General features: G+C 72.1%; 51 protein-coding genes and 2 pseudogenes (1 of these 53 running past the window's edge). 11 read left to right on the forward strand and 42 right to left on the reverse strand.

Annotated elements, in window-relative coordinates; all coding sequences use genetic code 11:
- The 5 genes and pseudogenes from AB0B76_RS17235 to AB0B76_RS17255 form a co-directional block, all read right to left on the reverse strand.
- Positions 1–869 (reverse strand): annotated as a pseudogene (locus AB0B76_RS17235) (hypothetical protein); the annotation flags it as partial.
- Positions 866–2,302 (reverse strand): replication-associated recombination protein A, encoded by a 1,437-nt coding sequence (locus tag AB0B76_RS17240; RefSeq protein ID WP_360376069.1) that lies wholly within the window; start codon positions 2,300–2,302, stop codon positions 866–868. The gene AB0B76_RS17240 and the pseudogene AB0B76_RS17235, both read right to left, overlap by 4 nt.
- Positions 2,303–2,336: 34 nt before the next feature.
- The gene (aspS, locus tag AB0B76_RS17245) at positions 2,337–4,160 is read right to left on the reverse strand and encodes an aspartate--tRNA ligase (RefSeq protein WP_360375663.1); all 1,824 of its coding nucleotides are present in this window, start codon (positions 4,158–4,160) and stop codon (positions 2,337–2,339) included.
- A 40-nt stretch (positions 4,161–4,200) separates the two neighbouring features.
- Positions 4,201–5,526, reverse strand: a complete 1,326-nt coding sequence (gene hisS / locus AB0B76_RS17250; RefSeq protein WP_360375665.1) for a histidine--tRNA ligase — start codon at positions 5,524–5,526, stop codon at positions 4,201–4,203.
- 3 nt (positions 5,527–5,529) lie between these two features.
- Positions 5,530–6,213, reverse strand: coding sequence for an MBL fold metallo-hydrolase (locus tag AB0B76_RS17255; protein WP_360375667.1), 684 nt, complete (start codon positions 6,211–6,213; stop codon positions 5,530–5,532).
- Between the two features lie 169 nt (positions 6,214–6,382).
- Here AB0B76_RS17255 and AB0B76_RS17260 point away from each other — a divergent pair, with 169 nt between their 5' ends.
- Together AB0B76_RS17260 and AB0B76_RS17265 are read left to right on the forward strand one after the other, a co-directional pair.
- Entirely contained in the window at positions 6,383–7,297 is a 915-nt protein-coding gene (locus AB0B76_RS17260; protein ID WP_360375669.1) for a peptidylprolyl isomerase, read from the forward strand.
- A 44-nt stretch (positions 7,298–7,341) separates the two neighbouring features.
- Positions 7,342–8,220: a peptidylprolyl isomerase gene (locus AB0B76_RS17265; protein ID WP_360375671.1), complete on the forward strand. Its 879-nt coding sequence runs from the start codon at positions 7,342–7,344 to the stop codon at positions 8,218–8,220.
- Between the two features lie 317 nt (positions 8,221–8,537).
- Here AB0B76_RS17265 and AB0B76_RS17270 read toward each other — a convergent pair whose 3' ends face one another.
- The 8 genes from AB0B76_RS17270 to ruvC all read right to left on the reverse strand — a co-directional run bounded on the left by AB0B76_RS17270 (position 8,538) and on the right by ruvC (position 17,615).
- Positions 8,538–11,120 carry a bifunctional (p)ppGpp synthetase/guanosine-3',5'-bis(diphosphate) 3'-pyrophosphohydrolase gene (locus AB0B76_RS17270; RefSeq protein WP_360375673.1) on the reverse strand — a complete coding sequence of 861 codons (2,583 nt, stop codon included), beginning with the start codon at positions 11,118–11,120 and terminating at the stop codon, positions 8,538–8,540.
- A 33-nt stretch (positions 11,121–11,153) separates the two neighbouring features.
- Positions 11,154–11,681 (reverse strand): adenine phosphoribosyltransferase, encoded by a 528-nt coding sequence (locus AB0B76_RS17275; protein ID WP_360375675.1) that lies wholly within the window; start codon positions 11,679–11,681, stop codon positions 11,154–11,156.
- Positions 11,682–11,745: 64 nt separating this feature from the next.
- A complete protein-coding gene (secF, locus tag AB0B76_RS17280; RefSeq protein ID WP_360375677.1) occupies positions 11,746–12,912 on the reverse strand; it encodes a protein translocase subunit SecF in 1,167 nt (388 codons plus the stop codon).
- A 2-nt stretch (positions 12,913–12,914) separates the two neighbouring features.
- Positions 12,915–14,744, reverse strand: coding sequence for a protein translocase subunit SecD (secD, locus tag AB0B76_RS17285; protein WP_360375679.1), 1,830 nt, complete (start codon positions 14,742–14,744; stop codon positions 12,915–12,917).
- Between the two features lie 83 nt (positions 14,745–14,827).
- Positions 14,828–15,190: a preprotein translocase subunit YajC gene (yajC, locus tag AB0B76_RS17290; protein ID WP_360375681.1), complete on the reverse strand. Its 363-nt coding sequence runs from the start codon at positions 15,188–15,190 to the stop codon at positions 14,828–14,830.
- A gap of 88 nt (positions 15,191–15,278) precedes the next feature.
- Positions 15,279–16,337, reverse strand: coding sequence for a Holliday junction branch migration DNA helicase RuvB (gene ruvB / locus AB0B76_RS17295; protein ID WP_360375683.1), 1,059 nt, complete (start codon positions 16,335–16,337; stop codon positions 15,279–15,281).
- Positions 16,338–16,500: 163 nt separating this feature from the next.
- Entirely contained in the window at positions 16,501–17,106 is a 606-nt protein-coding gene (gene ruvA / locus AB0B76_RS17300) for a Holliday junction branch migration protein RuvA (RefSeq protein WP_360375685.1), read from the reverse strand.
- Positions 17,103–17,615: a crossover junction endodeoxyribonuclease RuvC gene (ruvC, locus tag AB0B76_RS17305; RefSeq protein WP_360375687.1), complete on the reverse strand. Its 513-nt coding sequence runs from the start codon at positions 17,613–17,615 to the stop codon at positions 17,103–17,105. The genes ruvA and ruvC overlap by 4 nt, the downstream gene beginning before the upstream one ends.
- A 153-nt stretch (positions 17,616–17,768) precedes the next feature.
- Between ruvC and AB0B76_RS17310 the strand changes: the two genes are divergently transcribed.
- Positions 17,769–18,527 carry a 3-hydroxybutyrate dehydrogenase gene (locus AB0B76_RS17310; RefSeq protein WP_360375689.1) on the forward strand — a complete coding sequence of 253 codons (759 nt, stop codon included), beginning with the start codon at positions 17,769–17,771 and terminating at the stop codon, positions 18,525–18,527.
- A 10-nt stretch (positions 18,528–18,537) separates the two neighbouring features.
- The gene (locus AB0B76_RS17315; RefSeq protein ID WP_360376071.1) at positions 18,538–20,430 is read left to right on the forward strand and encodes a helix-turn-helix domain-containing protein; all 1,893 of its coding nucleotides are present in this window, start codon (positions 18,538–18,540) and stop codon (positions 20,428–20,430) included.
- Between the two features lie 56 nt (positions 20,431–20,486).
- Here AB0B76_RS17315 and AB0B76_RS17320 read toward each other — a convergent pair whose 3' ends face one another.
- The 20 genes and pseudogenes from AB0B76_RS17320 to AB0B76_RS17415 form a co-directional block, all read right to left on the reverse strand.
- The gene (locus AB0B76_RS17320) at positions 20,487–21,098 is read right to left on the reverse strand and encodes a TetR/AcrR family transcriptional regulator (protein ID WP_360375691.1); all 612 of its coding nucleotides are present in this window, start codon (positions 21,096–21,098) and stop codon (positions 20,487–20,489) included.
- A 59-nt stretch (positions 21,099–21,157) separates the two neighbouring features.
- Positions 21,158–22,765, reverse strand: a complete 1,608-nt coding sequence (locus tag AB0B76_RS17325) for an MFS transporter (RefSeq protein ID WP_360375693.1) — start codon at positions 22,763–22,765, stop codon at positions 21,158–21,160.
- 109 nt (positions 22,766–22,874) lie between these two features.
- Positions 22,875–23,807 carry a branched-chain amino acid ABC transporter permease gene (locus tag AB0B76_RS17330; protein WP_360375695.1) on the reverse strand — a complete coding sequence of 311 codons (933 nt, stop codon included), beginning with the start codon at positions 23,805–23,807 and terminating at the stop codon, positions 22,875–22,877.
- Positions 23,804–24,676 carry a branched-chain amino acid ABC transporter permease gene (locus tag AB0B76_RS17335; protein ID WP_360375697.1) on the reverse strand — a complete coding sequence of 291 codons (873 nt, stop codon included), beginning with the start codon at positions 24,674–24,676 and terminating at the stop codon, positions 23,804–23,806. Before AB0B76_RS17335 ends, AB0B76_RS17330 begins: the two co-directional genes overlap by 4 nt.
- A 6-nt stretch (positions 24,677–24,682) precedes the next feature.
- Entirely contained in the window at positions 24,683–25,924 is a 1,242-nt protein-coding gene (locus tag AB0B76_RS17340) for an ABC transporter substrate-binding protein (protein ID WP_360375699.1), read from the reverse strand.
- Between the two features lie 16 nt (positions 25,925–25,940).
- The gene (locus AB0B76_RS17345; protein ID WP_360375701.1) at positions 25,941–26,633 is read right to left on the reverse strand and encodes an ABC transporter ATP-binding protein; all 693 of its coding nucleotides are present in this window, start codon (positions 26,631–26,633) and stop codon (positions 25,941–25,943) included.
- Complete coding sequence (locus tag AB0B76_RS17350; protein ID WP_360375703.1) at positions 26,620–27,378, reverse strand: ABC transporter ATP-binding protein; 759 nt, start codon at positions 27,376–27,378, stop codon at positions 26,620–26,622. Before AB0B76_RS17350 ends, AB0B76_RS17345 begins: the two co-directional genes overlap by 14 nt.
- Before the next feature lie 99 nt (positions 27,379–27,477).
- The gene (locus AB0B76_RS17355; RefSeq protein ID WP_360375705.1) at positions 27,478–28,575 is read right to left on the reverse strand and encodes a branched-chain amino acid ABC transporter permease; all 1,098 of its coding nucleotides are present in this window, start codon (positions 28,573–28,575) and stop codon (positions 27,478–27,480) included.
- Complete coding sequence (locus tag AB0B76_RS17360; protein ID WP_360375707.1) at positions 28,572–29,459, reverse strand: branched-chain amino acid ABC transporter permease; 888 nt, start codon at positions 29,457–29,459, stop codon at positions 28,572–28,574. The genes AB0B76_RS17355 and AB0B76_RS17360 overlap by 4 nt, the downstream gene beginning before the upstream one ends.
- Positions 29,456–30,178: an ABC transporter ATP-binding protein gene (locus tag AB0B76_RS17365; protein ID WP_360375709.1), complete on the reverse strand. Its 723-nt coding sequence runs from the start codon at positions 30,176–30,178 to the stop codon at positions 29,456–29,458. Before AB0B76_RS17365 ends, AB0B76_RS17360 begins: the two co-directional genes overlap by 4 nt.
- 29 nt (positions 30,179–30,207) lie before the next feature.
- Positions 30,208–30,951 carry an ABC transporter ATP-binding protein gene (locus AB0B76_RS17370; RefSeq protein WP_360376073.1) on the reverse strand — a complete coding sequence of 248 codons (744 nt, stop codon included), beginning with the start codon at positions 30,949–30,951 and terminating at the stop codon, positions 30,208–30,210.
- Positions 30,952–31,015: 64 nt separating this feature from the next.
- Positions 31,016–32,197 carry a substrate-binding domain-containing protein gene (locus AB0B76_RS17375; protein ID WP_360376075.1) on the reverse strand — a complete coding sequence of 394 codons (1,182 nt, stop codon included), beginning with the start codon at positions 32,195–32,197 and terminating at the stop codon, positions 31,016–31,018.
- 155 nt (positions 32,198–32,352) lie between these two features.
- Positions 32,353–33,279 carry an alpha/beta hydrolase gene (locus tag AB0B76_RS17380; protein ID WP_360375711.1) on the reverse strand — a complete coding sequence of 309 codons (927 nt, stop codon included), beginning with the start codon at positions 33,277–33,279 and terminating at the stop codon, positions 32,353–32,355.
- Positions 33,280–33,348: 69 nt separating this feature from the next.
- On the reverse strand, positions 33,349–34,569 hold the full coding sequence (locus AB0B76_RS17385; protein ID WP_360375713.1) for a glycoside hydrolase family 5 protein: 1,221 nt from the start codon (positions 34,567–34,569) through the stop codon (positions 33,349–33,351).
- Positions 34,570–34,730: 161 nt separating this feature from the next.
- Positions 34,731–35,399 (reverse strand): response regulator transcription factor, encoded by a 669-nt coding sequence (locus AB0B76_RS17390; protein ID WP_360375715.1) that lies wholly within the window; start codon positions 35,397–35,399, stop codon positions 34,731–34,733.
- The gene (locus tag AB0B76_RS17395; RefSeq protein ID WP_360375717.1) at positions 35,396–36,415 is read right to left on the reverse strand and encodes an ATP-binding protein; all 1,020 of its coding nucleotides are present in this window, start codon (positions 36,413–36,415) and stop codon (positions 35,396–35,398) included. Before AB0B76_RS17395 ends, AB0B76_RS17390 begins: the two co-directional genes overlap by 4 nt.
- Before the next feature lie 5 nt (positions 36,416–36,420).
- Complete coding sequence (locus AB0B76_RS17400; RefSeq protein WP_360375719.1) at positions 36,421–37,878, reverse strand: hypothetical protein; 1,458 nt, start codon at positions 37,876–37,878, stop codon at positions 36,421–36,423.
- Positions 37,879–37,891: 13 nt separating this feature from the next.
- Entirely contained in the window at positions 37,892–39,499 is a 1,608-nt protein-coding gene (locus AB0B76_RS17405) for a glycosyltransferase family 39 protein (RefSeq protein ID WP_360375721.1), read from the reverse strand.
- The gene (locus AB0B76_RS17410; protein WP_360375723.1) at positions 39,489–40,790 is read right to left on the reverse strand and encodes a glycosyltransferase; all 1,302 of its coding nucleotides are present in this window, start codon (positions 40,788–40,790) and stop codon (positions 39,489–39,491) included. Before AB0B76_RS17410 ends, AB0B76_RS17405 begins: the two co-directional genes overlap by 11 nt.
- A gap of 13 nt (positions 40,791–40,803) precedes the next feature.
- A pseudogene (locus tag AB0B76_RS17415) lies at positions 40,804–41,196 on the reverse strand (GtrA family protein); the annotation flags it as partial.
- Positions 41,197–41,306: 110 nt separating this feature from the next.
- On the opposite strand from AB0B76_RS17415, the gene AB0B76_RS17420 reads away from it, so the two are divergent.
- The 4 genes from AB0B76_RS17420 to AB0B76_RS17435 are packed head-to-tail and all read left to right on the forward strand — an operon-like array spanning position 41,307 to position 45,599.
- Entirely contained in the window at positions 41,307–41,954 is a 648-nt protein-coding gene (locus AB0B76_RS17420) for a response regulator transcription factor (RefSeq protein WP_360375725.1), read from the forward strand.
- Positions 41,951–42,784: a sensor histidine kinase gene (locus AB0B76_RS17425; RefSeq protein WP_360375727.1), complete on the forward strand. Its 834-nt coding sequence runs from the start codon at positions 41,951–41,953 to the stop codon at positions 42,782–42,784. The genes AB0B76_RS17420 and AB0B76_RS17425 overlap by 4 nt, the downstream gene beginning before the upstream one ends.
- Before the next feature lie 35 nt (positions 42,785–42,819).
- On the forward strand, positions 42,820–44,394 hold the full coding sequence (locus AB0B76_RS17430) for an FAD-dependent oxidoreductase (protein WP_360375729.1): 1,575 nt from the start codon (positions 42,820–42,822) through the stop codon (positions 44,392–44,394).
- On the forward strand, positions 44,391–45,599 hold the full coding sequence (locus AB0B76_RS17435) for a cytochrome P450 (protein WP_360375731.1): 1,209 nt from the start codon (positions 44,391–44,393) through the stop codon (positions 45,597–45,599). Before AB0B76_RS17430 ends, AB0B76_RS17435 begins: the two co-directional genes overlap by 4 nt.
- A 13-nt stretch (positions 45,600–45,612) precedes the next feature.
- Here the strand turns inward: AB0B76_RS17435 and AB0B76_RS17440 are convergent, their stop codons facing one another.
- Both AB0B76_RS17440 and AB0B76_RS17445 read right to left on the reverse strand, forming a co-directional pair.
- Positions 45,613–46,263 carry a response regulator transcription factor gene (locus AB0B76_RS17440; RefSeq protein ID WP_360376078.1) on the reverse strand — a complete coding sequence of 217 codons (651 nt, stop codon included), beginning with the start codon at positions 46,261–46,263 and terminating at the stop codon, positions 45,613–45,615.
- Between the two features lie 101 nt (positions 46,264–46,364).
- Positions 46,365–47,351 (reverse strand): sensor histidine kinase, encoded by a 987-nt coding sequence (locus AB0B76_RS17445; protein WP_360375733.1) that lies wholly within the window; start codon positions 47,349–47,351, stop codon positions 46,365–46,367.
- Between AB0B76_RS17445 and AB0B76_RS17450 the strand changes: the two genes are divergently transcribed.
- Entirely contained in the window at positions 47,316–48,440 is a 1,125-nt protein-coding gene (locus AB0B76_RS17450; RefSeq protein WP_360375735.1) for a hypothetical protein, read from the forward strand. The genes AB0B76_RS17445 and AB0B76_RS17450 overlap by 36 nt on opposite strands.
- 152 nt (positions 48,441–48,592) lie before the next feature.
- On the opposite strand, the gene AB0B76_RS17455 is transcribed toward AB0B76_RS17450, so the two are convergent.
- From AB0B76_RS17455 to pgsA, 7 genes are all read right to left on the reverse strand, one after another.
- Complete coding sequence (locus AB0B76_RS17455) at positions 48,593–49,348, reverse strand: YebC/PmpR family DNA-binding transcriptional regulator (protein WP_360375737.1); 756 nt, start codon at positions 49,346–49,348, stop codon at positions 48,593–48,595.
- A gap of 2 nt (positions 49,349–49,350) precedes the next feature.
- Positions 49,351–49,962, reverse strand: a complete 612-nt coding sequence (gene pdxT / locus AB0B76_RS17460; protein ID WP_360376081.1) for a pyridoxal 5'-phosphate synthase glutaminase subunit PdxT — start codon at positions 49,960–49,962, stop codon at positions 49,351–49,353.
- A 94-nt stretch (positions 49,963–50,056) separates the two neighbouring features.
- Positions 50,057–50,956 (reverse strand): pyridoxal 5'-phosphate synthase lyase subunit PdxS, encoded by a 900-nt coding sequence (pdxS, locus tag AB0B76_RS17465; protein ID WP_360375739.1) that lies wholly within the window; start codon positions 50,954–50,956, stop codon positions 50,057–50,059.
- Between the two features lie 158 nt (positions 50,957–51,114).
- The gene (locus AB0B76_RS17470) at positions 51,115–51,594 is read right to left on the reverse strand and encodes a hypothetical protein (protein WP_360375741.1); all 480 of its coding nucleotides are present in this window, start codon (positions 51,592–51,594) and stop codon (positions 51,115–51,117) included.
- A 10-nt stretch (positions 51,595–51,604) separates the two neighbouring features.
- Positions 51,605–52,738, reverse strand: a complete 1,134-nt coding sequence (locus AB0B76_RS17475; RefSeq protein WP_360375743.1) for a glycosyltransferase family 4 protein — start codon at positions 52,736–52,738, stop codon at positions 51,605–51,607.
- A gap of 10 nt (positions 52,739–52,748) precedes the next feature.
- Positions 52,749–53,669, reverse strand: a complete 921-nt coding sequence (locus AB0B76_RS17480; RefSeq protein WP_360375745.1) for a phosphatidylinositol mannoside acyltransferase — start codon at positions 53,667–53,669, stop codon at positions 52,749–52,751.
- The gene (gene pgsA / locus AB0B76_RS17485) at positions 53,666–54,295 is read right to left on the reverse strand and encodes a phosphatidylinositol phosphate synthase (RefSeq protein WP_360375747.1); all 630 of its coding nucleotides are present in this window, start codon (positions 54,293–54,295) and stop codon (positions 53,666–53,668) included. Before pgsA ends, AB0B76_RS17480 begins: the two co-directional genes overlap by 4 nt.
- A 193-nt stretch (positions 54,296–54,488) precedes the next feature.
- Between pgsA and AB0B76_RS17490 the strand changes: the two genes are divergently transcribed.
- Positions 54,489–56,651 carry an elongation factor G-like protein EF-G2 gene (locus tag AB0B76_RS17490; RefSeq protein ID WP_360375749.1) on the forward strand — a complete coding sequence of 721 codons (2,163 nt, stop codon included), beginning with the start codon at positions 54,489–54,491 and terminating at the stop codon, positions 56,649–56,651.
- Between the two features lie 55 nt (positions 56,652–56,706).
- Positions 56,707–57,671: the 5' portion of a DUF695 domain-containing protein gene (locus tag AB0B76_RS17495; protein WP_360375751.1), read on the forward strand. 64 nt of this gene lie beyond the right edge of the window; 965 of the gene's 1,029 nt are visible here — the first part of the coding sequence; it begins with the start codon at positions 56,707–56,709; the stop codon falls past the right edge of the window.

Below are 57,671 nucleotides of genomic sequence, written 5' to 3' on the forward strand. Positions count from 1 at the left end.
GGCGGATTGGCGGGCCGCGCGCCCGACGTCGACTCACGGCGCGGATCCGGCGGATTGGCGGGCCGCGCGCCCGACGTCGACTCACGGCGCGGATCCGGCGGATTGGCGGGCCGCGCGCCCGACGTCGACTCACGGCGCGGATCCGAGGCCGGCTCCCGCCACGGCTCCGGCGGATTCGCCGGCCGCGCGCCCGAAGTGGACTCACGGCGCGGGTCGGGCGGGGCCGCCGGACGGTTGCCGGACGTCGACTCGCGAGCCGGCCCGCGCGGCACGCGCCAGGCCTGCGTCGCGTCCGGGCTCGCCTGCGGATTGGCCGGGGCCGGCGGCGGGTTCTCGCCGGACTCGCGCAGAACATCCCGCGGCGGGCGCCAGGTCGGCATCGCCTCCACGGCGGGGCCCGGCGGCGTTTCCCGCGGGGCCCGCCACGCCTGGGTCGGCTCCGGGGCGGCGGGGGCCCGCCGCCCCGGCTCGGCCATGGGCGGCGGGCCGTCCGCGCGGGACCGGCCCCCCGGGCGACCCGGAGGCTCCGCGACCGGCGGCGGCGCATCCGAGCGCGACCGCGACGAACGCGCCCCCGAACGACCGGCCGGCCCTGCGATCGGCGCGGCGGGGGGCTGGGCATCCGGACGCGACCGCGAAGGCCGCTCGGCGACCGGCGGGTTGGCGTCGCCGCGGGGCTGGGGCGGCACCCCGCGCCGCGGGTTCACCCCATCGAGCACGTCGGCCGGGCCGGCGGCGCCGAACTCGTCGGCGCGGTCGTTGCCGGCGCTGCGCAGCTCGGCGAGCCAGCCCAGTTCGTCGTCGCTCGAGCCTGGATCGGCCTTGCCGCGGCCACGCCGCTTCTTGGCCTCGTCTCGACCCGAACTCACCGGTGTCGCTCCTCCATGCTGCTGCTGTTCGACTCCGGAGCGTCACCCGCCCCTGAGCCCCCGGAAGCTCCGGCCCCCCGCACGATACGCCGCAGTTTCGGCAATCGTTCCGCCACCGCGCGCTCGGCGCCATGGCCCGTCGGGCGGTAGTACTCCCGGTCGCGGATCCCCTCCGGGGCGTACTCCTGCTGGACCACGCCGCGCGGGTCGTCGTGAGGGTATTTGTACCCCTGCCCGTGCCCGACCCGACTCGCACCCTTGTAGTGCGAATCGCGTAAATGCGCGGGAACTGTACCGCCGTGCCCGGAGCGCACGTCGGCCATGGCCGCCCCGATGGCGGCGACGACCGCGTTGGACTTCGGCGCCAGCGCGAGATGGATCACCGCCTGGGCCAGGACGATCTGGACCTCGGGCAATCCGACGTACTCCACGGCGTGCGCGGCCGCGGTCGCGATCGGCAACGCGGTCGGGTCGGCCATGCCGATGTCCTCGCTGGCCGAGATCACCATACGCCGGGCGATGAACCGGGCGTCCTCCCCCGCGGTGATCATGCGGGCCAGGTAGTGCAGGGCCGCGTCGACGTCGGAGCCGCGGATGCTCTTGATGAAGGCGCTCACCACGTCGTAGTGCTCGTCGCCGTCGCGGTCGTAGCGCAGCGCGGCCACGTCGACGGCCTTCTCGGCGGTCGGGAGGTCAACGGTGGCCAGGCCCTGCGCGAGCGCCGCCCCCGCGGCCGCCTCGAGGGCCGTGAGCGCCTTACGGACGTCACCGCGCGCCAGCCGTACCAGATGAGCCTCCGCGTCGTCGTCGAGCGTGACGGCGCCGTCCAGCCCGCGGGCGTCGGTGACCGCGCGCCGCAGGAGGGTGCGCACGTCGTCGTCGGTGAGCGGCTGGAGGGTCAGCAGCACGCAGCGGGACAGCAGCGGGGAGATGACGGAGAAGTACGGGTTCTCGGTGGTGGCCGCGAGCAGCGTCACCGTGCGGTCCTCGACCGCGGCCAGCAGCGAGTCCTGCTGGGTCTTGCTGAAGCGGTGCACCTCGTCGATGAACAGCACGGTGGGCGGGCCGCCGCGGCGGCGCTCCTTGCGGGCGGTGTCGATGACCGCGCGCACGTCCTTGACGCCGGCCGAGAGCGCGGAGAGCGCGATGAAGCGCCGGTCGGTGGCGCCGGCGACGAGATGGGCGATGGTGGTCTTGCCGGAGCCGGGCGGCCCCCAGAGGATCACCGACATCGGCGAGGCGCCGCCGACGAGCTGGCGCAGCGGCGCGCCGGGGGCCAGCAGGTGCTGCTGGCCGACGAGCTCGTCGAGGCCGGCCGGGCGCATCCGGACCGCGAGCGGCGCGTCGGCCGCCACGTCGGTGAAACCGCCGGTGACGGCCTGGTCCCCACCGGGGGAGACCGGACCGTCACCGGATGACGCAACCTCAAACAAGCCGTCCACGGCCCCAGACCCTACAGTCCGGGGCTCAATTCGAGCGCTCGACCGGGACCTTCACGTCGGCGGGGGCCGGGGCCTTGGGCTTGGCGTCGACGCCGGCCTCGGCCCGCTGCTCGGTCGTGATCGGGGTCGGCGCGCCGGTCAGCGGGTCGAAGCCGCCGCCGGTCTTCGGAAACGCGATGACCTCGCGGATCGAGTCGGCGCCGGCGAGCAGCATGCAGATGCGGTCCCAGCCGAAGGCGATGCCGGCGTGCGGCGGCGGGCCGTACTTGAACGCCTCGAGCAGGAAGCCGAACTTGTCCGCGGCGTCGTCGGCGGAGATGCCGAGGATGTCGAACACGCGCCGCTGCACGTCGCCGCGGTGGATACGGACCGAGCCGCCGCCGATCTCGTTGCCGTTGCAGACGATGTCGTACGCGTACGCCAGGGCCTCCCCCGGCGCTTCCTCGAACCGGTCGATCCACTCGCGGTTCGGCGAGGTGAACGGGTGGTGCACCGCGGTCCAGCCCTTGGCGCCGCCGCCGGTGCCGCCGGCCTCGGGGTCGGTGGGCTCGAACATCGGCGCTTCGACGATCCAGCAGAATGCCCAGGCGCTCTCGTCCACCAGCTTGGCCCGCTTGGCGATCTCGATGCGGGCGGCGCCGAGCAGCTCCTGCGCCTCGCGCCGCGCGGTGGAGGCGGCGAAGAACACCGCGTCGCCGGGCTTGGCCCCGACGAAGTCGGCCAGACCCGCCAGGTGCGACTCGGACAGGTTCTTGGCCACCGGGCCGCGGGCCTCGCCCGTCGAGGCGTCGAGGACCACGTAGGCCAGGCCCTTGGCGCCGCGCGCCTTGGCCCAGTCCTGCCAGCCGTCGAGCTCCTTGCGGGTCTGCGCGGCGCCGCCGGGCATGACGACCGCGCCGACGTAGCCGCCCGCGTCGATCGCGCCGGCGAAGACGCGGAACTCGGTGCCGCGCAGGTACTCCGTCAGCTCCGTCAGCTCCACCGAGTACCGCAGGTCGGGCTTGTCGGAGCCGTACCGCGCCATGGCGTCGTGCCAGGTCAGGTGCGGGATGTCGCCGGCGATCTCGTGCCCGGCCAGGTCGGACCACAGCGACCGGACGATCGACTCGCCGAGCTCGATGATGTCTTCCTGGGTCACGAAGGACATCTCGATGTCGAGCTGGGTGAACTCCGGCTGACGGTCGGCCCGGAAGCCCTCGTCGCGGTAGCAGCGGGCGATCTGGTAGTACCGCTCGAGCCCGCCGACCATGAGCAGCTGCTTGAACAGCTGCGGCGACTGGGGCAGTGCATACCAGGTGCCGGGCTGGAGCCGGACCGGCACCAGGAAGTCGCGGGCCCCCTCCGGCGTGGAACGGGTCAGCGTCGGCGTCTCGACCTCGACGAAGTCGCGGTCGGCGAGCAGGTTGCGCGCGATCTGGTTGGCCCGGCTGCGCAGCTTCATGGCGTTGTGCGGGCCGGAGCGGCGCAGGTCGAGGTAGCGGTACCGGTAGCGGACGTCGTCGCTGGCCGCCTCCCCGTCGTCGATCGGCAGCGGCAGCGGCGCGGCCTCGGAGAGCACCTCGAGCGCGGTGGCGACGACCTCGACCGCGCCGGTGGGCAGGTCGGGGTTCTCGTTGCCCTCGGGCCGGGCGCGCACCTCGCCGGTGACGAGCACGCAGTACTCGTTGCGCAGCGCGTGCGCGGCCTGCATCTCCTCGCGGAAGACCACCTGGACGACGCCCGAGGCGTCGCGCAGGTCGACGAAGATGACCCCGCCGTGGTCGCGGCGGCGGGCCACCCAGCCGGCCAGCGTCACGGTCGTTCCGGCGTCGGCGCCACGCAGGGTGCCGGACTCATGGGATCGGATCACAGGGTCTCCTTCGGCGAACTACGCAAGACGGCCCATTCTTTCACTGCAGCCGTGGCGCCATGTCCTCGGCCGGGGGGTTCCACTCCCCGCTCACGGCCGGGACCTGGTCGCCGGAGCGGATGTCCTTGACCTGGTCGCCGCCCTCGGCCGACGCGCTGGCCGGGAACCACACGAACGGGATCCCCCGCCGCTCGGCGTGGCGGATCTGCTTGCCCAGCTTCGCGGGGACGGGCGCGACCTCGGTGGCGATGCCCCGGGCGCGCAGTTCGGCGGCGATGCGGTTGCTTGTCGCCCGCTCCTCCTCGCTCCACAGCGCGACGAGCACCGCGGTCGGGGTCGGCCGGCTGACGGCCAGCTCGCCGGCGTCGAAGAGCAGGCCGAGCAGCCGCGAAACGCCGATCGAGATGCCGACGCCGGGGAAGACGTCCTTGCCCGCACTGGCGAGGTTGTCGTACCGGCCACCGGAGCAGATCGAGCCGTACTGCTCATAGCCGACCAGCTCGGTCTCGTACACCGTGCCGGTGTAGTAGTCGAGCCCGCGGGCGATCTTCAGGGTGGCCTCGACCAGCCCCGGGCTGTGCTCCCGGGCGGTCTCCACGACCGCGGCGAGCTCGGCGATGCCCTCGTCGAGCAGCGGGTGCTCGACGCCGAGCGCGCGCACGGCGTCGGCGAAGGAGGCGTCGCCGGCGCGGATCCCGGCCAGCGCGAGGCAGGCCTGGGCCTGGACCGCGGTGCCGCCGGCCTTCTCGATCAGCTCGGCGACGGCGTTCGGCCCGATCTTGTCGAGTTTGTCGACTATCCTGAGGATTTCCTCGGGTTCGTCGAGGCCGAGGCCACGGTAGAAGCCCTCGCAGAGCTTGCGGTTGTTCACCATGATCTTGACCGGGGGGATCGGCAGCGAGCGCAGCGCGTCGCCGATGACCAGCGGGATCTCGGCCTCATAGTGGGGCGGGAGGGTGTCCCGGTCGACGATGTCGATGTCGGCCTGCAGGAACTCGCGGTAGCGGCCAGCCTGCGGCTTCTCGCCCCGCCACACCTTCTGGATCTGGTACCGCCGGAAGGGGAACTGCAGCTTTCCGGCATTTTCAAGCACATAACGGGCGAACGGAACGGTCAGATCGAAGTGCAACCCCAGCGCCAGCTCCTCGTCGCCCTCCGCGGCTTGCAGGCGCCGCAGGGTGTACACCTCCTTCGAGGTTTCGCCCTTGCGCAGCAGCTGGTCGAGCGGCTCGACCGCCCGGGTCTCCAGCGACGCGAAGCCGTAGAGCTCGAAGGTCCGGCGCAGCCGGTCGAGCACCTGCTGCTCGGCGACACGCTGGGCGGGGAGCCACTCCGGGAAGCCGGACAGCGGCATGGGTCGGGTCATGGTCTACCAGCCTTTACGGGGCGCCTCGAGCGCCTCACGGAGATACGGGTTGCGGGCCCGCTCGCGCCCGATCGTGGTCTCGGGGCCGTGCCCGGGCAGCACGACGGTCTCGTCGGGCAGCGTCAGCACCTTGTCGCGGAGGCTGGCCATCATCTGGTCCAGGCTGCCGCCGGGCAGATCGGTGCGGCCGATCGAGTCGCGGAACAGCACGTCGCCGGAGAAACACAGCGCGGCGTCGCCGTCGGCACCCCGGAACATCACCGAGCCGCGGGTGTGGCCGGGCGCGTGGTCGACCGTCAGCTCCAGCCCGGCGATCTTGAGCACCAGGCCGTCCTCCAGCGGGGCCACGTCCTCGGGCTCGGTCCACGCCAGCCGGCCGCCGAACAGCGCGGTCAGGTCGGTGCTGAGGCCCTTGGCCGGGTCGGCGAGCATCTCGGCGTCGTCGGGGTGGATGTACGCGGTGATCCCGCGCGCACCGCAGACCGGCGTCACGGAGAACGTATGGTCGAGGTGACCATGGGTGAGCAGGACCGCGGCGGGCTGGAGGCGATGCTGGGCCAGCACCTCGTCCAGCCGGTCCGTCACCCCGATGCCCGGGTCGATGACCACGCACTGCTCGCCCGGCCCGGGGGCCACCACGAAGCAGTTGGTCCCGAACGCCTCGGCGGGGAACCCGGCGACCAGCACGGCGGCGCTCCTCCCTGTCGATGTCCTGCCAACAACCAGGTAGACCCTATCCGGAGGTCAGGCACAGCGAACCGTGACCGGGCGGCGACGCGCATTCCGGGTTCTACCCGTACACTCTGGCGGGCGTGTGACGTGGCACCCAAATGTATTTTCCTGGAGGGGAGCGCAGGTGGCTTCCAGTAAGAGCCGGCAGCGTGCTTTGGCGCGGGCGAAGACCGAGCGGCAGATCGCCCGGAGGGCGGCCGCGGCGCGGCGCCGCCGCCAGTGGCAGGCGGGCATCGGCACGGCCGTGGTCCTCGCGTTGCTGGTCGTGGTCGTGATCTGGAAGACCGGGGGCTTCTCCCCCGCTCCGGCCGCGGCCGAGGAATGCGCCTACACCTCGGTCGACCAGGCCACCGGCATCACGGACGTCGGCAAGCCGCCCACGCGCGACGTGGTGAAGAACGGCGTCGAGACGATGTCGATCTCCCTCGGCCAGGGCACGGTGACGGTCAAGCTCGACCCGAGCAAGGCACCGTGCACGGTGAACAGCTTCCGGTACCTGGCGGGCAAGAAGTTCTTCGACAACACCACCTGCCACCGGCTCGGGGACACCTTCCTGCAGTGCGGTGACCCGTCCGGCACCGGCAGCGGCGGCCCGGCGTACCGCTTCCCGGACGAGAACCTGCCGACCCCGGCCGCCCCGTCGGCCGACCCGAGCGCGTCCGCGGACCCCTCGGCCGCCCCGAGCAGCACCGCGCTGTACCCGGCGGGCACCATCGCGATGGCCAACTCCGGCGCGAACACCAACAGCAGCCAGTTCTTCCTGGTGTTCAAGGACCAGCAGTTCCCGCCGAACTACACCATCTTCGGCACCATCACGGGCGGCCTCGACGTACTGCAGAAGATCGGCGCGGCCGGCAACGACGGCTCCAGCCAGGCCGGCGGGGGCAAGCCCAACCAGGAGGTGAAGATCAGCTCGCTGACCGTCACCGACCAGGCGCCGGGCGAGCCCGAGCCCGTCCCCTCGACGAGCGGATCGGCCCCCGCCACCTCGGCCACCCCCTCGGCCACCCCCTCGGCCGCCGCCTCCAGCAACTCCTGAGTCGTGAAGTCCACCCCATCCCTGTTGAGCAAGGAGTACCAACCGTGACCACCAACCGGGACCGTCAGCGCGCTGCAGCGCGTGCACGGCTGGAGCGGGAGATGGCCGTACGCGCCGAGCAGTCCCGGCTCCGGCGCCGTAGGAACACGACGATCGCCGCCGGGGCGGGCGCCCTGATCGTGGTGCTCGCCGCGGCGTGGGTGGTCATCGCGCTCACCAGCGACGGCGACAAGAAGGACCAGGCCTCGGCGAGCCCGTCGGGCTCGGCCACGCCGACCAACTGCGTGTGGCAGCCGCTGGTCGACCCGAGCGCGAGCGCCTCGCCCGACCCGGAGCTGGCGAAGAACACCAAGGACGTGGGCAAGCCCCCGACCTCGGGCGAGCCGCGCACGGGCACCCAGACGATGACCCTGAACACGAGCGTGGGCACGATCAAGATCGAGGTCGACACCGCGCACGCGCCCTGCACCGCGGAAAGTTTCACGTACCTGGCCAGCAAGAAGTTCTTCGACGACACCATCTGCCACCGCCTGGTGCTGCAGAGCATCTACGTGCTGCAGTGCGGCGACCCGTTCGGCACCGGCTACGGCGGCCCCTCCTACCGCTACGCCGAGGAGAACCTGCCGACGGGCAAGCGCCCGGCGTACGGCGAGGGCGTCGTCGCGATGGCGAACAACGGCCAGCCCGCGTCGACCGGCAGCCAGTTCTTCATCGTGTACAAGGACATCACCGAGCTGGACGCGAACTACACGGTCATCGGCAAGGTGACCGAGGGCCTGGACCTCGTGAAGAAGGTCGCGGAGGCCGGCGTCGTGCCGGACCCGTCGGCCCCGGCCGCGGACCCGTCGGCGGGCCCGAGCGAGGGCAAGCCCAAGACCGAGGTGCGCATCAAGTCGCTGACCATGAGCGAGGCCAAGCAGTAACCGGTTCGAAGGACGTCACGAGGGCCGCCCACCGGCAACGGTGAGCGGCCCTCGGCCCGTTATCGGCACAGACCTCCGCCGAATCGGCCGACTCTCGCCGTGTGCCCTGCTTCCCCGCTCCCGCCGCCGGGAAGAGAGCCTGCCGGCGGGTCGGCGTGGCCAGGCGGTCGTTGATCAGCGCTCGTGGCCTTCGGGCGGCTCAGGCCCATCGAGGACCGGGATCACCAGCTGGACCGGATCAGGAAGGCATCGAGGCGTAGCCGCCACCGTCGCGCGCGGTCCGCTGGGCCGAGCCGGTCGAGACTGTGCGTGATCGGTCAGGCGCCCGACGTCACCCGATAGGCGTCGTACACGCCGTCGATGCGGCGCACCGCGGCCAGCAGATGGTTCAGGTGCTTCGGGTCGGCCATCTCGAAGCTGAAGCGGCTGATGGCCACGCGGTCGCGGGTCGTTGTCACGGTGGCCGAGAGGATGTTCACCTTCTCGTCCGACAGGACGCGCGTCACGTCGGCCAGGAGCTTGTGGCGGTCGAGGGCCTCCACCTGGATGGCGACCAGGAACGTCGAGGCGCTCGTGGGCTTCCAGCTGACCTCGAGCACGCGCTCCGGCTGCTCCTTCAGGTCGCCCGCGTTGGCGCAGTCGTCGCGGTGGACCGAGACGCCGCCGGAGCGGGTGACGAAGCCGAAGACGGCGTCGCCCGGCACCGGGGTGCAGCAGCGGGCCAGCTTGATCCAGACGTCGTCGACGCCCAGGACCTCGACGCCGGGGTCGGTCGCGGCCGTGCGCGCACGGGCCGGTCGGGTCGGGATGGCGGTCTCGGCGATGTCCTCGACCGCGCCCTCCTCGCCGCCGTAGCCCTGGACGAGGCGCTGCACGATGGACTGGGCCGAGGACTGCCCGTCGCCGACGGCGGCGTAGAGGGCGGCCACGTCGGACAGGTGCAGCTCGCGGGCGATCGTCATCAGCGACTCGGACGTGAGCAGGCGCTGCAGGGGCAGGCCCTGCTTGCGCATGGCCTTGACGATCGCCTCCTTGCCGGCCTCGATCGCCTCCTCGCGGCGCTCCTTGTTGAAGTACTGCCGGATCTTGGTGCGGGCCCGCGGGCTCTTGACGAAGCCCAGCCAGTCCTGCGTCGGCCCGGCGGTCTCCGACTTCGAGGTGAAGATCTCGATGACGTCGCCGTTGGACAGCGTGCTCTCCAGCGGCACGAGCTTGCCGTTGACCCGGGCGCCGATGCACTTGTGCCCGACCTCGGTGTGCACGGCGTAGGCGAAGTCCACGGGCGTCGAGCCGGTGGGCAGTGCGATCACGTCGCCCTTCGGCGTGAAGACGTACACCTCCTGGCTCGAAAGATCGAAGCGGAGCGCGTCGAGGAACTCGCTCGGGTCGCTCGCCTCGCGCTGCCAGTCCAGCAGCTGCCGCAGCCACGTCATCTCGTCGATGTGCGCGGGCGGGCCGGCGATCGTGGCGTTCTTCGTCTCCTTGTAGCGCCAGTGCGCCGCGATGCCGTACTCCGCGGTGCGGTGCATCGCGTAGGTGCGGATCTGCAGCTCGACGGGCTTGCCGGTGGGTCCGATGACCGTCGTGTGCAGCGACTGGTACATGTTGAACTTCGGCATGGCGATGTAGTCCTTGAACCGGCCCGGGACGGGCTGCCAGTTCGCGTGGATCACGCCGAGGGCCGCGTAGCAGTCGCGCACGGTGTCGACCAGGATGCGCACGCCGACCAGGTCGTAGATGTCGCCGAAGTCGCGGCCGCGGACGATCATCTTCTGGTAGACGGAGTACAGGTGCTTCGGCCGCCCGGTCACCTCGGACTTGATCTTGGCGGCCTTGAGGTCGTTGGCGACCTTCTGGGTCACGGAGCGCAGCAGCGAGTCGCGCTGCGGGGTGTGCTCGGCGATGAGCCGGCTGATCTCGTCGAAGCGCTTGGGGAACAGCGTGCGGAACGCCAGGTCCTCCAGCTCCCACTTGATCGTGTTCATGCCCAGGCGGTGCGCGAGCGGGGCCAGGATCTCCAGCGTCTCCTTGGCCTTCTGCTCCTGCTTGGGCCGGGGCAGGAAGGTCAGGGTGCGCATGTTGTGCAGCCGGTCGGCCAGCTTGATGACCAGCACCCGCGGGTCCTTGGCCATCGCGACGACCATCTTGCGGATCGTCTCGGCCTTCGCCGCGTCGCCGAGCTTGACCTTGTCGAGCTTGGTGACGCCGTCGACGAGCAGCGTGACCTCGCCGCCGAAGTCGACCTGCATGCGCTCGATGGTGTACTCGGTGTCCTCGATCGTGTCGTGCAGCAGGGCGGCGACCAGCGTGGTGGTGTCCATGCCCAGGTCGGCGAGGATGGTGGCGACGGCGAGCGGGTGCGTGATGTAGGGGTCGCCGGACTTGCGGTACTGCCCCTTGTGGAAGTGCTCCGCCATGTCGTAGGCGCGCTGGAGTAGCCGGACGTCGGCCTTCGGGTGGCTGGCCTTGTGCTGGGCGATCAGCGGCTCGAGGACCTCGCTGACCGACGGGCTCTGCCAGGGCGCGTTGAAGCGGGCCAGGCGGGCGCGCACGCGGCGGCCGGTCGGCGCGGCCCCGACGAACCCGGCGACGGCGCCCGTGACCCCGCCGGCGGCGTCGGTCAGGTCTTCGGTGTCCTCGCCCAGGATCTCCTCGGGCGTGCGGCGGGGCGCCTGCTGATCGGAGGCGCGCCGCTGGGGCGCGCCGGGCGGCGTCGGGAACTGCAGCACCACGCCGCCCGCCTCCGCCGTCTCCGGCGAGGCCGACTCCCGGGCGTCCTGCGGTTCATCCTGCACGTGGTCGACCGTACCCTCAATGGGGGGTGCGATGTCGCCGCTCACCGGCCGCTCCTCATCGCCGACAACGATCCGAACGGCAAGCTTACCCGCCCCCGCCGACATTTCTCGTCAACGAAAAGGGCCGGTTACCCGCCCTCAGACGGTCAAGAGGGCATGAACCGGACGCCCGACCAGATTCTGCCGCCCCGCCAGCCCCGACAGCTCCAGCAGGACGCTGAAGCCGCTGATCGTGCCGCCCGCCCGCTCGACGAGCGCGAGCGTGGCCGCCGCGGTGCCGCCGGTGGCGAGCACGTCGTCGACGACGAGCACCCGCTGCCCCGCCACGAACGCGTCGGCGTGCACCTCCAGGGTCGCCTCGCCGTACTCCAGGGCGTAGGTCGCCGAGACGGTGGCGCGGGGCAGCTTGCCGGCCTTGCGAACGGGTACGAGACCCTTGCCCGTCGCGTAGGCGATCGCGGCGGCGATCACGAACCCGCGGGCCTCGATGCCGGCCACGACGTCGAAGCTCTCCGCGCCGTGCTCGGCGATGACCGCGTCGATGGCGGCCGCGAACGCCGGGCCGTCGGCGAACAGCGGCATGAGGTCCTTGAACAGGATCCCCGGCTTCGGGAAGTCCGGCACGTCGAGGACCTTGCTCGCGACCAGCTCGGCGATCTCCACCAAGGCTCCTTTGCACAAGAAAGACGGGCGCCGCGATCGCGACGCCCGTCATACTCTCAAGCCGGTGTTACCGCCGGCCGCTGCCCCCGCCCGGACGGCCGCCCGCACGCGGGCGCTTGCCCTGTCCGGGCCGCGCGGTCGGGCGGGCGCCGGGCCGCGGGGCCGCGCCCGCGAGCTCGGAGCGCTCGGCCGCCTTCGCCGGGCCGCCGATCGGCACCCCGTCGCTGTCGCGGGCCGGGTTCGCGGCGCGGGTCGCCGCCTCCTTGGCCTGCGAGGCGCGCTTGGCCTTGACCCGGTTGGCGTGCTGCATCAGGCGCGGCTCGCGGCTCTTGAGCTCGGCCAGCACCGGGGTGGCAAAGAAGATCGACGAGTACACCGCGACGCCCATGCCGATGAAGAGCACGAGGCCGAGGTCCTTCAGCGTGCCGGCGCCCAGCAGGCCGGCGCCGATGAAGAGCAGGCCGCCGACCGGCAGCAGCGCCACCAGGCCCGTGTTGATCGAGCGCATCAGGGTCTGGTTGACCGCGAGGTTGGCCGCCTCCTCGTACGTCGAGGTGCTGGAGCCGGTGATGCCGCGGGTGTTCTCCTGCACCTTGTCGAACACCACGACGACGTCGTAGAGCGCGAAACCGAGGATCGTCAGGAAGCCGATGACCGTGGACGGGGTGACCTCGAAGCCGACCAGCGAGTACACGCCGCCGGTGAGGATCAGGTCCAGCAGCAGCGAGGCGATCGCGGCGACGGCCATCCGCCACTCGAACCGCGCGACGAGGTAGACCAGCACCGCGGCGAGGAAGATCGCGAGGCTCAGCGCCGCCTTGTTGGTGACCTGGCCGCCCCACGACGTGCTCACCGCGCTGTCGGAGATCTGCGACGCGTCGATGCCGAACTGCTTGGCGACCGTCTCCTTGATCGCGGTCTGCTTCTCGGCGTCGGTGATGAGCTCGGTCTTGATGATGTACTGGCTGTCGCCGACGGTCTGGCCCGTCTTGACCTCGACGCCGGCATCCCCGAACGCCTTCTCGACGTCGGCGAGGGTGCCGACCTTCGCCGGCACGTTGTACTGGTTTCCGCCCTCGAACTCGATGCCGAGCGTGAAGCCGCGGATGAACATGCTCGCGATCGCGATGAGCATCGCGATGCCGGCGACGGTGAACCACAGCTTGCGGCGGCCGACGATGTTGACGCCGGCCTCACCGCGGTAGAGCCGGGCTGCGATGCCACTGGCGCTCATCGTCAGGCCTCCTTCGGGCGGTTACGACGGGTGGTGGGCGCCGCGTCGCTGGTGGTCGGGTGCTGGTTGAGCACACGCCCGAGGCCGCTGACCCGGGGCGACAAGAAGGCCTTCTGGCGGGCGAAGAGCGTCATGATCGGATGGCGGAAGAGGAACACGACCACGAGGTCGAGGATCGTCGCCACGCCCAGGGCGAAGGCGAAGCCCTTCACCGAGCCGATCGAGACGAAGTACAGGATCGCCGCGGCCAGCAGCGTGATCGTGTTGGCCGAGATGATCGTGCGGCGGGCCCGGACCCAGGCACGCGGCACCGCGCTGCGTGGGCTTCGGCCGTCGCGGATCTCGTCCTTGAGCCGTTCGAAGTAGATGACGAACGAGTCGGCCGCCACACCGAGCGAGACGATGAACCCGGCGAATCCGGCGAGGCTCAGGGTGAAGCCGATCCAGCGGCCCAGGATGATCAGCGACATGAAGACCAGCACGCCGGAGAGCACCAGGCTGAGCATGATGACGCCGCCGAGCAGCCGGTAGTAGAAGAACGAGTAGAGCACGACCAGCAGCAGGCCGATGCCGGCGGCGAGCAGGCCGGCCTCCAGGTGCGAGCTGCCCAGGGTGGCGGAGATGCTCTGCGCGTCCTGCGAGGTGAACGACAGCGGCAGGGCGCCGTACTGCAGCTGGCTGGCGAGCAGCTGGGCCTCGGTCTTCGTGAAGCTGCCGCTGATCTCGGCGTCGCCCGGGATGACGTTCTGGATCGTCGGCGCCGACACGACCTCGTTGTCGAGCACCACGGCGACCTGCTTGCTGTCCTGGCCGTTGTTGTAGGCCACGCGGGTCAGGTCGGTCCAGCGGTTCTGCCCGTCGCTGTGGAAGGACAGGTTGACCGTCCACTGGCCGTTCTGCGAGTTGATGCCCGAGTTGGCGCTGGAGACGTCGGTGCCGAGAACCTTGGCCACGTCGAGCTGGTACTTGGCGCCCGGCCCGCACGCGACGGCCTGCTCGTCGGCCTTGCTGATCGAGCCGACCGGCCGGTGGTTGAGCTTGTCGCAGTTGACGTAGGGGATGTTGTACTGCATCGACGCCGGCAGCACCGCGACCTCGGCGGGGCTCAGGTCCTTGAACTTCGCGTAGGCCTCGGCCTTGGCCGGGTCCTTGGAGAAGTCCAGCGGGGCCTGCTCGGCCAGGGCCGCGGCCCAGACGTCCGCGCCCAGCTTCTTCTGCACCGCGGCGCGCTGCGTGGCGATGTCCGGCGCGAGGGACTCCGACGCGGAGGGGGCCGCGGCGGCGGGCGCCGAGCCCGAGGCCGAGGCCGTCGGCGCGGCGCTCGTGGCGGCCGGCGTCGCGGTCGCCGAGGCGTTGGCCGTCGGCGTCGCCGAAGCGCCCGTGGAGGCCGGCGCGGACGCCGAGGCCGACGCCGACGAGGAGGTCGCGCCGGTGTCGGCGGTCGAGCCCAGCACCATGCGGAACCGCAGCTCCGCGGTCTGCCCGATCTGCTTGAGCCGGTCGTCACTCTTGCCCGGCAGGGAGACGACGATGTTGTTGCTGCCCTCGACCACGACCTCGGCCTCGGCGACGCCCAGGCCGTTGACCCGCTGGTCGATGATGCGGCGGGCGGTCTCCATCTGATCCTGGGTGGGCGGCTTGTTGCCCTCCAGGTTCTGGGCCTGCAGCGTGACCGTGGTCCCGCCGATCAGATCAAGGCCGAGTTTCGGCTCGAGCCGGTCCCGCCAGCCACCCTTGCCACCGAACCATACGATGGCGGCCAGGATGACGAAGATGGCGGCAAGCACGGCGAGCTGGCGGCTCGGGCGCATCGGTGCCTGAGGTTGTGCCACGGCTGTCGGGTCTCCCTACACGACGCCGGCGGAGGTCGCGCGGCGTGAATGTTTCACTTGGCGGGGCGGCGCGGGTCGAGCTTTCAGTCGTCCGTGCTCGGCGCGGACTCCTCCTCGGCAGCGGGCTCTTCTTCGACCGCCGCCTTCCTGTTCACCTTGCCGATCGCGGCCCGGGCGTACTTGGCGGTGACTCCCGGCGCGATCTCGAGCATGACGGTGTCGCTGTCCACCTCGGTCACGATGCCGTAGAGGCCGCCGACCGTCACCACCTCGTCGCCGATGCCCATCGTGGACTGCATGCTCTCGACGTCGCGCCGGCGCTTCTGCTGCGGGCGGATCATGAGGAAGTACACGAAGGCGGCGAAGGCGACAACGACAAGAAGCGGGAGTGCCGAGCTGCCGCCCGAGCTCCCCGCGGCGTAATACACGATTGGTGGCCTTCCCATTCGAGGTAACTGACGTCCGCGCAGCGGATCGCGGCGAGTCTAGTCGGTGTGGCGGAAAGCACGATGACCGGCGTCCGTCACGTTCTAATCACAAACTGAATAGATCGGGCGTTTGTGACAAGCCGCCCTTGGAATTTCCGCCACCGACGGTACCAGCGGGAGCTGGAATTCCGAGATGCTGCCATGCGCTCGCCGTGGCGATGCGACCACGGGGCGTGCGGGCCATGAGTCCCGTACGCAGCAGGAAGGGCTCGCAGACCTCTTCCACGGTATCGGGTTGCTCACCGACGGCCACGGCCAGGGTGGACAGGCCCACCGGCCCGCCGCCGTGGCGCAGCAGGGCCGTGAGCACCGCCCGGTCGAGCCGGTCGAGGCCCAGCTCATCGACGTCGTACACCCGTAGCGCCGCCCGGGCCGCGGTGAGGTCCACGATGCCGTCCGCCCGTACCTCGGCATAGTCGCGGACCCGCCGGAGAAGGCGGTTGGCGATGCGGGGGGTACCGCGGGAGCGCCGCCCGATCTCGACCGCCCCGTCCTCGGTGATCGGTACGTCGAGAATGCGGGCCGAGCGCGTGATGATCTGCTCGAGCTCGTCCGGGTCGTAGAAGTCCAGCTGGCCGACGAAGCCGAAGCGGTCCCGCATCGGGCCGGTGAGCAGTCCGCTGCGGGTCGTCGCGCCGACCAGCGTGAACGGCTCGACGTCGAGCGGGATCGCGGTCGCGCCCGGGCCCTTGCCGACCACGACGTCGACGCGGAAGTCCTCCATCGCGCTGTACAGCAGCTCCTCCGCCGGTCGCGCGATGCGGTGGATCTCGTCGATGAACAGCACGTCGCCGTGGGACAGGCTGGTCAGCACGGCGGCCAGGTCGCCGGCCCGCTCGATGGCCGGCCCGCTGGTCATCCGCAGCCCGGCGCCGAGCTCGGCGGCGACGATCATGGCCAGGGTGGTCTTGCCCAGCCCCGGCGGGCCGGAGAGCAGGATGTGGTCGGGCGGGCTGCCGCGGCGCAGGGCGCTCTGCAGCAGCAGGTCGAGCTGCTCGCGCACCCGGTGCTGGCCGATCAGCTCCACGAGGCGCTTGGGCCGGACGCTCTGGTCGGCCGCGATGTCCTCGTCGGAGGCGAACGAGCTGACGAGCGGATCGGTCATGACGCCTCCGCTTCGCTCCGGCGCCATGACGCAGACCGAGCCTCTGGATGAGCGGCCCCTCCGCTTCGCTGCGGACCGCACGCCGTCGCCTCCGCAAGCTCCGGCGCCGACGCGAGAATGCTGAGCCCCCGGTGAGCGGCCCCTCCGCTTCGCTGCGGACCGCTCATCGAATGGTGCCCAGCATCCGGATCGCCTGCTTCAGCAGCACCGGCACGGGCGGGGCGGCCTGCCCGTCGAGCTGCTCGGCGACCGCGGCCACGGCCTGGTCGGCCTGCTTCTCGTTCCAGCCGAGCCCGACGAGGGCCTGGCGGACCTGCTCGGGCCACACCGCGCCGCCGGCGAGGAGCGTGGCGTTCCCGGCGCCCGGCAGCGCGCCGATCTTGTCCCGCAGCTCCAGCACCAGCCGCTCGGCGCCCTTCTTGCCGATGCCCGGCACCTGCGTGAGGGTCGAGGTGTCGGCGGACGCGACCGCCCGGCGCACGACCTCCGGGGTGTGCACGGCCAGCACGGCCTGGGCCAGCCGCGGCCCGACCCCGGTGGCGGTCTGCAGCAGCTCGAACAGCTGCTTGGCCTCGTCGTCGGCGAAGCCGTACAGGGTCAGCGAGTCCTCGCGCACGACCAGCGAGGTGGCCAGCCGGGCCTCCTGGCCGACCCGCAGCTCGGCCAGGGTGTGCGGGGAGCACTGCACGGCCAGCCCGACCCCGCCGACCTCGATCACCGCGCCGTCGGGCGACACCGCCGCCACCTTGCCGCGAACGCTCGCGATCACCGCGTCCTCCTCAACGCCGCGCTGATGCGCTCGCGCGCACCACCTCGCCACACATGACAGATGGCCAAGGCTAAGGCGTCGGCGGCGTCGGCCGGGCGAGGCGCGACCTCGAGCCGCAGCAGCCGGGTCACCATCGCGGTCACCTGCGCCTTGTCGGCCTGGCCGTTGCCGCTGACGGCGGCCTTGACCTCGCTCGGGGTGTACAGCTGCACGGGCAGCCCGGCGCGCGCCGCGGCGAGGATCGCCACCGCGCCGGCCTGGGCCGTGCCCATGACCGTGCGCACGTTGTGCTGGGAGAACACCCGCTCCACGGCGATGCTCTCGGGCTTGTGCTCGGCGACGAGCTCGGTGAGGCGCCGGTCGAGGTTGAGCAGGCGCAGCGAGAGGTCCTGGTCCGGATCGCTGCGGACGACCTCGTAGTGCACGAGCCGGCACGGGCGGCCGGGCGAGCCCTCGACCACCCCGACGCCGCACCGGGTCAGGCCCGGGTCGACCCCCAGCACGCGCACGGTCACACCCCTCCACACCACCCTCATACGTGTGTTCGACACCCTATCGGACGATCGCCGCACGCCGATCGCGCGACACACACACCGAGTGCGGTGAAGGTATGTGGGCCTCCCCCATGGGACGGCGGCGCTCAGCCTCGTACGTTTCCCGCCATGACGACGGAGCATGTGGTCGCCCTGGACCTGCGGGGGCGCACCGCGATGGTCACGGGGGCCGGCAGCGGCATCGGCCGCGCGGTCGCCATGCGCCTGGCCGCGGCGGGAGCGAAGGTCGTGGCGGTGGACCGTGCCTTCCAGACCCAGGACGATGTCGTACCCGTACTGGCCGACCTCTCCGACGCCGGCGCCATCGACCGGCTGCTGCGCGACCACGCCGACATCGACGTGCTGGTCAACAACGCCGGGCTGCAGCACGTGGCCGCGCTCGAGGAGTTCCCGCCGGAGCGCTTCGCGTACATCCAGGCGGTCATGGTCGAGGCGCCCTTCCGCCTGGTACGGGGCGTCCTGCCGCACATGTATGCCGGCAACTGGGGCCGGATCGTCAACATCTCCTCCGTGCACGGGCTGCGCGCGTCGCCGTTCAAGGCCGCATACGTCACCGCCAAGCACGCCCTGGAAGGCCTGTCGAAGACCGTCGCGCTGGAGGGCGCGCCCCACGGCGTGACCGCGAACTGCATCAACCCGGCGTACGTGCGCACCCCGCTCGTCGAGGGCCAGATCACCGACCAGGCCCGCACCCACGGCATCCCCGAGTCCGAGGTCGTCGAGAAGATCATGCTGACCAGCGCGGCGATCAAGCGGCTCATCGAGCCGGCCGAGGTCGCGGAGCTGGTCGCCTACCTGTGCACGGACGTCGCCGGGTTCATCACCGGCACTTCGCTGTCGATCGACGGCGGCTGGACCGCACACTAGGCACGTGACGATGCTGGAGTACCTCGAGCTGCTGGCCCGCGAGGCCGCCGCCGTCGAATTCGAGGGCCCGCTCGTCGCCGCCCGGGGCGCCGGGCTGCCCCCGGAGCACCTCGCCGAGCTGGAGCAGGCCAAGGTCGTGGCGCTGCGGGTGCGGGCCCTGCTCGAGCGCCGCCGGCGCCGCGAGGAGGAGCTGTCCGGGCTCTTCGACACCGCCAGCGACCTCGCCGGCCTGCGTGACGTCGACGCGGTGCTCGCCGCGATCGTGCACCGGGCGCGGACGCTGCTCGGGGCCGACGTGGCCTACATGACCCTCAACGACGAGGCGCGCGGGGACACGTACATGCGCGTCACCGACGGCTCGATCTCGGCCCGCTTCCAGGCGCTGCGGCTGCCGATGGGGGCCGGGCTCGGCGGGCTGGTGGCCCAGACCGGCAGCCCGTACGTCACCGCCGACTACCCCCGCGACGCCCGCTTCCGCCACACCGGCGACATCGACGCCGGCGTGAGCGAGGAGGGCCTGGTCGCGATCCTGGGCGTGCCGCTGCGGCTCGGGGCGCGGATCATCGGCGTGCTGTACGCCGCGAACCGCTCCGCCCGCCCGTTCGCGCGCGAGGAGGTGTCGCTGCTCGTCTCGCTCGCGGCCAACGCGGCCGTCGCGATCGACACCGCCCGCCTGCTGGGCGAGACGCAGGAGGCGCTCGCCGAGCTCTCCGCCGCGAACGGGGTCATCCGCGCGCACAGCGACTCCGTCGAGCGCGCGGCCGCCGCCCACGACCGCATGACCGCCCTGGTCCTGCGCGGCGCCGGGGTCGAGGACGTGGCCGCGGTGGTGGTCGAGGTCCTGGGCGGCTCCCTGCTCGTGCTGGACGCCGAGGGCCGCAACCTGGCCCTGGTCGGCGTGCTGACCCGGCCCGAGCCGGCCGCGATCGCCGAGGCCCTGGCCGCCTCCCGCACCGAGGGCCGCAGCGTCCGCCGCGGCGAGCTGTGGGTCGCCGCGGTGGTGGCGGGCGCGGAGAACCTCGGCGCCCTCGTGCTGCGCCCGGACAGCCCCCTGGTCGACGCGGACCAGCGCATCCTGGAGCGGGCCGCCGTCGTCACCGCGTTGCTGCAGCTCTTCCGGCGTACCGTCGCGGAGGCCGAGGGCCGCGTGCGCGGCGAGCTGCTGGACGACGTCATCACCCGCCCCGTGCGCGACGCCGACGCGCTGCGCACCCGGGCCAAGCGTCTCGGCGTCGACCTCGACGCCCCGAACGTCGTGGTCGCCATCGGCGCGGACGCCCTCACGGGCGGCTCGATCCGCCAGCGCGCGGTGTCCTGGGCCCAGACGTACGCCCACAGCCGCGCCGGCCTGGCCGCCGCGCGCGACGGCCACGTGGTCCTGCTCCTGCCCGGCGACGCCCCGGGCGACGCGGCGCGAGCGGTCGCCCGCGACCTGGGCAAGCTGCTGGCCCGCCCGATCACGGCGGGCTCCGGCGGCCCGTCGACGCGCCCGGAGGCGATCGCCGCGGCGTACCGCGACGCCGACCGCTGCGTGACGGCGCTGACCGCCCTGGGCCGCACGGGCACCGGCGCGAGCACCGCCGAGCTCGGCTTCGTCGGGCTGCTGCTGGGCTCGGCCCCGGACGGCCGCGACCGGGACGTGCAGTCCTTCCTGGCCGCGACGATCGGCCCGGTGGTGGACTACGACGTCCGCCGGGGCACCGCGCTGGTCAAGACGCTGGAGGCGTACTTCGGCGTGGGCGGCAGCCTGGCCCGCGCGGCGGAGCTCCTGCACGTCCACGTGAACACGGTGACGCAGCGCCTGGAGCGGATCGCGCAGCTGCTCGGTCAGGACTGGCAGAAGCCGGAGCGGGCCCTGGAGGTCCAGCTGGCGCTGCGCCTGCACCGCCTGCAGACCTCATGAGCGACGGCCCGGCCCCGCTGGTTGCGCGGGCCGGGCCGTCGTACATCGATCGGGCGTCAGGCGTGGGCGCCGCGCAGGACGAAGTCCACCAGGTTCTCGGCGAAGCCCTCGTCCGGCACGTTCGGGTTCCAGCGGAGCATGTTCTGCGCGAGCGTCGGGCCCGACAGGACCAGCAGGGCCAGCTCCACGTCGAGGTCCTCGCGCAGCTCGCCGGAGGCGATGCCGCGCCGCAGGACTCGGCGCATCAGCTCCCGGCGCGGCTCCACCACACCCTGGTACACCCGGCTCATCTCCGAGCTCTTGAACAGCTCCGGCATCAGGCAGGCCGTGACCTTGCCGTAGTGGGCCATCCGCTTGTTGCGCATCGACGCGATCAGCGTGATCAGATCGCCCCGGACCGACTCGCCGCTCAGCTCGGGCAGCGGGCCCTTCATCGCCAGCACCGCGTCGATGAGCAGCGCGTCCTTGTTGGGCCAGCGGCGATAGATCGTCGCCTTGCCGACGCCGGCCTTCGCGGCGACCGCCTCGATCGAGATGGCGTCCGCGCTCTGGCCGGAGCTGAGCAGCTCGAACACCGCCTCGACGATCGCCTCGTCGACCCGGGCGCTCCGGGGCCGGCCCGGACCTTTGCGGTCCTGGTCAGCCACCGGTTCCACGCTGAGCGTCATGTTTTCCATTGTTACCGAGTTTTCACACCGAAGCTACTCACCGGTTTCCTCCAGTCCCGTCAGTCGCCGACGGCTACCAGTTCCACACCCTGCTCCTCCGCCAGACCCTCGGCGTTGGTGGGGGCGGGAGCGCTGGCCGGGCGCTTGCCGGGCAGCCACACCACGGCGACGACGGCACCGAGGATCGCGAAGATCGCCGAGCCGACGGCCGCGCCGTGCATGGCCGTGAGGAACGCGTCGTTCGCGTGCTGGATCAGCGCCGGCGCCGCCTGGCCCGCGTGCTCGGCGACCCCGTACGCGCCCGAGATCGACTCGTTGGCGGCGTCGCGCGCCGCGGCCGGCAGTCCGCTCGTGGCCGACTCCATGTGGCTGCGGTAGACCGAGGAGATGACGGCGCCGAGGGCGGCCACGCCGAGGGCGCCGCCGACCTGCCGGATGGTGTTGCTGACGGCCGATCCGACGCCGGCCTTCTCACGGGGAAGCACGGACATGATCGATTCCGTCGCGGGTGGCATCACGTTGGCCATGCCGACACCCATCAGGAAGAACAGCCCGCCGACGATCCAGATCGGCGTGTCGGCCTGGATGAACATCCACGCCGCCAGTCCGATGGCGACAAGCAGCAGGCCGGTGGTGCTGACGGCCTTGGGGCCGAAGCGCTTGACCATGGCGGCGCTGCGCGGGGCGAAGACCATCTGGGCGACCGCGAAGGGCACGAACAGGGCGCCGGAGGCCAGCGGGCCGTAGCCGCGGACCAGCTGCAGGTAGAACGCGCTGACGAACATGATGCCCATGGCCGCGAAGAAGACCAGGCCGATCATGCCGGTCGAGGCGCTGAACTGCCGGTTGCCGAAGAGGCGCACGTCCAGCGAGGGGAACTCGATGCGCCGCTCGTAGAGGGCGAACGCGGCCAGGACGACCACCGCCGCGACCAGGGCACCCCAGGACTCGGGCTTGCCGAAGCCGTGGTCGCCGCCCTCGATCACGCCGTAGGTGAGCAGGGTGAGGCCGATGATCGACAGCAGCACGCCGACGAAGTCGATGCGTCCCGGCTTCGGGTCGCGCGACTCGGGGATGAGGGTGTTGACCAGGACCAGGCCCGCGATCACGATCGGGACGTTGATCAGGAAGACCGAGCCCCACCAGAAGTGCTCGAGCAGCAGGCCGCCGACGATCGGGCCGATGGCCACGCCGAGGCCGACCGCGCCGGCCCACACGCCGATGGCGCGGCCGCGCTCACGCGGGTCGAAGACGTTGGCGATGATCGACAGGGTCGAGGGCATGACCGCCGCGGCGCCGAGGCCCATGAGGGCGCGGGCCCAGATGAGCTGGTCCGCGGAGTCGGAGTAGGCCGAGACGAGCGACGCGATGCCGAACAGCGCGAGGCCGACGGTCAGCGTGATGCGGCGGCCGAGGCGGTCGGCCAGGATGCCGGCGGTGAAGAGCAGGCCGGCGAAGACGAGGGTGTACGAGTTGATCGCCCACTCGAGCTGGCTCTGGGACGCGCCCAGGCCCTTCTCCGGGTCGGCGATGGTGCGCATGGCGACGTTGAGGACGGTGTTGTCCAGCACGACCACGAGCAGGCTGATGACGAGCACGCCGAGGATCGCCCAGCGGCGAGGATGTCCTGTGTTGGCTGGGGCCGGCGTTTGGATGGCTGCGTCCACGGTGTTGCTCCCCCTGGTCGGAACGCGATAACGATACGGAACTGTTCCGTATCAACGTAGCCCTCCCAACGCCGATACGGAACCGTCTCGTATTGAATAGTGCGTCCGATCACACCCGGCGCCACCTGCGGAATAAACGGGGCAGGTACCCGGCGACAGTGCCCCACAGCCCCCGGCGGAACAGCAGCACCACCAGCACGAAGATCCCTCCGGTGACGAGGCCGACCAGGTCGAAGCCGGCCTGCGAGAGCTGGTCCTCCAGGTTGACGACGAGCCCGGCGCCGAGCACGCCGCCCCACAGCGTGCCGATCCCGCCCAGCACGACAAGCACCACGCCCTTGCCCGACGTCGTCCAGTGCACGACGTCGAGGGAGACGAAGCCGTGCGCGACAGCGAACAGGCCGCCGCCGAGCCCGGCCAGGAAGGCCGACAGCACGAAGGCCAGCAGCTTGTACCGGGAGGCCGCGAACCCCAGCGCCCGCGCCCGGCCGGCGTTGTCCCGCACCGCGACGAGCACCCGGCCGAACGGCGAGTGCACGATCCGCCAGGCCAGGAGCAGGCCGAGCGCCACGATGGGCAGCGCCGCGTAGTAGAAGTAGTACGGGTCGGAGAGGTCCAGCCCGAACAGCTCCCGCGGCACGCTCTGCAGCCCGTTCTCGCCGCCGGTGACCGAGGACCAGGCGTTGGCCACGTAGTAGATCATCTGGGCGAACGCGAGGGTCACCATCGCGAAGTAGATCCCGGTCCGGCGCACGGCGAGCCAGCCGATCGGCACCGCGAGCGCGGCCGCCGTGAGCGCCCCGCCGAGCACCGCGACCGGGAACGGCGCCCCGAGCCGGGCCGCGATCAGCCCGGCCGTGTACGCCGACGTTCCCCAGAACGCGGCGTGCCCGAAGGACAGCAGGCCGCCGTACCCGAGCAGCAGATCGATCGCGACCGCGAACAGCGCCCAGCAGAGCATGTCCACCGCCACCGCCGGGTAGATCCCGTTGGGCAGCCAGAGCGCGATCGCCGCCCCGGCGGCCAGCAGCACCCATTTCACGCCGAACTCTCCTCTCGCCCGAACAGCCCGGCCGGGCGCACGAGCAGCACGAGCGCCATCACCAGGAAGATGAGCGTCTGGGCCAGCAGCGGCGGCGCGTACGCCTCGCTCCAGGCCTGCAGCAGGCCGATGCCGAAGCCGGCGGCCACCGAGCCGAAGACCGAGCCGAGCCCGCCGATGACGACGACGGCGAAGACGCCGATGATCAGGTCGCCGCCCATGAGCGGGTTGACCGCCCGCACCGGCGCGGCCAGGACGCCCGCCAGCGCCGCGAGGGCCACGCCGAAGCCGAACACCGGCGCGATCCACCGCCCGACGTCGATGCCGAGCGCCCGGGTCAGCTCGGGCCGCTCGATGCCGGCCCGCACCACCATCCCGACCCGGGTGCGGGCCAGCACCCACCAGACGACGGCGCAGAGCGCGACCGCGACGGCGAGGACGAACACGCGGTACGCCGGAAAGTCGAACACCCCGAAGTCGACCGTCCCGCCGAGCCCGGCCGGCGCCCCGTAGGGCTTCGACTGGGTGCCGTAGCGCGACTTCACCGCGTCCTGCAGGATCAGCGTCAGGCCGAACGTGAGCAGGAAGTTGTAGAGCGGGTCGAGCGCGATCAGCCGCCGCACGACCGTACGCTCCAGCACCACGCCGAGCAGGCCGAGCACGACCGGCACGACCGCCAGGGCGACCCAGAAGGAGAGCCCGAACGCGTCCAGCAGGAAGAAGGCGCCGACCGCGCCGAGCATGTAGAACGCCCCGTGCGCGAAGTTGACCACGCGGAGCATGCCGAAGATGACGGCCAGGCCGAGGGCGAGCAGCGCGTAGAAGCCGCCCCCGACCAGACCGTTCACCGTGTGGGTGAGCAGACCCATCGCGCGTCAGAGCTTGCAGTCCGGCGACGGGGCCCGGAAGGCCTCCTGGGCCGGGATGGTCTTGACGATCTGCTCGTAGTCCCACGCCTCCTTGACCTCGGACCCGGGCTTGACCTTGGCCAGGTAGGCGTCGTGCAGGACCCGGTGGTCGGCGGCCCGGAACTCGCCGTTGCGCAGGAAGAAGTCGTCCACCTTCTTGCCCTCCAGTTGCTTGACGACCGCGTCGGCGTCGTCGGTGCCGGCCGCCTGGACCGCCTCGAGGTACTGCATCGCCGCCGAGTAGTTCGCCGCGTGGGCGAACGTGGGGCGCTGGCCGCCGGCGCGGGCGGCGAACTTGTCGGCCCAGGCGCGGTTGCGCTCGTCGAAGTTCCAGTACCACGCGTCGGTGAAGGTGGTGCCGGCCAGCGCGTCGGGGGTCAGCGAGTGGATGTCGGTCAGGAACATGAGGCCCACGGCCAGCCCGATGCCCTTGTCCTTGAGCTTGAACTCGTTGTACTGCTTGACGAGGTTCACCAGGTCGGCGCCCGCCTGCATGGTGCCCAGCACGTCCGGCTTCGGGTTCAGCGTCGGCGCCTTGAGCAGGAACGTGGAGAAGTTGTCGTTCGGGAACGGCGTGGGGTCGCTGGCCACCACCGTGCCGCCGCCCTTGGTCACCGCGGCGCTGAAGGACTTCTGCATGTCCTGGCCGAAGGCGTAGTCGGGGTAGACGATGTACCAGTTCTTCGCCCCGGCCTGGGTGGCCGCGGTGCCGGTGCCGTTGGCGAGCATCGCCGTGTCGTAGGCGTAGTGGAACGTGTACTTGTTGCAGGACTTGCCGGTCAGGTCCGTGGTGGCGCCCGAGATGTTGAAGTACAGCTTCTTCGCCTGCTTGGCCACGTCGGCGACCTTCAGCGCGGCCGAGGACGTCGGCACGTCGAGGATGGCGTCGACCCCGAGCCGGTCGTACATCTCGCTCGCACGGGTGTTGGCGATGTCGGGCTTGTTCTGGTGGTCCGCGGTCTCCACGGTGATGTTCTTGGTGACCGCCTTGTCCCCGTACTTGGCCTTGAAGTCGTCGATGGCCATCTGCACGGCCACGACGGAGTTCTTGCCCGACAGCTGGGCGTAGACGCCGGACTGGTCGTTGAGCACGCCGAGCACGATCTTGTCGCCGGTGAGCCCGCCGCCGCCCGTGGAGCGGGGGCCGCCGCCCCCGCACCCGGCGAGCAGCGCGCACAGCGCCGTGCCGATCACAATGGAACGCTTCATTGGGGTGTACCTCCGGTCAGATGCCGAGTAGCGCGAGGAGCTCGTCCTCGCGGGATTGCACGTCCGCGTTGTCGAAAGTGCCGGCGATCCGCCCCTCGGCGAGCAGGTAGTGGCGGTCGGCGACGGTGGTGGCGAAGCGCAGGTTCTGCTCGACGAGCAGGACGGTGACGCCGTGGTCGCGGGCGCGGCGCAGGATCTCGCCGACCCGCCGCACGAGCAGCGGCGAAAGCCCCTCCGTGGGCTCGTCGCACAGCAGCACCGTGGCGCCCATGCGCAGCACCCGGGCGAGCGCGAGCATCTGCTGCTCGCCCCCGGAGAGCGTGGTGGCCGGGCTGCGGCGGCGCTCGTACAGGTTCGGGAACGCCTCGTGGATCTCGTCGAGGCCCCACGGCCGGGGCCCGACCACGGGCGGCAGCGCCAGGTGCTCGGCGACGCTCAGCGTGGCGTAGGCCCCGCGGTCGTCGGGCACCCAGCCGAGCCCGGCGCGGGCGCGGACGTGCGCGGGGCGGCGGGAGATGTCCGTGCCGGCCAGGGTGACCGTCCCCGACTGGCCGGGGTGCAGGCCCATGACGCAGCGCAGGAGCGTGGTCTTGCCGGCGCCGTTGCGCCCGCAGAGCGTGACGACCTCGCCCTCGGCCACGTGCAGGCCGACGTCGCGCAGCACGCGGGCCTCGCCGTACCACGCGGAAAGTCCCTCAATGCGCAGCATCGGCGCTGCCCAGGTAGGCCTCGACCACGCGCTCGTCGGCGCGCACCTGCTCGTAGGGGCCCTCGGCGAGGACCCGGCCGGCCTGCAGGACCGTCACCCGGTCGGCGAGCCGGCCCACGACGCTCATGTTGTGCTCGACCAGCACCACCGTGCGCCCGTCGCGGACCGCGGCGATGAGCTCGACGGTCCGCTCGACGTCCTCGACCCCCATGCCGGCGGTCGGCTCGTCCAGCAGCAGCACCCGCGGGTCGAGGGCGAGCGCGATGGCCAGTTCCAGGGCCCGCTTGCGCCCGTAGGGCAGGCTCCCGGCCGGCTCCTGCGCGGCCGCGGCGAGCCCGACGCGCTCCAGCAGCTCCTCGGCCGGGGCCCGGAAGCGCCGCAGCGGCCGCTCGGAGCGCCAGAAGGCCCAGCCGAGGGAGGTGCCGCCCTGCAGCGCGAGCTCCACGTGGGCGACCACGGTCTGCTGCGGGAAGAGGCTCGCGATCTGGAAGGAACGGGCCAGGCCGAGGCGGGCGACCCGCTCCGGCGCGAGCCCGGTGATGTCCCGCCCGGCCAGCTCGATCCGCCCGGCGCTCGGCGCGAGGAACCCGGTCAGCAGGTTGAACAGCGTCGTCTTGCCGGCCCCGTTGGGCCCGACGAGCGCGTGCACGGCGCCGGTGGCGACATCGAGATCGACCCCGTCGACGGCGCGGAAGCCGCGGAAGTCGCGGGTGAGGCCACGCGCGACGAGCGCGGAACCAGCCATGTGGGATTCACCCTCCTGTGACGTCGGAAGTGACGGCCGTCACAAGGTATGACCGTCACTCCCGGCGCCACTACGGAGCTGATCCACACATTCCCATGCTTAGCTATGTGGGTCCGGCCGGCGCTCGGGGATCCAGCGCGCCAGCGGGCCGAGCCGGGTGCGCAGGCCCGCGAGGCCGCCCGGGAAGAAGTACACCGCCAGGATGAAGACGGTGCCGAGGATGAACAGCGGCTGGGACAGCGGGCCGCGCAGAAAGCCGGGCAGCCCGGCCACCGCGTCCGAGTCGCCCAGGGCGACGAGGCGGTAGTCGAGGTACGTGAACAGGAACCCGCCGATCAGCGGCCCCCAGCGCGTCCCCGGGCCGCCCAGGACCACCATCACCAGCAGGGTCAGGGTCTGGTCGGAGGCGGCCACGTGGGGCGTCGCGCCGCCGATCAGCAGCGAGTACATGGCCCCCGCGAGCCCGGCCAGGCCGCCGGCGACCGTGAAGGCGAAGAGGCGGTAGCGGTACGGGTCGAGACCGAGCACGCCCACCCGGCGCTCGTCGTCGCGGATGGCGGCCAGCACCCGCCCCGACGGGGAGTCGGCGATCGCGTGCACGACCAGGACGGTGATCACGAGCACGCCCAGGGCGAGCCAGTACAGGTTCACCGTGTTGGCCACGCCGACCAGGAAGCCGGGCACCTTCGCGCCGTCCATCGGCAGGCCCTCCTCGCCGCCGGTGGCCCCGCCCGGGTTGCGCCCGATGGTGATCGCGGCGACCTGCGCGAACGCCAGCGTCACCATGGCGAACGCGATGCCACCGGTGCGCAGCGCGACCGCGCCCAGCAGCGCGGCCAGGATCGCGGTGCCCACGACGGCGAGCAGGATCGCGGTCCACAGCCCGTAGCCGGCCTTGGTGACAAGCATGTCGGTGCCGTACACGCCGGCCGCGAAGTAGAGGGCGTGGCCGAACGAGAGCATCCCGGTGCGGCCGAAGAGCAGGTCGTAGCCCAGCGCGAGGGCGCCGAAGACCAGGCCCAGGGCCAGCAGCTGCAGGGTGCCGGGGGCGTTGAGCGCGGAGTCGAAGACGCCCGGGATCTTCAGGCCGCAGTAGGGCAGGAAGATGGCCGCCGCCAGCACCGCGACCGGCCCGAAACGACTCGCGCGCAGCCGGGCCGGCGCCGTTCGCACCTGCGGTGCCGTCTGTGTCGTCATGAGGTGGCGACCTTCCCGGTGATCCCTTGTGGACGGACGAGGAGCACGACCGCGAGCAGGGCGACGACGCAGATGTCGCCGAGGCCCGACGAGGTGTAGTTGACGAACTGCTGCAGCAGCCCGACCGCGACCGCGGCGTAGGCGGCGCCGGTGACCGAGCCCATGCCGCCGATGACGACGACGATGAAGCCGAAGATGAGCAGGGAGCTGCCCCCGGTCGGCGAGATCGCGCCGGTGAACACGCCGCCGAGCGCGCCGGCGAGGGCCGCGGCCGCGCCGCCGATGGCGAACACGAGGGTGAACGCGCGCCGAACGTCGATGCCGAGCGCGGTGACCATCGAGCGGTCCTCGACGCCGGCGCGAATGACCAGACCGATCCGGGTGTACTTCAGGAAGGCCAGCAGCCCGAGCAGCACCACGACCGCGGCCCCGATGAGCAGGAACCGGTCGTTCGGCACGCGCGCGCCGGCGATCGTGGTGAGCCGCTGGGTCCACTGTGGACGTGGGTAGGGCCGGGCGTCGCTGCCCCACGACGCCTGCAGCAGCGCCACGCCGGCCAGCGAGAGCCCGACGGTCACCAGGACCTGTTCGATCGTGCGGCGGTACAGCGGCCGGATGAGCACCAGCTCGACCAGCGCCGCGACGACCGTCCCGCACGCGACCCCGAAGAGCACCGCGAACGCGAAGCCCCAGCCGCTCGGCCCGGCCCCGGGCAGGTGCCCGGCCGCCCACCAGGTGCCGTAGGCGCCGACGGAGAGGAACAGCCCGTGCGCGAAGTTGAGCACGTCGGCGAGGCCGAAGACGAGGGCGAGACCGGAGGCGACGAGGAAGTACAGCGCGGAGAGCCCCAGCCCCGTCAGGGTGAGCAGCACGAACGTGCTCATGATGCGCTATCCGCCTTCCCGACGCCCAGCAGCGACTTGGTCTTCTCGGTGTAGTCCAGGAGGTCCGCCGCGGCCCCGGCGTAGGCGACCTTCCCGGCGGCGATGACGACCGCGTCCTGCGCCAGGCGCCGCACCACGGCCAGGTTCTGCTCGACCAGCAGCATCGGCACGACCTGGGCTACGGCGTGCAGGGCGGCCGCCACCTCGCCGACGACCTTCGGCGCGAGGCCCTTCGTCGGCTCGTCGATGAGCAGCAGCCGGTTGGGGTTGAGCAGCACCCGCCCGATCGCGAGCATCTGCTGCTGGCCGCCCGACAGGGTGCCGGCCCGCTGCCGGCCGCGCCGCTGCAGCTCGGGGAAGAGGCCGTAGACGCGCTCGTAGTCGGGGGCGGCGCCGGAGCGCTCGGCGAGGCGCAGGTTCTCGGCGACGGTGAGGCCGCCGAAGACGCCGCGGTCCTCGGGCACGTACCCGAGCCCGTCGCGCACCAGCCGGAAGGTCGGCTGCCGGGTGACCCGCTGCCCGGCGAAGCGCACCTCGCCGGCCAGTTCGGCGCCGCGCGGCAGCAGGCCGAGCACCGCCTTCAGGGTCGTGGTCTTGCCGACGCCGTTGCGCCCGAGCAGCGCGGTGACGCCCTGCGGCGCGACGCCGAACGTCACGCCCTGCAGGATGTGCGAGCCGGCGATGCGCACGTCCAGCCCGGCGATGTCGAGAACGGTCACGCCGGCTCCTCCGCTTCGCTCCGGCCCGCTCACAACTTCTCCCCCAGGTACGCCTCCTGGACGGTGCGGTCGGCCATGACCACGTCCGGCGTGTCGCAGACCAGCAGCGCCCCGTGGTGCATGACCGCGACCCGGTCGGCCAGGTCGAGTACGACGTCCATGTGGTGCTCCACCATGAGCACGCTGCGCCGCTCCTCGCGGGTCAGCGTGCGGATCAGCGCGACCAGGCCGGGCACGTCCTCGGCGCTGACCCCGGCCATCGGCTCGTCGAGCAGCAGCACCCGCGGCTCGCCGGCCAGCAGCAGCGCGATCTCGAGCTTGCGCTTCTCGCCGTGGGCCAGGGTGCCGGCGAGCGCGCCGGCGCGGTGGTCCAGCCCGACCCGCCACAGCACCCGGTCGGCGCGCTCGGCGACGTCCCGGTCGCGGGCGGGCAGCGGGAAGGGGCGGATCGAGCCGCCGCGGCGGGCCTGCACGGCGAGGCGCACGTTGGCCGCGACGGTGAGCGAGGCGAAGACCGAGGACGACTGGAAGGTACGCCCCAGGCCGAGCCTGGCCCGCCGGTGCGGCGGCAGCCGGGTCACGTCCTGCCCGGCGAGCGACACCGAGCCGTCCGACGGCCGGCGCAGCCCGGAGACCAGGTTGAACAGCGAGGTCTTGCCGGCGCCGTTGGGGCCGATGACGGCCAGGAACTCGCCTTCGGCGAGGTCGAGGTTGACCCCGTCGACGATGGCGACCCCGCCGATCCGCCAGGTCAGGCGCCGGATGCTGAGCAGGCCGGTGGCCGGGGCGTCCGCAAGGACACCGCCGGCCACCGGACCCGGGGCGTTCGCCACGGGATCAGCCCTTCATCTGCGCGACCGGCGGCGCGGCGGCGGCCGGGTCGATCGCCTTCACCAGCTCGGGCTTGAGGTCGGCGCCGGAGCCGCTGAACTTGCCCTGGAACATCGGCTGGAGCAGGGCGTGGTCCTCCTTGCGGACGGTCAGCTTGCCCTTGACGCCGTCGAACGACCAGCCCTCGAGCGCGGTGACCATCTTGTCGACGTCGTCGCCGCCCTCCTGCGCGGCCCGCACCACCATCTGGGCGGCGGTGAAGCCGTCCGGGTGGAACAGGTCGACCTTGCCGCCGTCGACGCCCTTGCGCAGCGCCGCGGTGGCCTCGTTGTCGCTCGCGCCGTCGAAGTAGTGGGCGAGCAGCGAGATCTTCGACCCGGCGGCGCCGAACGTCGGCCACGACGCGCGCTGGTCGATGCCGGTTACCACGAGTGTCGAGCCGAGCACGCCCTGCTGGTCGAGCGCCTGCCACATGGCGGTCGCGGTGGTGCCGGCCCACGCGACGAAGATCATATCGGCCTTGGCGTTCTTGGCCTGCACCGCGAACCCGGTGAACTCGGTGGCGTTGGCCGGCACCGAGATGGCCTCGACGGTCGCCCCGGCGCCGCCGATGACGGCCTTGACCGCGTCCGTGTTGGACTTGCCGAAGGCGCCGTCCTGCGTGAACACGAGGACCTTCTTGCCCGAGGGGGCGGGCAGGTAGGACTTGGCCGCGAGGACGTCCTGGTAGGACTGGCGACCCGAGCGGAAGGTGTACTTGTTGATGCCGGTCACCGCGTCGGTGGCCGCGGGTCCCGAGATGAACAGGACCTTGTTCTGCGCGGCGAGCGGGGCCATCTGGCTCGCGACGCCGGACGAGGTGCTGCCGGCGATGATCTTGTAGCCCTGGCCGATGAGGTCCTTCGCGGCCGAGACGGCCTTGGCCGCGTCGCCGGCGTCGTCGGACTCCTTGACCTCGATCGGGCGGTTGCCGACCTTGCCGGTGCCCTTGGTGGCGAAGGCGAGCCCCGCCTTCCACCCCTCGATGTACTGCTTGCCGTAGCCGGCCAGCGGGCCGGTCTGCGAGTAGACGAGCCCGACCTTGATGGGTGCGCCGTCGCCGGCCGGCTCCTGCGCGGCCTCCTGAGGGCTGCTGCACGCGGACGCTAACGTCGCCGCCAGCGTGAGCCCCAACGCCGCGAACAACACCCGCCGCGGCGCGCCTGTCTGCCTGATCAACGCTTCCTCCGTGTGAACGCCTTGTTAAGGCCAGCGCCTGCTGGCGGTGTTCGACACGCTAGGAGTGGCGTCGGGCACGTCGCTATGTGGTCGGGCCACACAGAATCGGCGATCCCCTATGGTGACTACCCAGCAGTTACTCGGTCGAGGAAGGCTCCGAGCAGCGGCAGGAAGGCCGGGGACAGCTGCTGGAAGAGCGGGACGTCGGCCTGTGGGGGCTCCGGATACAGCATGTGCCCGACCCCCGGCAGCACCGCCACGCCGTTGCTGCCCCGCTGCTCGGCCGGCAGCCGCTCGCCCAGCACCACCAGGCTGCGCTCGACCGGCACCAGCTCGTCGGCGGCGCCGAAGAACGCCATGACGGGGCAGCGCACGAAGGGCAGGATCTCGGCCGGGTCGAAGCGGGCCAGCCGGCCGCCGAGGACCAGCAGCTCCTCGGTGTCGTACGGGGGCCCGGCGGCCTCCGCGTACCAGTCGCGGCGGGCGTAACGGGCCTGGTCGGCCAGGATCTGGGCCGGGTCCTGCCCCGCGACGAGGCGGTCGGCGCGCTCGTCGACCCAGCGCAGGGCGTCCTCGATGACCTCCTCGGAGCGGCCCCGGGCGCGCAGGGCCCGCTCGATGCGCACCCGCTCCTGCTCGATCGGGCCGACCATGGGGCCGGAGATGGTGACGACGAAGTCGACGAGGCCGGGCTCGTTGGCCGCGGCCGCGACGGCGACCCAGCCGCCCTGGCTGTAGCCGATCAGCCCGGCCCGGTCGACCGTGGCCTGCTTGCGCAGGGTGTCGAGGGCGGCGATGCCCTCGATGGCGCGGTCGGCGAGGGACTGCGCGCGCCAGTCGCCGGGCGAGCCGCCGCAGCCGGGCTTGTCGTGGCGGAGGGTGGCGATCCCGCGCTCGGCGAGCCAGCCGGGCACGCCCTGCCAGGCGTCGCGGGTGGCCGGGCCGGAGCCGTCGGACAGCACCAGGCCGGCCCGGGCCGGACCGTCCGGCGTGCACAGGATCGCGTTGAGCGGCCCCATCGCGGTATCGACAACCGTATCTCGCTCAGGCATGGAATCGGCCCTCCCCCCGCGCAATGTAGCAGCGGAGGGAGGGCCGCGCCCGACCGGCGAGCCGCGGTGTTACTGGGCGGCGGCGGCCAATGGTGCCTGGTAGGTCTTCAGCAGGGCGGCCTTGTCGGAATCGACCGTCTTCCAGTCGTCCTTGAGGACCCCGCCGGTGTCACCGGAGTTCGGGTTCCAGGCCCAGTACGTGTAGCTGAGCCCGTTGTCCTTGAGGTAGCCGACGAGGTTGCGCTGCCAGATCCCTTCCAGGTCCTTGTTGCCCTGGGCGTCCTTCTCGGCCACCGAGCGGCCGCCGAACTCGCCCATCAGGACCGGGGCGGTGTTGTTCTTCACCAGGTACCCGAACTGCTTGTCCCACAGCGCCGGCATGTTCGCCGGGAACTTCGGGTCGGTGAACCACTGCTGCGACCAGACCTTCGGGCTGTAGTCGTGCGCGGAGTACACCAGCTTCGACTGGTCGGTCAGCTTCACCGGGTGCTCCTTGGCGCCCTGCAGGTTGCCGCCCCACCAGTAGCCGTCGCTCTTGCCGTCGGCGGTCTTGTAGCTCTCGATGCCCTCGACGACGATCAGCCAGTTGGGGTTGGCCTTGAGGACCGCGTCGCCGGCCCGCTGCGCGGCGGCCTGCCAGTCGGTCTTCTCGTTGCCGTCGCCCCAGGTGGCCTCGCCGTGCGGCTCGTTGTGCAGGTCGGCGCCGACCACGAGCTGGTTGTTCTTGTAGTGCTCGGCGAGCTTGACCCAGTCGGAGATCCAGCGCTCCTCGCTGACCTTGTCGGTGTACCAGAGGTTGCTCTGGCCCTGCGAGGTCGGGCGGTGCCGGTCGAGGATGACCATCATGCCGCGCTTGGTCGCGCCTTCGACCACCTTGTCCATCAGCTGCGGCCCGGTGAGGCCCTTGAGGTCCGGGTTGAGCGCGTAGTCGACGCCGTTGGGCTTGGACGCCGCGTCGAACAGCTCGTTGCTGAACGGCAGGCGCATCGAGTTGAAGCCCTGCCCGACCATCTGGTCGAGCATGTCGTCGAGGTTGCGCGACCACAGACCGTGCGGCGCGAACGTGTTGGTTTCCAGCCCGAACCAGTTGACACCGGTAAACGTCACGGTCTCACCGCGGGCGTCGACGATCTTTGAGCCTTCGGCATGCAGCGGCATCTGCAGGCGCTGGCCGGACTCGGTCATGGCCGGGTGGACCTTCTTGTCGTGGTCCAGCAGCGGTACGAGTGCCACGCCGGCGACGGCGAGCGCGACGAGGGCGGAAATCCAGTAAAGGCGCGTGCGACCCATAAAGCTGACCTGTCCTCACACTTGACTGCGGGGCAGGTCAGAACATTACGGATATCGGACATATGGTGTCTGCGTACTGATGTCGGATTTACCTGTACGCCAATTGAAGGAGGACCGTCGCGCATTGCGGCACGAACAGGGAGTCGCGGCCCTGCAACTCGTCAAGTGCCCACCGTAGGAGCGTCCCACTCGGCCGCCCGTACCACCGCCTCCAGCTTCGACCGGGCGCCCATCTTGCTCAGCAGGTGCCGCACGTGGCTGCGCACGGTGGTGTAGCTGATGTTGAGCTCGCGCGCGATGTCGCGGTTGTCCATGCCCTCGGTCATCAGGGCGAGGATCTCGCGCTCCCGGGGCGTCAGGCTGTCCAGCCGGCGGGCGTGGTCCTCGGAGCGCTGGGCCTGCTCGCGGCGGCGGGCCAGGAGCTTGGCCAGCTGGCGGGCCGGGACGAGGATCTCGCCGTCGACGGCCCGCCGCACGGCCTCGGCGACGTCGGCGCCGCCGGCGCTCTTGACGAGGTACCCGGCCGCCCCCGCCTCCAGCGCGGTGAGGATGACCTGGTCGCTCTGGTCGGCGCTGAGGAAGACGACGGCGACCTCGGGCTGGTGGGACCGCAGCGCCGCGACGGCCTCGGCCCCGGTGCCGTCGGGCAGCCAGAAGTCGCACAGCACGACGTCGACCCGCTCCACGTCGGCCAGGTGCTCGACCTCGCCGACGCTGCCGGCCAGAGCCACCACGCGCAGCTCCGGGTGCTCGCTGAGCAGCGCCGCGAGCCCTTCGGCGACTACCTGGTGGTCCTCGACGATCAGCACCCGGTAGGGCGGACGAGTCACGATACGGCTCCCTTGGATTCGAGGTCGGCGCCGCGCGGCACCCAGAACGTGACGGTGGTACCGCGCCCGGGCAGGCTGCTGATCCGGAACCACCCGCCGGCCAGCGCCGCCCGCTCGCGCATGAGCAGCAGCCCGAGGTGACCGGGGTCGGTGTGCAGGTTCTCGGCGCCGACGCCGTCGTCGACGACGCGTACGAGGTACCCGCCCTGCTCCTCGCCAAGGATGACCGTGCACCGGTCGGCCCCGGCGTGCTTGCCGACGTTTGCCACCGCCTCCTGCAGCATCCGGAACAGCAGCAGCCGGGTCGGCAGCGCGGGCTCGCCGGTGAGCCGGGAGTCGACGCGCACCCCGAGGCCGTGCTGCTCGGCGAGGTCGTCGAGGAGGTCCTCGGTCGCCGCGGCCAGCCCGTCGTCGGCCAGCCGGGGCGGGCGGAAGTCGAAGATGAGCCGCCGCAGCCGCTCGGCCGCCTGCACCAGCGACGCCTCGAGCCGGTCGAGGATCGCCAGGTCGGCCGGGTCGGACAGACGGCGGCGCAGCTGCTGCAGGCGCAGGGTGGCGGCGGTGATGACCTGCAGGCTGTCGTCGTGCACCCCGGCGGCGATGCGGGCCCGCTCCCGCTCCTGGGTGACGATCACGTCGGTGAGCAGTTCGCCCTGCTCCTGGCCGGTGAGCGTGAGCCGGGTGATGCGCTGCTCAAGGCTGGCCCGGCTGCGCCCGGGCGCCCCGCGCTCCTCGACGGCCAGGGCGAGCATCCCGCTCGGGTCGCCCTCCAGCGTGCGGACCCGCACGTCGACGGGCAGCTCATGGCCGTCCGGCAGGCGGACGACGGCCGTGGTCGGCGCCTCGGCCCGGAACGCGGGCTCGCCGCCGAACAGGTCGCGGGCGTCGCACCCGATGAGCGCGGCCGCCTCGCGCTGGAACAGCGTCTCGGCGGCCGCGCTGGCCAGGCGGACCACCCCGGAGGCGTCGAGGACGACCAACGCCTCCGGGGCCGTGCGGAACGCCTGCCAGTACACGGGCGTCAGTTCTCCAGATCCTTGGGCACCACGTACGGCTTGGCGGACGGCAGGTCGACCGGCCCGCCGGACTTGTCGACCTTGAAGTTCACCGTCGCGGTCGCGTCGCTGCGCTGGCCGTGCAGCTGGAACACCACGGTGTCCTCGGTGTCGCCCGGGATCGTGTACTGCCCGACCGCCCGCGCCGCGCCCTTGGCGTCGACCCGGAACGCGGCCACCAGCTGCGGCTTGGCGCCCTTGGCGGTCCTGACGGACACGTGCACGGCCTCGTTCGGCGCGAACTGGGTGGCGTAGAAGTTCACCACGGTGCCGGGCAGGCCGCCGTAGGCGTTGGTGCGCGCCTGCGGGGTGAACGGCAGGATGGTGAAGCCGGTGGAGACCGCGGCCCGGCTCTGCTCGCCGGTGAACACCAGCGACTGCGCGCCCTTGAGCTGGAACGGCATCACCAGCCCGGCGCCCTTGAACGTGCCGGCGTCGTCGGTCTGGACCGCCATGACCGGCTGGCCCCCGGCCGCGTTGAGCCGCACCAGCACCCGCTCGGCCGGCGCGAAGCCGGAGCCGGAGAAGGTGATCTTCTGGGTGGCCTTCACGGCGTACGGCGCCAGCTTGATGGACGGGTACAACCGCAGCACCTGGAACGGCGCGCTCGCCGCCGCGCCACTGGTCTTGCCCACGACCACCAGACTGGTCGTCCCGACGGCCGTGACGCCCACTCTGATCGGCGTCTTACCCACCGAGCCACCCTCGTCGGCCTTGAGGGTGAGGTTCGGGTCGCCATTGATCCGGCCCCAGTACACGTTGAGCTGCTCGCCGGGCGTGAAGCCCTTGACCGTCAGGTTGATCGTGTCGCCCGGCTTGCCGACCACCGCCGAGAGCGAGGCCTGGCCGGCGCCCTGGGCGACCGACGCGTCGGCCTTGGCCACCTTGTCGCTGCCGCGGGCCTGCGCGGTGACCTCCTGCACGGGCACCGTCATCTTGCCGGGCATCGTGAAGTTGGCCGTGAACACGCCCCACTTGCCGGCCTTCGCGGTGGCCACCTGCTTGGGCTTGGCGTCCGGGGCGCCGCTCGGCGGCTTCTTCTGCCCGGGCGTGGAGGACGGCCCGAGGTACACGTCGACCATTGAGCCCTGGTCGAAGCCTGACCCGGACACGGTCACGCCCCCGCCCAGCCGCACCAGGCCCGGGTTCAGGGTGATCATCGGCGTGCCGCCGCCCTGCACCATGACCCCGTTCAGGTCGATCGTCGGCGCCGGCGGGGCCTTGGTCTGCACCTCGGTCGGGGCGTCGTCGGCCGACCCGCCCAGGCCGGGCGCCGAGATGCCCAGGGCGGGCAGCAGCGAGCGGCCCAGCGTGATGAGCAGGACTGCGGCCACACCGGCCAGCAGCAGCCGCTTGCGTGAGATTTTCGGCCGCTTCCTCTTCCCGGCGCGGCCGGAGGCCGGGCGGTGCTTCAGCGTCTGCATGGTTGGACTCCAGCTAGGAGGTGTTCCCGATCTTGACGATTGACAGCGAGACGTCGCCCCGGGTGGCCTGCCAGACGGTCTCCCCGTGCTGGTCGATCGCCTCGATGATCCAGGTCTCGCCGCCGCGCTGGAGGGCGTCGCGCATCTTGTTCGACATCACGACGTAGTCGACGTTCTCCCAGCTGGAATGGAAGACCTTGTCCCGCACGTCCGGGTCGGACGTGGCCTTGTAGTGCGGATGGGCGTACTTGTACGCCGGCTTGCTGTCGTGCAGCGCCACCCAGATGTCGTCGTCGATGATGAGGCGCGCGCTGGTCGGGATGTTCTGCTTGATCCAGGCGACCTGCTGCTCCTGCAGCCGGGTCAGCGGCAGCCGGTAGGCGTCGCTGAACTCCAGCTCGCCCTTGGCGTTGTACTTGATCATGAACCCGCCCGGCATGACCAGCACCGGCACCAGCAGGCAGGCGACGAGCACCGCCGCCCCGCTCTGGTTGGTGCGCCGGGTCAGCCAGCCGAAGAACATGCCCAGGTTCAGCGCGAACAGCGGCACCATCGGCGCGATGTAGAAGTCCAGCAGCGCGCTGCGGCTGAGGTAGAACGCGTAGCCGAGCGTCATCAGGGCACAGCCCAGCATCGGGGTGCGCAGCCGCTTGTTGCGCCGGCCCGAGATGAGCGTGAGCACCGTCGCGGCGACGCCGGCGATGAGCAGGTACCGGTCCTTGAACAGCCAGCTCTGCTGCAGCAGGTACGTGAACGACAGGCCGGTCGAGCTGTTGGAGTTGCGGTGCAGCTGCCACCAGATGGTGTTCAGCAGCGACACGTGGCCCTGGAGCTGGTTGTTGTCCGGGCTGAACCGGAAGCCCTCCGGGAACAGCTCGTTCTTGATCTGGGCGAAGAGCAGGTACCCGACGACCGGGGCCAGCACCGTGAACCAGTAGAAGCTGGCCCCGAACCGCCGGTTGGGCTGCTCCTTGATCGTCTTGTGCAGCAGGTAGGCGCAGCCCGGCAGCAGGAAGATCGCGTTCTCCTTGGTCACCAGGGCCAGGCCGAAGCAGGCGCCGGCGCCCATCGCGGCGACGATCCGCCCGTCGCGGCGGGCCAGCAGGTAGAGCCCGAGCAGGATCCAGAACATCATGAGGTTGTCGAGCAGGACCTGGCGCTGGTAGTACACCCCGAGCGGGGAGAGGTTGAACACGAACGTGGCCAGGAAGGCCGCGGACTTGGAGCCGGTGAAGCGCCGCACCACCTCGAACATCAGGAACACCGACGCCAGGTGGACGATGAGCATCAGCACCCGGCCGGTGTTGATGGCGTTGCCGAAGGCCCCGAAGCCACCCGGCAGGATGCCGACCCAGCCGGCCAGCGCCAGCCAGCCCATCGGGGCGTGGTCGTAGAAGTACGTGTACGGGGAGAGCTTGCCCTCCTTGAGCACCGACCAGGCCTGCTCCATGTAGATGCCCTCGTCGGTGAGGTACAGCGGATATCGGAACATGTTCCAGCCGTGGCTGGCCAGCCCGATGAGCAGGGCGACGGCGATGAGCAGCTTCGGCGCCTTCTGCGGCACCCGGGCCGCCGCGGACGGGGGCCGCTTCTTCGGCGTGGTCAGGACTTCAGCCGACATTGGTCAGCTCCGGGGCCTCGGTGCGGTGGGCGCCGACGTGGGCGGTCTTCTCCCAGTTGGTCGCGCCCTTGAGCTGGCGGTAGAGCGCCCGGCCGGCCGCATAGGACAGCACCATCTGATACGGGAACCAGGTCAGCGCCATCTTCACGACCGTGCCCGGACCGGCCTTGAGCCCGTGCGCGCCGGTGAACTCGAACAGCCCGACGACGGACATCACGAAGTGCGCGCCGAGCAGCAGCACCGGCAGCCAGGACAGCATCGCGACCGGCACGGGCACGCTCAGCACGAACGCGCTGAGCAGCGCGACCGGCAGGTAGAAGCCGAGCATCGCCTGCACGTGCGGGAAGGCGAGGGTGTACCAGGCCAGGAAGCGCTGCCGCCGGTTGGGCATCAGCTTCCAGGTGCCCTTGCCCAGCGTCTGCATGAACCCCTGGCACCAGCGGGTCCGCTGCTTGATGAAGCTCTGCAGGGTCGGCGGCGTCTCCTCCTTGGTGACGTAGCGGTCGTCGTAGACCACCCGCACCTTCTCCCCCATGCTGGAGACCCGCAGGCCGATGTCCGCGTCCTCGGTCAGGTTTGTCTCGTCCCAGCCGCCGAGGCGCTCGATCAGCTCCCGCTTGAAGAAGACCGTGTTCCCGCCGAGCGTGATGGCGCCGTTCTTGGCGTGGTAGTGCAGCCGGCTGCGGAACCAGAAGAAGTACTCCAGCACGTTGAACGTCGAGTACCAGTTGGAGTCGAAGTTCATCAGCTGCACGCCGGCCTGCACGACGCTGACGTCGTCGGTCAGCATGATGGTGTTGACGATGTCGAACAGCTCCGGCTGGACCTCGTCCTCGGCGTCGAAGATGGCCACGATGTCGCTGGTGGCGTAGCGCAGGGCGGTGTTGAGCCCGTGCGGCTTGTTGATCGGGCCGTCGTCGAAGACGACCACGTCGACGTTGGGGCGCCCGGCCGCGCGCAGCTGGTTCACCTGGGCCCGGGCCTGCTCGATGGTGCCCACGTCGTCGGCCGAGCACACGACAAGGATCTGCACCAGGTGCGGCGGGTAGTCAGCGGACGCGGCGCGGGCGATGGTGGCTTGGATGACCTCCTCCTCGTGCCGAGCCGGGAGGATGGCGGTGAAGGAGAGTTCCGGCGTAGCACGTTGATCTGGCACCCGGGCCTTGGCGTCCGCCTCGGGCTGGTCCCACGTGTAGATCATGAGATACAGGGCGTGGGCCGCCTGCACCGTCAGCACCAGCGAGATCAGCGTGAGGACCCCCAACACCAGCTGCTCCATCGGTGCGTTCACTCCAAATCCACTTCGAGCTGACGGCGAAGTTGACCCCGAAACCCGCCACGATTCCGACCAGGTTGGCGGGGAGGTAGTGCAGGCCGAGACCGACCAGCAGCTGGACGACGATCACGTTGACGGGCAGGGCGGCGAGCCCGGCCAGGCTGAAGTAGGCGAAGCGCGTCAGCGACAGCCGCCGCCGGCGGAAGGTCCACAGTTCGTGGAGGACGTAGTTGGACACGAGGGCGAGCTCGACCGCGGCCACGGTCGCCGGCAGCAGGGCGAGCCCCAGCAGCCCGTGCAGCGTGAGCAGGGCGACGTTGTTCACGACGACACCGCTGACTCCCACCAGGGAGAACCGGCTCAGCCGGTGCAAGTAGTGCGTCACACCCACAACCGTGCCGACGAGCGGAGCCCGGGGCATCCCGCCGCGGACCGGCTCCGGCGCACACCTTTGGTCTCCCCCAGATGGCGTAGTGCGCTTGGCCCCGCCGCTTGGAGTATTTGCGGCATTTGCGGGGTATAGGCGCGGCGATGAGTATCAGGGTGTTGATCGCGGACGACCACGCGATGGTCCGTGAGGGGCTGCGCAGCTTCCTGGCGCTCAGCGGCGACCTGGAACCGGTCGGCGCGGCCGCCGACGGGCGGCAGGCCGTGGAGCTGACCCACCAGCTGCGTCCGGACATCGTGCTGATGGACCTGCTGATGCCGGTCCTCGACGGGATCAGCGCGATCGCGGTGATCCGCCGGGAGCTGCCCAGCGTGGAGGTGGTGGCGCTGAGCGGGTACCTCGAACCGCAGCTCATCGCCGACGCGCTGCACGCCGGCGCGGTGGGGTACCTGCTGAAGGATACCGACGCCGAAGAGCTCCACCGGGCCGTGCGCGCTGCGGCCGCCGGTCAGGTGCAGCTCTCCCCCGCGGTGGCGGCCCGGCTCGTGCGCGACGTGCACGTGCCGAGCACCCCGCCGCAGCTGACCCGGCGCGAGGAGGAGGTGCTCGCGCTGCTGGCCCGCGGCCGCGCCAACGGCCAGATCGCCCGCGAGCTGCACATCGCCCCGCAGACGGTCAAGACGCACGTGAGCAACATCCTGCAGAAGCTCAACGCCGAGAGCCGGACCCAGGCCGCGCTCTACGCCATGCGGGTCGGGCTGGTCCCGGTGCACGCGGCGGCCCCTGCGTGACCGCCGTCGTCGTCCTCGACGCCCGCGGGTCGGTCGTGTCCGGCGTCGACGGCTTCGTGGACCGGGCGGTCGCGTTCCGGGCGATGGCGACGGGGCGGGCCCTGCGTACCCGGCGGGTGACCTACCTACCGGTGAGGGGCGGGCTGCTGGCCGCCGGCGGGCGCCGCGCCCCGCGCCCGTCCGCCCTGGTCCCGTTCGCGCCCCTCGCCGAGCTGCTGCTGGCCGCGGCGGCCGAGCCCGCCCGGCTGGCGCGGGACCTGCACGACTCGGTGGTGCAGACGCTGTACGGCATCAGCCTCGGCGCGGGCACGGCCGCAGAACTGCTGCACGGCAACCCGGCGCACGCCGAGGCCTCGCTCGCCTGGATCAAGGAGACGGCCGCGGCCGGCCTGACCGACCTGCGCGGCATCATCCTCAAGCTGCGCCCCGAGACGCTGGCCGGCGCCGGCCTCGCCGCCGCCCTGCGCGGCGTCTTCGAGACCCTGCACGCGGCGCCGGGCCGGGCCGGCTGGGGCCTGCAGCTCGACGCCGACCCGGCGGTCAGCCCGCAGGTCGAGGAGGCGCTGTACCGCATCGCCCTGGAGGCCCTCGGCAACGCCGCCCGGCACGCCGAGGCCACCCAGGTGACCGTGCGGCTGGCCGGCGACGACAGCCAAGTGGTGCTCGAGGTCTCCGACGACGGCGTGGGCTTCACGCCGTCGCTGTCGTTCCCGGGGCGGCTCGGGCTGCGCTCGATGCGGGAGCGGGCGGCGCTGCTGGGCGGGACCCTCGACATCCGCAGCGCGCCGGGGGCCGGCACCGTGGTGCGCGCGGCCCTTCCCGCCGGGTGAGCTGTGCGCCGGGGGGCCGGGCCCATGGTTGACGCATGCGTGTGGTTGTCGACCTCACCAAGTGCCAGGGGTACGCCCAGTGCGCCTTCCTGGCTCCGTCGGCCTTCCAGATGCAGGGCGAGGAGACCCTGCTCTACGACCCGTCCCCGGCCGAGGACGCGCAGGTCCGGCGGGCCGCGGCGGCCTGCCCGGTCCAGGCCATCCAGCTCGACCGCGTGGCCGCGCACGACATGCCGTTGCTCGGCGTGACCCCCGGCGTCGGGGCCGGCCGGATCGTCATCGTGGGCGCGTCGCTGGCCGGGCTGCGGGCGGCCGAGGCGCTGCGCGAGGAGGGCTGGTCGGGCTCGCTGACGCTCATCGACGACGAGCCGTACGGCCCCTACGACCGCCCGCCGCTGTCCAAGCAGGCGCTCGGCGGCCACATCCGCCCCGACAGGACCGGCCTGCCGCACCGCGCCGACCTCGACGCAAACTGGCTGCTCGGCGTCCGCGCGCTCGGCCTCGACCTGCCCGCCCGCCGAGTGCAGCTCAGCGACGGTACGGCGGTGCCGTTCGACCGCCTGCTGATCGCCACCGGCGTGCGCGCCCGGCCCTGGCCCGTCCCGGCCGAGGGGGCCCTGGACGGCATGTTCGTCCTGCGTACCCGCGACGACGCGATCGCGCTGCAGCAGCGCCTGCTGCCCCGCGACGGCTCGCGCCCCGGCCGCGTGCTCGTCGTCGGTGCCGGGTTCACCGGCTCCGAGGTGGCCTCGACGTGCCGCTCCCTGGGCCTGGAGGTGACCGTGGCCGAGGCCGCGCGCACGCCGCTGGAAGGGGCGCTCGGCAGCGCCATCGGCTCGATCGCCGCCGACATCCAGCGCGAGCACGGCGTCGACCTGCGCTGCGGGGTGACCGTGGAGCGCATCGAGGGCGACCGCCGGGTCCGCCGGGCGGTGCTCTCCGACGGCGAGGTGCTCGACGTCGACGTGGTGGTGGCCGCGCTCGGCGGCCTGCGCAACGTCGAGTGGCTGGAGCACTCCGGCCTGGCCGTCGGGCCGTGGGGGGTGGCCTGCGACGCGGGCTGCCGCGCCTTCGACGTCAACGGCGTGGTGACCGACGACGTGTTCGTCGCCGGCGACGTGGCCCGCGCCCCCAACGCGCTCTTCGGCTACCAGTTCCTGGCCCTGGAGCACTGGGCTAACGCCGTCGCGCAGGCCGAGGTGGCCGCGCACAACATGGTCAGCGACGAGTCGGACCGGTGGCCGCACCTGCACATGCCGCAGTTCTGGTCCGCCCAGTTCGGCAACAACATCAAGTCCGTGGGCGTGCCCACCTTCGCCGACGAGGTCGTGATCGCGCAGGGCTCGGTGGCCGACCGGCGGTTCGTGGCGGCGTACGGGTACAAGGGCCGCCTGACCGGCGCGGTGGCCTTCAACCACGCCAAGTGGCTGCCGTTCTACAAGCGTCTGATCGAGCAGGCGGCCCCGTTCCCGCCCGAGTTCGACCGGGTCGACCGGCCGGACGACGCGCTGCCGGTGCCGGCGGGCGTACCCGACCGGGCCCTGCTGGCGCGCGACGCGACAGTGGTGGTGACGGGCCACCGCCCGACCCTGGTGAGGAGCATCCGATGACGACCGCGGTCGCCTCCGTCTTCAACGCCGTGCTGGACCCCGTGAACCGCCACGACCCCTACCCGCTGCTCACCTCGCTGCGCCGCACCCCGGTGACGGTCACCGCCGACGGCACCTACGTGGTGAGCACCTTCGACGCCATCGCGGCCCTGCTGCACGACCCGAGGGTGAGCTCGGCGGACATCTCGGACCTGGCGGAGAAGTCGTCGTCCGGCGCGACCTCGGACCTCGTCGGCCTGCCGCCGAGCTTCCTGCGCCTGGACCCGCCGGCCCACGACCGCCTGCGCCGCCTGGCCACCCGCCCCTTCGGCCCGCCGCACACGCCGCATCGCGTGGCCGACCTGGAGCCCACCCTGGCGTCGCTGGCCGGTTCGCTGGTCGCCGCGTTCCCACCGTCCACCGTGGACCTCGTCGACCAGTTCGCGTACCCGCTGCCGGTCCAGGTGATCTGCTCCCTCCTCGGCGTGCCGATGGCGGACGAGCCGCGGTTCCGGGCCTGGATCGACGAGGCCCTGATCGCCGTGCAGCCGGACCGCACCGCGCTGGCCGACCTGGCCCAGTACCTCGGCGACCTCGTCGACCAGCGGCTCTCGGCCCTCTCCGGGCCGGCCACGGAGCCCGGCGACGACCTGCTGACCGCGCTGGCCACGGACAGCGGCCCCGACGGACGCATGTCGCGCTCGGAGCTGGTGAGCACCGCGATGCTGCTGCTCATCGCCGGCCACGAGACCACCGTCAACCTCATCGCCAACAGCGCCCTGGTCCTGCTGCGCCAGCCGGTGTGGCGGGACCGCCTGCTCGAGGAGCCGGAGATGGTGGTGCCGTTCGTCGAGGAGGTGCTGCGCTACGACCCACCGGTGCAGATGCTGCCGTGGCGGACCGCGCTCGACGACATCCCCTTGGCGGGCACCACGATCCCGCGGGGCGCGTCGATCACCCTGCTCCTGGCGGCCGGCAACCGCGACCCGGAGCAGTTCCCCGAGCCGGACCGCTTCGCCCCGGACCGGCGCCCGGCCCAGCATCTCGGCTTCGGCGACGGCATCCACTACTGCTTCGGCGCGCCGCTGGCCCGGCTGGAGGCCCAGGTCGCCATCGCGGCCCTGGCCCCGGTGCTGACCCGCGCCCGGCTGCTGGAGGACCCGCCGGAGTACCGCCTGAGCGCCGTCCTGCGCGGCCCGCGCCACCTGCGCGTCGCCCTGGGCTGACACTCCCCTTCAATCAGACAGCGCCGGCGCGGATCAGGCCGGACTCGTAGGCGTAGACCACGGCCTGGACACGGTCGCGCAGGGCCAGCTTCTGCAGCACCCGCGCCACGTGCGTCTTCACCGTCGCCTCGCCCAGCACCAGGGCCGCGGCGATCTCCGCGTTGGACTGCCCGCGCGCCATGAGCCGCAGGACGTCGGTCTCGCGGGCGGTCAGCTCGGCCAGCTCCGGCGGGGCCTTCGGGCCCGGGCCGCCCGCGAACGCGGCAATCACGCGGGTCGTCACCGCCGGGTCGAGCAGGGCCTCGCCGGACGCGACGACCCGGATCGCGGTGATCAGGTGCTCCGGCGACGACACCTTCAGCAGGAAGCCGTTCGCCCCGGCGCGCAGCGCGTTGTACAGGTTCTCGTCGGTGTCGAACGTCGTGAGCACCACGATGCGCGGTGGCGCCGGGTTGGCCAGCAGCGCGCGGGTCGCGGCGAGCCCGTCCCGGCGCGGCATGGCGATGTCCATGAGCACCACGTCGGGGCGCACCCGCCGCGCCAGGGCGACCGCCTCGACGCCGTCGCCCGCCTCGCCGACCACGGCCATGTCGGGCTCGGTCTCGATGACCATCCGCAGCCCGGCCCGGACCATCTTCTGGTCGTCGGCCACGACCACCTTGATCGGCGTCCGGCCGGCACCCTCCGCCCCGCTCACGCCGGCACCCTCCGCCCCGCTCACGCCGGCACCCTCCGCCCCGCTCACGCCGGCACCCTCCGCCCCGCTCACGCGGGCACCTCCGCCCCGCTCCAGGCCGGCACCGGCAGCCGCGCGTGCACCCGGAACCCGCCCTCGGCCTGCGGACCGGTCTCGAGCTCGCCGCCGAAGAGGGTGACCCGCTCCCGCATCCCGATGAGGCCCTGCCCCGTGCCCGGCAGCGCCGTCGGGACCTTGGCCCCGCGGTCGGCGACGGTCAGGTGGAGGCCGTCGTCGGCGTAGCGCATGGTCACGGTGACGGTGGTCGGGCCGGCGTGCTTCAGCACGTTGGTCAGCGCCTCCTGCACGATGCGGTACGCCGAGAGGTCGGCCGCCGGCGGCAGCGCGACCGCCGCCCCTTCCCGCCGCAGCCGCACGTCGAGCCCGGCCTCGCGCATCTGGGCCAGCAGGTCCTCGAGGCGCTCCAGCCCGGCCGGCGGGTCGGCCGCGCCCTCCCCGCGCAGCAGGCCCAGCGTGCGGCGCAGCTCGCCGACGGCGTCGCGGCCGGAGGACTCGATGCTGCGCAGCAGATCCCCGTCGACGTCGAGCCCGGCGTCGAGGCGGCGGCGTACCACTCCGGCCTGGATGACCATCACGGTGACGCTGTGCGCGACCATGTCGTGCAGCTCGCGGGCGATCCGGACGCGCTCCTCCATCACGGCCTCCCGGGCGCGCTGCTCGCGGACGGCGGCCCGGGCACCGGCGGCCTCGGCGCTCCGCCGCTGCTGGACCGCCATCGCCCGGCCCAGCCCCCAGGGCGCCAGCGGGAAGAAGAGGGCGGCCATCGGGTCCTCGTGGTCGACGCTCCAGTACGTGAGCCCGACGGCGACCACGAGCCCGAGCCCGGCCCACTTCGCGCGCCCCGGCCCCCACGCGCGCCCCGCGGTGTACGCGAAGATCATCATGGCGGCGAGCTGCCACAGCCGGTACCACTCGCGACAGCCGTGGACCCGGCGCTCGGCGAGGCGCAGGGCTATGGGGTGTACCGCGCGCACCCGGAGGCGCTGCAGTGGCACTCGCTGCTGCTGCACTCGGCGTGGGCCCTGTTCGTGCCGGGCCTGCTGGCGCTGCTGGCCCCGATCCGGGCCCGCGGCGCGGTGCTGGCGCGCATCGCCTGGGTCGCGACGGTCGTGGGGCTGACGACGTTCTCCGCCCTGATGGCCGCCGACCTGTGGATCCTGGCCCTGGAGCAGACGTTGCCGGACGACGCGGTGCGCCGCGCGAACGAGGCGTTCGAGGGCCTGGCGTGGGCCCGGTGGGGCTGGCAGGTGCCGGGCCTGGCGGGCTGGGCCCTGGCCCTGGTCCTCGCCCCGCTGGCCGCGGCCCGGGCGCGGGTGATCGACTGGTGGACGGCCGGCGCGGCCCTGCTCGGCACCGCCCTGTACTTCCTGTTCGCGATCTCCCCGCTGCCGCTCTCGCTGGCCGGCCCGGTTGTATTGCTGGGCGCCTACACGGTGGCCGCGTTCCGGCTGCGCCCGGCGCCGGAGGGCGAGCCCGCCCGGTACGCGGCGTTCGTGGACCGGGCCGGACGCGCGGCCCTCATCGCGGCGCCGCTGCTCTTCGCGGGCGGCCTGGCCACGGTGCCGGGCTTCTCCCCGAGCCTCGACGGCTCCCTCGCGCACCCGGCGCAGGCCCAGGCGAGCGCCCTGCTGCTGCATCTGGCCTGGGTCGCCTTCATTCCGGCGGTACTGCACCTGGCCCGCGGTCCCGTGGCCGCCGTGACGGTGCTGGCCCTGGTGAACTTCTCGGGCCTGATGGTCGGCGACTACACGACGATCGCGGCGGCGACGGCCCTGGACCGCGCGACGGCCGAGAAGGTGGACGCGACGATCGGCGAGTACGCGCCGTTCACGTTCGGCTGGATACTGCCCGGCATGTTCCTGACCCTGCTGGGGCTGGTCGCGGTGACGGTACTGGCCGCCGTGCGGCACCGCGTGCGGTGGTGGACGCCGGCGCTGACGGCGGCGGGCATCGCGGCGTTCCTGGTGCTGGGGGTGGGGCCGCTGAGCCTGCTGAGCCCGGCGCTGCTCCTGGCCGCCCTGGCGCCGGTGGCCCGCCGTACCCGCCCGGTGCCGGAGGCCGTACCGGTGCCCGCGACAGCCTGAGCAGGACGGTGGCGCCACCGCACCCCGAGCGCGGGGGCACCGCCGGCCGGGTCGATCTCTCCGGGTCCGCGCTGATGCGTCGATTCGCCGGTGCGCCTTCACACGACGGCGCCCCGGCCCATTGTGGGCCGGGGCGCCGGTACGCGGTTGGGTCAGGCCTCGACCAGGGCCATGACCTCGTCGCTCACGTCGAAGTTCGCGTAGACGTTCTGCACGTCGTCGCAGTCCTCCAGGGCGTCGATCACCTTGAAGACCTTGCGCGCGCCCTCCTCGTCCAGCGGGACGGTCACGCTCGGCACGAACGAGGATTCGGCGCTCTCGTAGTCGATGCCCGCGTCCTGCAGGGCCGTGCGCACCGGGACCAGGTCCGAGGCCTCGCTGATGATCTCGAAGGCCTCGCCCAGGTCGTTGACCTCCTCGGCGCCCGCGTCGAGGACGGCCATGAGCAGGTCGTCCTCGGTCAGCTCGCCGGCCTTGGGGACGATCACGACGCCCTTGCGGGTGAACATGTACGACACGCTGCCCGCGTCGGCTAGCGAACCGCCGTTGCGCGTCAGGGCTACGCGCACCTCGGTCGAGGCCCGGTTGCGGTTGTCCGTCAGGCACTCGATGAGGATGGCGACACCGCTGGGGCCGTAGCCCTCGTACATGGCCGTCTGCCAGTCCGCGCCGCCGCCGATGAGGCCCGAGCCGCGCTTGACCGCGTTGTTGATGTTGTCGTTGGGGACCGAGTTCTTCTTGGCCTTCTGAATGGCGTCGAAGAGGGTCGGGTTGCCGGCGGGGTCACCGCCACCCGTGCGGGCGGCCACCTCGACGTTCTTGATCAGGCGGGCGAAGAGCTTCCCACGCTTGGCGTCGATGACCGCCTTCTTGTGCTTGGTGGTCGCCCATTTTGAGTGCCCCGACATGCCTAACCCTCCGTCGTCTGACCCGCCTCGCGCACCATCTCCACGAAGTACCGATGAACGCGTAGGTCGCCGGTTAGCTCGGGGTGGAAGGCCGTCGCGAGCAGGTGCTGCTGCCGAACCGCGACAATCCTACCGGCGCCCGGGCCATCATTCACGCGGCCCAGTACCTCTACGGAGTCCTCCACCGACTCTACCCACGGGGCGCGGATGAATACGGCGTGGAAAGGGCCACCGTCAATGCCCGAAATGTCCACGGACCCCTCGAACGAGTCGACCTGGCGGCCGAACGCGTTGCGGCGGACCGTCATGTCGATCCCGCCGAACGGCACCTGGTCGGCGCGGCCGTCCAGGATGGTCGAGGCGAGCATGATCATCCCGGCGCACGAGCCGTAGACGGGCATGCCGCCGGCGATCCGCTTGCGCAGCGGCTCCAGCAGGCCGAACTCGACGGCCAGCTTGCTCATCGTGGTGGACTCGCCACCCGGGATGATCAGCGCGTCGACGGAGTCGAGCTCGTCGGGGCGGCGCACGGGGCGGCCGATCGCGTCGAGATCGGCCACCGCGTGCAGGTGTTCGCGGGTATCGCCCTGCAAGGCGAGCACACCGATGATCACGCCATCGCCTCCGCTTCGCTCCGACGCCGGCGCGATAACCGTGCCCAATGGTGAACGGCCCCTCCGCTGCGCTCCGGACCGTTCACGGAGTGCGTCACCAGCCCCGCTCGGCGAGGCGGTGCGGCTGCGGGATCTCGTCGACGTTGATGCCGACCATGGCCTCACCCAGGCCGCGGGAGACCTTGGCGAGCACGTCGGGGTCGTCGTGGAAGGTGGTGGCCTTGACGATCGCGGCGGCGCGCTGCTGCGGGTTGCCGGACTTGAAGATGCCCGAGCCGACGAAGACGCCCTCGGCGCCGAGCTGCATCATCATCGCCGCGTCGGCCGGGGTCGCGATGCCGCCGGCGGTGAACAGCACGACGGGCAGCTTGCCCGCCTCGGCGACCTCCTTGACCAGGTCGTACGGCGCCTGGAGCTCCTTCGCGGCGACGAACAGCTCGTCCTCGGGCAGCGAGGTCAGCCGGCGGATCTCGCCGCGGATCTTGCGCATGTGGGTGGTGGCGTTGGAGACGTCCCCGGTGCCGGCCTCGCCCTTGGAGCGGATCATGGCCGCGCCCTCGTTGATGCGCCGCAGCGCCTCGCCGAGGTTGGTGGCGCCGCACACGAACGGCACGGTGAACGCCCACTTGTCGATGTGGTTGGCGTAGTCGGCCGGGGTGAGCACCTCGGACTCGTCGACGTAGTCGACGCCGAGCGCCTGCAGCACCTGGGCCTCGACGAAGTGCCCGATGCGGGCCTTGGCCATGACCGGGATCGAGACGGCGTTGATGATGCCGTCGATCATGTCGGGGTCGCTCATCCGCGACACGCCACCCTGGGCACGGATGTCGGCGGGGACCCGCTCGAGCGCCATCACCGCGACGGCGCCGGCGTCCTCCGCGATCTTGGCCTGCTCGGCGGTGACGACATCCATGATGACGCCGCCCTTGAGCATCTCGGCCATGCCGCGCTTGACGCGGGCCGTGCCGGTGACCGGCGAGGTGGGTGAGGACACGACGAGACACTCCTAACGGGGAAAGCTGGATTCACCCGCAAGTTTACGCTCTCTCCGTAACCCGATCCGACAGCCACGGACAACCCCGTGGCCCACGGAATGCCCCCAGCCCGGACTTGGCGAGCTTCACCGAGGCCAGATCCGGGCCGGGGCCCGCATCAGGCCAGCGAGGGGTCGTCGACGTCGAAGTAGGCCGGCGCGGCGTGTTTTCTGGCCAGCCGGAACACCCGCACCAGCCCGCGGCGGCGCACGGCCAGGGCGTCGCGCACCACGTCGTTGTGCACCTGGCGGGCCAGGGCCACCCGCCGGCTGACCTGCACCAGCGTGTCGACCACCTCGGCCGGCGGGTTCGCCGCGCCGCCGAAGCCGTTGCGCAGGTGGCGGGTGAGGTCGTTCTCGGCCACCTCGCGGTCGTCCGGCTGGGCGTCCAGGGCGATCTTGGCCGCGTACATGAGCGTGGGCAGCTGGGCCGCCTCGGCCAGGGCCACCGCGGCGGCGGCCCGGCGGACCAGGTGGGCGTCGAGGGTCGCGTAGGCCGCGGCCGCCCGCGCGTGCAGCCGGTCGACCCGGGCCGCGAGCCAGGTCAGGTAGGTGGCCACCGCGACCACCACGGCCACCACGGCGATCACCCACCACATGCGGCGCAGCCTACGGGACGGACTCCTGCACGGTCGCTCCGGCAACCTCGATCGCCGTCGAGTACACCTCGAGGACCCGCTCGGCGACGACCGGCCAGTCGTACGCGGCCACCACCTCGGCGCCCCGGGCGGCCAGGGCGGCCCGGCGGGCGGGGTCGTCGAGCAGGGCGGCGGCGGAGCGGGCGAGGGCGCCGGCGTCGCCGACCGGGAACAGCGCCCCGGCCTCGCCGCCGTCGAGCACCCGGCGGAACGCGTCGAGCTCGCTGGCCAGCACGGGGGTGCCGGCCGCCATGGCCTCGGTGAGGATCATGCCGAAGGACTCGCCTCCGGTGTTGGGCGCGACGTAGAGGTCGACGCTGCGCAGCATCCGGGCCTTGTCCTCCTCGGAGACCTTGCCGAGGAAGACGATGCGGTCGCGGACCCGCACGTCGAGGTCCTCGACCACCTCCGAAGGGTCACCGGGACCGGCCACCAGGAGCCGCAGCCCGGGCCGCGTCCCGACCAGAACGCCGAAAGCCTGCAGGAGGTACCGGAAACCCTTCCGCGGCTCGGTGAAGCGCCCGATGAACCCGAGCGCGCCGCCCTCCCCCGGCCAGCCGTCCAGCGGCACGGCGCCGCGGTACTTCGAGGCCTGCACGCCGTTGGGGATCTCCCACGCGCTGCCGCCGAGGTGCTCGACCTGCACCTTGCGCGCCAGCTCGCTGACCGCGATCCGCCCGGTGATCTTCTCCAGCACCAGCTGGAGCACGCCCTGGGCGGCGGCGAGGGCCCGCGAGCGGGTCATCGCGGTGTGGAAGGTCGCCACCACCGGGCCGCGCGCGGAGAGCACCGCGAGCATCGACAGGCTCGGGATGAGCGGCTCGTGCACGTGCAGCACGTCGAACCGCCCCGCGGCGAGCCAGCGCCGCACCCGGGTGGCGGAGATGAGCCCGAACGAGACGCGGGCGACCGAGCCGTTGTACGGCACCGGCACGGTCCGCCCCGCCGGCACGACGTAGGGCAGCGTCATGCCCTCCTCGTCGCCGGGGGCCAGGACGCTGACGTGATGGCCGAGCGCGATCAGCGTCTCGGCGAGGTCGCGGACGTGGTTCTGCACGCCGCCGGGCACGTCGAACGAGTACGGGCAGACGATCCCGATGCGCAACGTCCCTCCCCTAGGCCACGGTGCTGACGGCCGGCTCGTCGAGCCAGAACCGCTGGAGCATGTGCCAGTCCTCCGGGTGCCGCGCGATGCCCTCGGCGAACGTGTCGGCGACCCGCTGGGTGACGATCCGGACCCGGGTGTCGAGCGGGCCCTCGTCGGCGCCCGGCATCGGGATCGGGCCGGCGAGGTGCCCGGCCGCCGCATCCGCATCGAACCACATGTCGACCACATACAGGGGGGCGCCCGTGCGCAGGGCGAGCAGCGCCGGGCCGGCGGGCATCCGGGTGCGGCCGCCGAAGAAGTCGACGTCGATCCCGCGCGGGGTGAGATCGCGGTCGGCCAGCAGGGGCACGACGGCCGCGTCCTTGCGGAGGCGCTCCTCGAGCACGTCGAAGGTGGGCCGTTCGCCGCCCGTCAGCGGGAGGATCTCCATGCCGAGGGAGCGGCGGAAGGCCAGGAACTTGAGGTACACACTCTCGGGCTTGAGTCTTTCCGCCACGGTGGTGATCGGCCATCCCTTGGCCGCCACCCAGGCCCCGGCCGCGTCCCAGTTGCCGGCGTGCGGCAGCGCCACCACGGAGCCGATGCCGGCGGCGTGGTTCTGCCCGAGCAGCTCGCCGCGCTCGAGCCGGAAGCCGGCCAGGATCTGCTCCTTGGAGCACCCGGGCAGCCGGAGCGCCTCCAGGTAGTAGCGCGCGTAGGAGCGCAGGGCGCGGTGCAGCAGCCGCTGGAACTCGTCCTCGGGCATCTCGGGTCCGACCACCCGTCGCAGGTTCTTGGCGAGCGTGGCGGTCCCCCTACCCGGTTTTCCGCGGCGGTACCCCCGGGAGCCGCTCGCCGCCGCCGCCGCGAACAGCGGCCACACGACGCCGCGGGGCAGCCTCGGCAGCAGGTTGAACGCGGTGCCGTAGCCGAGCTCGACCAGGCTCACCGGACGCGCGCCCGCTCGGCCGCGTGCGCCTGCCGGTACACCGTGCCGATGCGCTGCCCGATGGTCACGATCGACAGCGCGCCGAGCACCCACATGACGATCTCCAGGCCGTACGGCACGCCGAAGGTCCACAGCAGGCCCCCGACGCCGATGCCGATCAGCCGCTCGGGCCGCTCGATGATGCCCACGTTGCAGGTGAAGCCCAGGCCCTCGGCCCGCGCCTTGACGTAGGACACGACCTGCCCGGTGAGCAGGCACAGCAGGGCGGCCGCGACCAGGCGCGGCTCGTGCCGGGTGGCGTAGTAGTAGGCGACGGACCCGAAGATCGCGCCGTCGGCGATGCGGTCCATCGCCGAGTCCAGCAGGGCGCCGAACTTGTTGGTGATCCCGCGCTGCCGGGCCATCGAGCCGTCGATGAGGTCCGTGAAGCAGCTCACGGTGATGATGACGAGCGCGATGAACAGGTGGCCGCGCGTCGCGAAGCCGAACGCCCCGACGAGCACGCCGACGGTACCGATCACCGTGACGGCGTTCGGGGTGACTCCGGCGCGCAATAATGCGGCGGCGACGGGGTCCAGGACGCGGGCCAGCCCGGCCCGGCTGACTACGCTGAAGATCTTCGCCATGGCGCTCTCACGATAACGGGGGCGGAGCTTGCCCGATACCGGCACGTGGGACTGCTCACGGTGCTTGAGTAAAGCTGAGGCGAGAGGGAGCCACGGTGGGCTTGTGTCGGTGATGTTTCGGGTGTGGGATCGGTGAACAGGTCGTGACTGTGAGACTCATCACAGGTAACGCGAGACTTTCAGGAGGCGCGTGATGGCGCAGAAGGTCCAGGAGAAGGGTGTCACCGGCACCGCGCCGGTGGTTGATGAACCCGGCAGGGTACGCAACGTGGTGGTCGTCGGCCACTCCGGATCGGGGAAGACGACGCTGGTCGAGGCGCTGCTCGCGGCGACCGGCACGATTCCCCGGGCCGGCTCGGTGGGCGAGGGCACCACGGTTACCGATCACGATCCGGCGGCGGTGAAGCAGCAGCGTTCGGTCACGCTGTCCTGCGCGCCACTGCTGCACAACGGCGTGAAGGTCAACCTGCTCGACACGCCGGGCTACGCGGACTTCGTCGGCGAGCTGCGCGCCGGGCTGCGCGCCGCCGACGCCGCGCTGTTCGTCGTCTCCGCGGTCGACGGCATGGACGCGGCCACCGCCGCGCTGTGGGAGGAGTGCGCCCACGTCGGGATGCCCCGCGCGGTCGCGATCACGCGGCTGGATCACCAGCGCGCCGACTTCGACGAGACGCTGCAGATGTGCCAGGAGGTCTTCGGCGACAACGTGATGCCGTTGTACCTGCCGATGCTCGGCGACGACGGCACGAGCACCGAGGGGCTCATCGGCCTGATCACCCAGCGCGTGTTCGACTACTCGGCCGGGTTCCCGCCCGAGGTCCGCGACCCCGACGCCGAGCACCTGCCGGCGATCGAGGAGTCCCGCAACACGCTGCTCGAGGGGATCATCGCCGAGAGCGAGGACGAGACGCTCATGGAGCGCTACCTCGGCGGCGAGGCGATCGAGACCCAGGTGATCATCGACGACCTCGAGAAGGCGGTCGCCCGCGGCACCTTCTACCCGGTCGTGCCGGTGTGCGGCGAGACCCGCGTCGGACTCGACGCGCTGCTCGAGGTGCTGGTCAGCGGCTTCCCGTCGCCGCTGGAGCACGAGGTGCCGCCGGTCACCGACGTCGAGGGCCACCCCCGCGAGCCGCTCGCCTGCGACCCCGAGGGGCCGCTGGTGGCCGAGGTGGTGAAGACGACGATCGACGCGTACGTCGGGCGCGTCTCCCTGGTCCGGGTCTTCTCCGGCACGCTGCGCCCGGAGACGCCGGTGCACATCTCCGGCCACGGCATGGCCGAGCGCGGCCACCCCGACCACGACGCCGACGAGCGCTTCGCCCACCTGTTCTCGCCGCTGGGCGCCAACCTGCGCGAGGTGCCGCACGCCGTCGCCGGCGACCTGGTCGCGGTGACGAAGTCGGGCACCGCCGAGACCGGCGACACGATCTCGTCCAAGGAGTCGCCGCTGCTGATGGCGCCCTGGGAGATGCCGGAGCCGCTGCTGCCGATCGCGATCGCGGCCCGCACGCGCTCCGACGAGGACGCCCTCGCCAAGAACCTCGGCCGGCTCGTGGCCGGGGACCCGACGCTGCGGCTGGAGCGCAACGCCGAGACGCACCAGCTCGTGCTGTGGTGCATGGGCGAGGCGCACGCCGACGTGGTGCTCGACCGGCTCCGCGCCGGCGGCGTGGAGCTCGACACCGAGCCGGTGAAGGTGGCGCTGCGCGAGACGTTCGCCGCGCCGAGCCAGGGCCACGGCCGGCACGTGAAGCAGTCCGGCGGCCACGGGCAGTACGCCGTCTGCGACATCAAGGTCGAGCCGCTGCCGCGCGGCTCCGGCTTCGAGTTCGTCGACAAGGTCGTCGGCGGGGTGGTGCCGCACAACTACATCCCGTCGGTCGAGAAGGGCGTGCGCACGCAGATGGAGCGCGGGATGGTCGCCGGCTACCCGGTGGTCGACGTACGCGTGACGCTCTACGACGGCAAGGCGCACTCCGTCGACTCCTCCGACGCGGCGTTCCAGACCGCCGGGGCGCTCGCCCTGCGGGAGGCGGCCGAGCAGGGCCAGACGACGCTGCTGGAGCCGATCGACGAGGTGACGATCCGGGTGCCTGACGATTTCGTCGGCGCGGTGATGAGCGACCTGTCGGGCCGGCGCGGGCGGGTGCTGGGCAACGAGCCGGACCCCGAGGGCCACGAGCGCACCCTCGTCCGGGCCGAGGTGCCGGCGACCGAGCTGGTCCGCTACGCCGTCGAGCTGCGCGCGATGACCTCGGGCTCGGGCACGTTCACCCGCGCGTTCGTCCGCCACGACCCGATGCCGGCGCACCTGGCCGAGGCGGTCAAGAAGGAGCACGCCGCAACGCGCTGACCTTTACCTGGACGGTGATCCCGCCGCGGCGGGATCACCGTTAGGGTGGGGCGTGGTGTTCGGGCGCTCGAAGCGCAAGGCCGGCGACAGCGGCGCGATCGTTGACTTCTGGACGTGGTGGCCGACCGTGCGGGCCGACGTCGAGGCCGCGATCTCCTCCGGCGACTGGGCCACGCTCACCCCGCAGGTCTCCCGGCGCGTCGAGGCGATCCACCCCGACCTGGAGTGGGAGTTCTACCGCGGTACGACCGCCAAACACGCCCTCGTCGTCTCCGCCGCCGGCGTGGCCGAGCTGCGGCCCGTCGCCGCCCGCTGGGGCGCCCTGGCGCCTCCGGCCGACGCGACCTGGGAGTACCACACCGCCCGGCAGGCCGACCCGGCGGTGCTGGAGCACACCATCGGCATCGGCGAGGGCGTCCAGCTCGACCTGGCCCAGCTGCGCTTCGCGTTCACCCGCGCCGAGGAGTCCCCCGAGATCGCCGTCGTCGCCTACCACCCCGGCTTCCGGATGCTCGGCGAGGACGCCCGCCGCAGCGTCACGTTCCTGGCCCTGGACTGGCTGCTCGGCGAGAACGGCGTCGAGGAGTGGATCGGCGAGATCTCCTGGGAGACCGAGCCGCCCGACGGTGCCGCCCGCCCGAACGAGCTGGCCGCGGCCGTCGAGGCGCTGCGGGAGGAGTTCGGCACCCCGCAGTGGATCCTGCTGCGCGGCGACTCGCCCGAGGGCCCGGTCATCGTGGCGGTCCAGCGGCCGCTGCGCCCGGTCCGCTGGCCGCGGTTCGACACGCACGTGGCGATCACCCTGCCGTACCGGCACCGCACCGAGGCCGGCCTGCCCGAGGCCGAGTCGCTCGCGGCGCTGCGCGACTTCGAGGACAACGCCCTGACGCCCGCGTCCGGCGCCGACGGCATCCTGCTCGCCCACGAGACCGGCGCGGGCGCCCGTATCCTGCACTACTACGTCGACGCCGACTCCCCCGCCGCCGACGACCTGGCCGAGGCGGCCGGCTGGTGGAAGGA

The organism is Dactylosporangium sp. NPDC049140 (assembly GCF_040648435.1).

Coding starts and splice junctions, on each gene's coding strand:
- AB0B76_RS17355 (WP_360375705.1), bottom strand. CDS start 28,575: ATGACGACACAGACGGCACCGCAGGTGCGAACGGCGCCGGCCCGGCTG.
- AB0B76_RS17405 (WP_360375721.1), bottom strand. CDS start 39,499: ATGTCGGCTGAAGTCCTGACCACGCCGAAGAAGCGGCCCCCGTCCGCG.
- pgsA (WP_360375747.1), bottom strand. CDS start 54,295: ATGGCGAAGATCTTCAGCGTAGTCAGCCGGGCCGGGCTGGCCCGCGTC.
- AB0B76_RS17380 (WP_360375711.1), bottom strand. CDS start 33,279: ATGCCTGAGCGAGATACGGTTGTCGATACCGCGATGGGGCCGCTCAAC.
- AB0B76_RS17430 (WP_360375729.1), top strand. CDS start 42,820: ATGCGTGTGGTTGTCGACCTCACCAAGTGCCAGGGGTACGCCCAGTGC.
- AB0B76_RS17490 (WP_360375749.1), top strand. CDS start 54,489: ATGGCGCAGAAGGTCCAGGAGAAGGGTGTCACCGGCACCGCGCCGGTG.
- yajC (WP_360375681.1), bottom strand. CDS start 15,190: ATGGGAAGGCCACCAATCGTGTATTACGCCGCGGGGAGCTCGGGCGGC.
- AB0B76_RS17340 (WP_360375699.1), bottom strand. CDS start 25,924: ATGAAGCGTTCCATTGTGATCGGCACGGCGCTGTGCGCGCTGCTCGCC.
- ruvB (WP_360375683.1), bottom strand. CDS start 16,337: ATGACCGATCCGCTCGTCAGCTCGTTCGCCTCCGACGAGGACATCGCG.
- AB0B76_RS17270 (WP_360375673.1), bottom strand. CDS start 11,120: ATGTCGGCGGGGGCGGGTAAGCTTGCCGTTCGGATCGTTGTCGGCGAT.
- AB0B76_RS17420 (WP_360375725.1), top strand. CDS start 41,307: ATGAGTATCAGGGTGTTGATCGCGGACGACCACGCGATGGTCCGTGAG.
- AB0B76_RS17360 (WP_360375707.1), bottom strand. CDS start 29,459: ATGAGCACGTTCGTGCTGCTCACCCTGACGGGGCTGGGGCTCTCCGCG.
- AB0B76_RS17470 (WP_360375741.1), bottom strand. CDS start 51,594: ATGTGGTGGGTGATCGCCGTGGTGGCCGTGGTGGTCGCGGTGGCCACC.
- AB0B76_RS17335 (WP_360375697.1), bottom strand. CDS start 24,676: ATGGGTCTGCTCACCCACACGGTGAACGGTCTGGTCGGGGGCGGCTTC.
- AB0B76_RS17320 (WP_360375691.1), bottom strand. CDS start 21,098: ATGACGCTCAGCGTGGAACCGGTGGCTGACCAGGACCGCAAAGGTCCG.
- hisS (WP_360375665.1), bottom strand. CDS start 5,526: ATGACCCGACCCATGCCGCTGTCCGGCTTCCCGGAGTGGCTCCCCGCC.
- secF (WP_360375677.1), bottom strand. CDS start 12,912: ATGAGCGCCAGTGGCATCGCAGCCCGGCTCTACCGCGGTGAGGCCGGC.
- AB0B76_RS17345 (WP_360375701.1), bottom strand. CDS start 26,633: ATGCTGCGCATTGAGGGACTTTCCGCGTGGTACGGCGAGGCCCGCGTG.
- AB0B76_RS17310 (WP_360375689.1), top strand. CDS start 17,769: ATGACGACGGAGCATGTGGTCGCCCTGGACCTGCGGGGGCGCACCGCG.
- AB0B76_RS17385 (WP_360375713.1), bottom strand. CDS start 34,569: ATGGGTCGCACGCGCCTTTACTGGATTTCCGCCCTCGTCGCGCTCGCC.
- AB0B76_RS17400 (WP_360375719.1), bottom strand. CDS start 37,878: ATGCAGACGCTGAAGCACCGCCCGGCCTCCGGCCGCGCCGGGAAGAGG.
- AB0B76_RS17350 (WP_360375703.1), bottom strand. CDS start 27,378: ATGGCTGGTTCCGCGCTCGTCGCGCGTGGCCTCACCCGCGACTTCCGC.
- AB0B76_RS17455 (WP_360375737.1), bottom strand. CDS start 49,348: ATGTCGGGGCACTCAAAATGGGCGACCACCAAGCACAAGAAGGCGGTC.
- AB0B76_RS17435 (WP_360375731.1), top strand. CDS start 44,391: ATGACGACCGCGGTCGCCTCCGTCTTCAACGCCGTGCTGGACCCCGTG.
- AB0B76_RS17315 (WP_360376071.1), top strand. CDS start 18,538: ATGCTGGAGTACCTCGAGCTGCTGGCCCGCGAGGCCGCCGCCGTCGAA.